Annotated in this window: 61 protein-coding genes (2 of these 61 running past the window's edge); 17 read left to right on the forward strand and 44 right to left on the reverse strand. The window is 59.0% G+C overall.

The genetic code is table 11. The features are described from left to right. Positions 1-410, forward strand: partial view of an Ldh family oxidoreductase gene (locus BLU89_RS15910; protein ID WP_074737838.1) — the 3' end only. The gene continues 601 nt to the left of window position 1, outside the view; only the last 410 of its 1011 coding nucleotides appear in the window; its start codon lies beyond the left edge, outside the window; it ends in the stop codon at positions 408-410. Between the two features lie 77 nt (positions 411-487). Further along, the gene (locus tag BLU89_RS15915; protein WP_074737839.1) at positions 488-2302 is read left to right on the forward strand and encodes a BCCT family transporter; all 1815 of its coding nucleotides are present in this window, start codon (positions 488-490) and stop codon (positions 2300-2302) included. A 208-nt stretch (positions 2303-2510) separates the two neighbouring features. Here the strand turns inward: BLU89_RS15915 and BLU89_RS15920 are convergent, their stop codons facing one another. Genes BLU89_RS15920 through ubiT form a run of 5 tightly spaced genes read right to left on the reverse strand, consistent with a single transcriptional unit; the run spans position 2511 to position 6692 of the window. Then, positions 2511-3011 (reverse strand): DUF2478 domain-containing protein, encoded by a 501-nt coding sequence (locus BLU89_RS15920; RefSeq protein WP_074737840.1) that lies wholly within the window; start codon positions 3009-3011, stop codon positions 2511-2513. 4 nt (positions 3012-3015) lie between these two features. Continuing rightward, positions 3016-4251: an NnrS family protein gene (locus BLU89_RS15925; protein WP_074737841.1), complete on the reverse strand. Its 1236-nt coding sequence runs from the start codon at positions 4249-4251 to the stop codon at positions 3016-3018. After that, a complete protein-coding gene (ubiV, locus tag BLU89_RS15930) occupies positions 4251-5168 on the reverse strand; it encodes a ubiquinone anaerobic biosynthesis protein UbiV (RefSeq protein WP_074737842.1) in 918 nt (305 codons plus the stop codon). Before ubiV ends, BLU89_RS15925 begins: the two co-directional genes overlap by 1 nt. 4 nt (positions 5169-5172) lie before the next feature. Further along, positions 5173-6150, reverse strand: coding sequence for a ubiquinone anaerobic biosynthesis protein UbiU (ubiU, locus tag BLU89_RS15935; protein ID WP_074737843.1), 978 nt, complete (start codon positions 6148-6150; stop codon positions 5173-5175). Beyond that, positions 6150-6692 carry a ubiquinone anaerobic biosynthesis accessory factor UbiT gene (ubiT, locus tag BLU89_RS15940; protein ID WP_245709771.1) on the reverse strand — a complete coding sequence of 181 codons (543 nt, stop codon included), beginning with the start codon at positions 6690-6692 and terminating at the stop codon, positions 6150-6152. Before ubiT ends, ubiU begins: the two co-directional genes overlap by 1 nt. Positions 6693-6827: 135 nt before the next feature. Here ubiT and BLU89_RS15945 point away from each other — a divergent pair, with 135 nt between their 5' ends. Both BLU89_RS15945 and BLU89_RS15950 read left to right on the forward strand, forming a co-directional pair. After that, positions 6828-8336, forward strand: a complete 1509-nt coding sequence (locus tag BLU89_RS15945) for a UbiD family decarboxylase (protein ID WP_074737845.1) — start codon at positions 6828-6830, stop codon at positions 8334-8336. Beyond that, positions 8333-8908 (forward strand): UbiX family flavin prenyltransferase, encoded by a 576-nt coding sequence (locus tag BLU89_RS15950; protein WP_074737846.1) that lies wholly within the window; start codon positions 8333-8335, stop codon positions 8906-8908. The genes BLU89_RS15945 and BLU89_RS15950 overlap by 4 nt, the downstream gene beginning before the upstream one ends. Positions 8909-8957: 49 nt before the next feature. Here the strand turns inward: BLU89_RS15950 and BLU89_RS21125 are convergent, their stop codons facing one another. The 13 genes from BLU89_RS21125 to BLU89_RS16025 all read right to left on the reverse strand — a co-directional run bounded on the left by BLU89_RS21125 (position 8958) and on the right by BLU89_RS16025 (position 26495). Continuing rightward, the gene (locus tag BLU89_RS21125) at positions 8958-9512 is read right to left on the reverse strand and encodes a DUF333 domain-containing protein (protein WP_083347773.1); all 555 of its coding nucleotides are present in this window, start codon (positions 9510-9512) and stop codon (positions 8958-8960) included. Positions 9513-9536: 24 nt separating this feature from the next. After that, complete coding sequence (locus BLU89_RS15970) at positions 9537-10685, reverse strand: DUF2235 domain-containing protein (RefSeq protein WP_074737847.1); 1149 nt, start codon at positions 10683-10685, stop codon at positions 9537-9539. 93 nt (positions 10686-10778) lie between these two features. Further along, positions 10779-11123, reverse strand: coding sequence for a DUF427 domain-containing protein (locus BLU89_RS15975; RefSeq protein ID WP_074737848.1), 345 nt, complete (start codon positions 11121-11123; stop codon positions 10779-10781). Between the two features lie 63 nt (positions 11124-11186). Then, positions 11187-12977 carry an aminopeptidase P family protein gene (locus BLU89_RS15980; protein WP_074737849.1) on the reverse strand — a complete coding sequence of 597 codons (1791 nt, stop codon included), beginning with the start codon at positions 12975-12977 and terminating at the stop codon, positions 11187-11189. A gap of 71 nt (positions 12978-13048) precedes the next feature. Then, positions 13049-14221, reverse strand: a complete 1173-nt coding sequence (locus BLU89_RS15985) for an alpha/beta hydrolase (RefSeq protein WP_176797715.1) — start codon at positions 14219-14221, stop codon at positions 13049-13051. Positions 14222-14515: 294 nt separating this feature from the next. Beyond that, positions 14516-16393 (reverse strand): cobaltochelatase subunit CobT, encoded by a 1878-nt coding sequence (cobT, locus tag BLU89_RS15990; RefSeq protein ID WP_074737851.1) that lies wholly within the window; start codon positions 16391-16393, stop codon positions 14516-14518. Between the two features lie 120 nt (positions 16394-16513). After that, on the reverse strand, positions 16514-17500 hold the full coding sequence (gene cobS, locus BLU89_RS15995; protein WP_074737852.1) for a cobaltochelatase subunit CobS: 987 nt from the start codon (positions 17498-17500) through the stop codon (positions 16514-16516). Between the two features lie 145 nt (positions 17501-17645). Continuing rightward, the gene (locus BLU89_RS16000) at positions 17646-20993 is read right to left on the reverse strand and encodes an error-prone DNA polymerase (protein ID WP_074737853.1); all 3348 of its coding nucleotides are present in this window, start codon (positions 20991-20993) and stop codon (positions 17646-17648) included. Continuing rightward, complete coding sequence (locus BLU89_RS16005) at positions 20990-22465, reverse strand: Y-family DNA polymerase (protein ID WP_176797716.1); 1476 nt, start codon at positions 22463-22465, stop codon at positions 20990-20992. The genes BLU89_RS16000 and BLU89_RS16005 overlap by 4 nt, the downstream gene beginning before the upstream one ends. Positions 22466-22563: 98 nt before the next feature. Beyond that, positions 22564-23295, reverse strand: coding sequence for an amino acid ABC transporter ATP-binding protein (locus tag BLU89_RS16010; RefSeq protein WP_074737854.1), 732 nt, complete (start codon positions 23293-23295; stop codon positions 22564-22566). Then, positions 23295-24128 carry an amino acid ABC transporter permease gene (locus BLU89_RS16015; protein WP_074737855.1) on the reverse strand — a complete coding sequence of 278 codons (834 nt, stop codon included), beginning with the start codon at positions 24126-24128 and terminating at the stop codon, positions 23295-23297. The genes BLU89_RS16010 and BLU89_RS16015 overlap by 1 nt, the downstream gene beginning before the upstream one ends. Position 24129: 1 nt before the next feature. Next, entirely contained in the window at positions 24130-24945 is an 816-nt protein-coding gene (locus BLU89_RS16020; protein WP_074737856.1) for an ABC transporter substrate-binding protein, read from the reverse strand. 158 nt (positions 24946-25103) lie between these two features. Then, a complete protein-coding gene (locus tag BLU89_RS16025) occupies positions 25104-26495 on the reverse strand; it encodes an aminotransferase family protein (protein WP_074737857.1) in 1392 nt (463 codons plus the stop codon). A gap of 221 nt (positions 26496-26716) precedes the next feature. Between BLU89_RS16025 and BLU89_RS16030 the strand changes: the two genes are divergently transcribed. Beyond that, positions 26717-28345 carry an acyl-CoA synthetase gene (locus BLU89_RS16030; protein ID WP_074737858.1) on the forward strand — a complete coding sequence of 543 codons (1629 nt, stop codon included), beginning with the start codon at positions 26717-26719 and terminating at the stop codon, positions 28343-28345. Here the strand turns inward: BLU89_RS16030 and BLU89_RS16035 are convergent. The 8 genes from BLU89_RS16035 to BLU89_RS16070 all read right to left on the reverse strand — a co-directional run bounded on the left by BLU89_RS16035 (position 28342) and on the right by BLU89_RS16070 (position 34348). Beyond that, positions 28342-28674: a DOPA 4,5-dioxygenase family protein gene (locus BLU89_RS16035; RefSeq protein ID WP_074737859.1), complete on the reverse strand. Its 333-nt coding sequence runs from the start codon at positions 28672-28674 to the stop codon at positions 28342-28344. The two genes, BLU89_RS16030 and BLU89_RS16035, sit on opposite strands and share 4 nt — an antisense overlap. Positions 28675-28761: 87 nt before the next feature. Continuing rightward, positions 28762-29400: a maleylacetoacetate isomerase gene (gene maiA / locus BLU89_RS16040; protein WP_074737861.1), complete on the reverse strand. Its 639-nt coding sequence runs from the start codon at positions 29398-29400 to the stop codon at positions 28762-28764. A gap of 7 nt (positions 29401-29407) precedes the next feature. Then, entirely contained in the window at positions 29408-29950 is a 543-nt protein-coding gene (locus tag BLU89_RS16045; protein ID WP_074737863.1) for a VOC family protein, read from the reverse strand. Positions 29951-29955: 5 nt separating this feature from the next. Next, positions 29956-30153 (reverse strand): DUF2783 domain-containing protein, encoded by a 198-nt coding sequence (locus BLU89_RS16050; protein WP_074737865.1) that lies wholly within the window; start codon positions 30151-30153, stop codon positions 29956-29958. A gap of 5 nt (positions 30154-30158) precedes the next feature. Next, positions 30159-31769 carry an FAD-dependent oxidoreductase gene (locus BLU89_RS16055; RefSeq protein ID WP_074737867.1) on the reverse strand — a complete coding sequence of 537 codons (1611 nt, stop codon included), beginning with the start codon at positions 31767-31769 and terminating at the stop codon, positions 30159-30161. 313 nt (positions 31770-32082) lie between these two features. Beyond that, a complete protein-coding gene (locus BLU89_RS16060) occupies positions 32083-32439 on the reverse strand; it encodes a VOC family protein (protein ID WP_074737869.1) in 357 nt (118 codons plus the stop codon). Between the two features lie 3 nt (positions 32440-32442). Further along, on the reverse strand, positions 32443-33699 hold the full coding sequence (fahA, locus tag BLU89_RS16065; protein ID WP_074737871.1) for a fumarylacetoacetase: 1257 nt from the start codon (positions 33697-33699) through the stop codon (positions 32443-32445). Between the two features lie 22 nt (positions 33700-33721). Further along, entirely contained in the window at positions 33722-34348 is a 627-nt protein-coding gene (locus BLU89_RS16070) for a LysE family translocator (protein WP_074737873.1), read from the reverse strand. 169 nt (positions 34349-34517) lie between these two features. Here BLU89_RS16070 and BLU89_RS16075 point away from each other — a divergent pair, with 169 nt between their 5' ends. After that, positions 34518-34970: a MarR family winged helix-turn-helix transcriptional regulator gene (locus tag BLU89_RS16075; protein WP_074737875.1), complete on the forward strand. Its 453-nt coding sequence runs from the start codon at positions 34518-34520 to the stop codon at positions 34968-34970. Positions 34971-35032: 62 nt separating this feature from the next. Beyond that, entirely contained in the window at positions 35033-36268 is a 1236-nt protein-coding gene (locus tag BLU89_RS16080) for an adenylate/guanylate cyclase domain-containing protein (RefSeq protein ID WP_074737877.1), read from the forward strand. A gap of 41 nt (positions 36269-36309) precedes the next feature. Here BLU89_RS16080 and BLU89_RS16085 read toward each other — a convergent pair whose 3' ends face one another. Both BLU89_RS16085 and BLU89_RS16090 read right to left on the reverse strand, forming a co-directional pair. Next, positions 36310-37107 carry a class II glutamine amidotransferase gene (locus BLU89_RS16085; protein ID WP_074737879.1) on the reverse strand — a complete coding sequence of 266 codons (798 nt, stop codon included), beginning with the start codon at positions 37105-37107 and terminating at the stop codon, positions 36310-36312. A 205-nt stretch (positions 37108-37312) separates the two neighbouring features. Beyond that, entirely contained in the window at positions 37313-38122 is an 810-nt protein-coding gene (locus tag BLU89_RS16090; protein ID WP_074737881.1) for a division plane positioning ATPase MipZ, read from the reverse strand. A gap of 218 nt (positions 38123-38340) precedes the next feature. Here BLU89_RS16090 and BLU89_RS16095 point away from each other — a divergent pair, with 218 nt between their 5' ends. From BLU89_RS16095 to BLU89_RS16105, 3 genes are all read left to right on the forward strand, one after another. Next, positions 38341-39228 (forward strand): AEC family transporter, encoded by an 888-nt coding sequence (locus BLU89_RS16095; RefSeq protein ID WP_074737883.1) that lies wholly within the window; start codon positions 38341-38343, stop codon positions 39226-39228. 130 nt (positions 39229-39358) lie between these two features. Beyond that, entirely contained in the window at positions 39359-40948 is a 1590-nt protein-coding gene (locus BLU89_RS16100) for an MFS transporter (protein WP_074737885.1), read from the forward strand. A gap of 58 nt (positions 40949-41006) precedes the next feature. Next, positions 41007-41684 (forward strand): SOS response-associated peptidase, encoded by a 678-nt coding sequence (locus BLU89_RS16105; protein ID WP_074737887.1) that lies wholly within the window; start codon positions 41007-41009, stop codon positions 41682-41684. 98 nt (positions 41685-41782) lie between these two features. Here BLU89_RS16105 and rpmE read toward each other — a convergent pair whose 3' ends face one another. Continuing rightward, on the reverse strand, positions 41783-42004 hold the full coding sequence (gene rpmE, locus BLU89_RS16110; protein WP_074737889.1) for a 50S ribosomal protein L31: 222 nt from the start codon (positions 42002-42004) through the stop codon (positions 41783-41785). A gap of 11 nt (positions 42005-42015) precedes the next feature. Further along, on the reverse strand, positions 42016-42399 hold the full coding sequence (rplS, locus tag BLU89_RS16115) for a 50S ribosomal protein L19 (protein WP_074737891.1): 384 nt from the start codon (positions 42397-42399) through the stop codon (positions 42016-42018). Positions 42400-42776: 377 nt separating this feature from the next. Here rplS and BLU89_RS16120 point away from each other — a divergent pair, with 377 nt between their 5' ends. Beyond that, positions 42777-43577 carry a glycoside hydrolase family 25 protein gene (locus BLU89_RS16120; protein ID WP_176797717.1) on the forward strand — a complete coding sequence of 267 codons (801 nt, stop codon included), beginning with the start codon at positions 42777-42779 and terminating at the stop codon, positions 43575-43577. A 2-nt stretch (positions 43578-43579) separates the two neighbouring features. On the opposite strand, the gene trmD is transcribed toward BLU89_RS16120, so the two are convergent. From trmD to BLU89_RS16175, 11 genes are all read right to left on the reverse strand, one after another. Beyond that, positions 43580-44383 carry a tRNA (guanosine(37)-N1)-methyltransferase TrmD gene (gene trmD / locus BLU89_RS16125; protein ID WP_074737893.1) on the reverse strand — a complete coding sequence of 268 codons (804 nt, stop codon included), beginning with the start codon at positions 44381-44383 and terminating at the stop codon, positions 43580-43582. Beyond that, a complete protein-coding gene (locus BLU89_RS16130; RefSeq protein WP_074737895.1) occupies positions 44380-45195 on the reverse strand; it encodes a hypothetical protein in 816 nt (271 codons plus the stop codon). Before BLU89_RS16130 ends, trmD begins: the two co-directional genes overlap by 4 nt. Further along, positions 45195-45698: a ribosome maturation factor RimM gene (gene rimM / locus BLU89_RS16135; protein ID WP_074737897.1), complete on the reverse strand. Its 504-nt coding sequence runs from the start codon at positions 45696-45698 to the stop codon at positions 45195-45197. Before rimM ends, BLU89_RS16130 begins: the two co-directional genes overlap by 1 nt. A gap of 141 nt (positions 45699-45839) precedes the next feature. Continuing rightward, positions 45840-46475, reverse strand: coding sequence for a 5,6-dimethylbenzimidazole synthase (bluB, locus tag BLU89_RS16140; protein ID WP_074737899.1), 636 nt, complete (start codon positions 46473-46475; stop codon positions 45840-45842). A gap of 12 nt (positions 46476-46487) precedes the next feature. Beyond that, entirely contained in the window at positions 46488-46877 is a 390-nt protein-coding gene (rpsP, locus tag BLU89_RS16145; RefSeq protein ID WP_074737901.1) for a 30S ribosomal protein S16, read from the reverse strand. 67 nt (positions 46878-46944) lie between these two features. Further along, entirely contained in the window at positions 46945-47241 is a 297-nt protein-coding gene (locus BLU89_RS16150) for a chorismate mutase (RefSeq protein ID WP_074737903.1), read from the reverse strand. Next, positions 47238-47774 (reverse strand): GNAT family N-acetyltransferase, encoded by a 537-nt coding sequence (locus BLU89_RS16155; RefSeq protein WP_074737905.1) that lies wholly within the window; start codon positions 47772-47774, stop codon positions 47238-47240. The genes BLU89_RS16150 and BLU89_RS16155 overlap by 4 nt, the downstream gene beginning before the upstream one ends. Next, positions 47771-48307, reverse strand: a complete 537-nt coding sequence (locus tag BLU89_RS16160; RefSeq protein ID WP_074737907.1) for a GNAT family N-acetyltransferase — start codon at positions 48305-48307, stop codon at positions 47771-47773. Before BLU89_RS16160 ends, BLU89_RS16155 begins: the two co-directional genes overlap by 4 nt. Continuing rightward, the gene (locus tag BLU89_RS16165; RefSeq protein ID WP_083347774.1) at positions 48304-48858 is read right to left on the reverse strand and encodes a GNAT family N-acetyltransferase; all 555 of its coding nucleotides are present in this window, start codon (positions 48856-48858) and stop codon (positions 48304-48306) included. Before BLU89_RS16165 ends, BLU89_RS16160 begins: the two co-directional genes overlap by 4 nt. Continuing rightward, positions 48855-50363, reverse strand: coding sequence for a signal recognition particle protein (gene ffh / locus BLU89_RS16170; RefSeq protein ID WP_074737912.1), 1509 nt, complete (start codon positions 50361-50363; stop codon positions 48855-48857). Before ffh ends, BLU89_RS16165 begins: the two co-directional genes overlap by 4 nt. Before the next feature lie 161 nt (positions 50364-50524). Then, positions 50525-51043: a hypothetical protein gene (locus tag BLU89_RS16175; RefSeq protein ID WP_074737914.1), complete on the reverse strand. Its 519-nt coding sequence runs from the start codon at positions 51041-51043 to the stop codon at positions 50525-50527. An 89-nt stretch (positions 51044-51132) separates the two neighbouring features. Between BLU89_RS16175 and BLU89_RS16180 the strand changes: the two genes are divergently transcribed. Further along, a complete protein-coding gene (locus BLU89_RS16180) occupies positions 51133-51663 on the forward strand; it encodes a prolyl-tRNA synthetase associated domain-containing protein (RefSeq protein ID WP_074737916.1) in 531 nt (176 codons plus the stop codon). On the opposite strand, the gene BLU89_RS16185 is transcribed toward BLU89_RS16180, so the two are convergent. Continuing rightward, positions 51664-52404, reverse strand: coding sequence for an aspartate/glutamate racemase family protein (locus BLU89_RS16185; protein WP_074737918.1), 741 nt, complete (start codon positions 52402-52404; stop codon positions 51664-51666). It lies immediately after the preceding gene. Between the two features lie 64 nt (positions 52405-52468). Next, complete coding sequence (locus tag BLU89_RS16190) at positions 52469-53050, reverse strand: FMN-dependent NADH-azoreductase (protein ID WP_074737920.1); 582 nt, start codon at positions 53048-53050, stop codon at positions 52469-52471. Positions 53051-53170: 120 nt separating this feature from the next. On the opposite strand from BLU89_RS16190, the gene BLU89_RS16195 reads away from it, so the two are divergent. The 4 genes from BLU89_RS16195 to BLU89_RS16210 all read left to right on the forward strand — a co-directional run bounded on the left by BLU89_RS16195 (position 53171) and on the right by BLU89_RS16210 (position 55788). Further along, entirely contained in the window at positions 53171-54049 is an 879-nt protein-coding gene (locus BLU89_RS16195; protein ID WP_074737922.1) for a LysR family transcriptional regulator, read from the forward strand. Next, positions 54046-54957, forward strand: a complete 912-nt coding sequence (locus BLU89_RS16200) for a DMT family transporter (protein WP_074737924.1) — start codon at positions 54046-54048, stop codon at positions 54955-54957. Before BLU89_RS16195 ends, BLU89_RS16200 begins: the two co-directional genes overlap by 4 nt. 57 nt (positions 54958-55014) lie before the next feature. Continuing rightward, the gene (locus BLU89_RS16205) at positions 55015-55293 is read left to right on the forward strand and encodes a hypothetical protein (protein WP_074737926.1); all 279 of its coding nucleotides are present in this window, start codon (positions 55015-55017) and stop codon (positions 55291-55293) included. An 81-nt stretch (positions 55294-55374) separates the two neighbouring features. Then, the gene (locus tag BLU89_RS16210) at positions 55375-55788 is read left to right on the forward strand and encodes a universal stress protein (RefSeq protein ID WP_074737928.1); all 414 of its coding nucleotides are present in this window, start codon (positions 55375-55377) and stop codon (positions 55786-55788) included. 3 nt (positions 55789-55791) lie between these two features. On the opposite strand, the gene BLU89_RS16215 is transcribed toward BLU89_RS16210, so the two are convergent. Further along, positions 55792-56124, reverse strand: a complete 333-nt coding sequence (locus tag BLU89_RS16215; RefSeq protein ID WP_074737930.1) for an ArsR/SmtB family transcription factor — start codon at positions 56122-56124, stop codon at positions 55792-55794. Positions 56125-56208: 84 nt separating this feature from the next. Between BLU89_RS16215 and BLU89_RS16220 the strand changes: the two genes are divergently transcribed. Then, positions 56209-56235, forward strand: the beginning of a protein-coding gene (locus BLU89_RS16220; protein ID WP_074737932.1) for a DMT family transporter. The gene runs 885 nt beyond the window's last position; only the first 27 of its 912 coding nucleotides appear in the window; its start codon is at positions 56209-56211; the stop codon falls past the right edge of the window.

The following is a 56235-nucleotide window of genomic DNA, read 5'->3' on the forward strand; positions in this document are numbered from 1 at the left end:
CGGTTGGCTGGGCGTTGGACGACGAAGGAAACCCAACCACCGATCCGAATGTCGGCCTCAAGGGCTCTATGGCTCCGTCGGGTGGCTACAAGGGTGTAGGTGTGGCCTTGTTGACCGAGGTTTTGGCCGCAGCACTGACTGGCGCGACATTGGGAATTCACGCCTCGCCCTTTTCGGGGACTGCAGGTGGCCCGCCCAAGACCGGTCAGTTTTTCATCGCGATTGACGCAAATGCGACAGCCGATGACGCATTTTCTACAGGAATTGTCGATCTTGTCGAAGCGATCCGATCTCAGGACGGCGCACATTTGCCGGGTGACGGTCGTCGGGCAAACCGATTGAAGGCACAAACAGATGGTGTCGCCGTCAATGTGGCGACGCTTGCTAAAATTGAGGCTCTGCTGACGTAAGGCCTTGAGGCGAAATTCCGGGACGCCTGCGAAGACTTTCCCGGAAATCAGGACACGTGCGAACAGGGAGGAAACACATGTCTATGAAGGAACCTTTTACCGATCTGGATATCAAACGATCTTCGGGTGGGTTTTATGAAGGTCACAGCGTCGAGATTGCCTTGCTCAGCAAGTCAATTATGGTCGCTTTGGTCATCTGGGCTTTGGTGTGGCCTGCAAATGCGAATGGTGTTCTGGGAAGCCTGAACTCGCGCCTGTTGGAAGACTTCAACGCCTTCTACATCATCATCGTGGGCTTCTTTGCCTTTTTCCTGTTTGTCGTGGCGGCGCTGCCGCAAACCGGTAAGCGGCTTATGGGCCCCGAGGGTGAAAAACCTGAATTCTCGGATTTCTCGTGGTTTTCTATGATGTTCGGCGCCGGTCTGGGTGTCGGCCTGATGGTTTTCGCCACCGCCGAGCCTCTGGGCTTGTGGGGGTCGAACCCGGTTGTCATTGCGGGTGATGTCACGGGCAACACTGAAGACGCGTTGCAATCGGGATATCGCTACACCTTCCTGCATTACGGCTTTCACGCATGGTCGATCTATGTGGTGACCGGTCTATCGCTGGCCTATTACGCCTATACACGTAATATGCCTTTGACCATTCGCACCGCGCTGACGCCTCTGTTCGGCAAGCTGATGAACGGGTTCCTGGGTCATGTGGTGGATGTGCTTGGTGTGGTTGCGACCATTCTGGGCGTGTCGGTGACCATTGGCTTCGGCGTATCTCAGTTTATCGACGGCCTGTATGCGATTTCGGGTATGGAATGGATGATGGACATGACCGGTGAGGTTCCAGCACCCAGCACCGTTGGCCTGCTGGCAGGTCTGATCGTGATCATGGGCCTGTCGATCATTTCGGCTGTCTCGGGTGTTGGGCGCGGTGTTAAATACCTGTCGAACCTGAACCTGGTTCTGTCGCTGATCCTGTTGCTGGTCTTTGTCGTCTTTGGCTCGTTCTTGTTTGCCATGACCACTTATGCAACGGCGTTCGTGGACTACATCCTGCACTTCATCTCGCTCAGCTTCGGTGCGTTCAACCCGCAGTCGGCGACAGCGTTTGATGCAGCCCTGCCAAGTGAAGCCGCACCATTCGCAGACGCTTTATACAGTGGTGCGACCAACCCGTGGGGTTCGTTCGACGGGTTCAAATCCGGTCTTGAAGGTGACGCAGCTGCATTGCCCGATTCGGTTCTCGCTTCGGTCTATGCCGCGGGTGATCCGGGGCGTCAGTTCGGATGGCAAGCAGGCTGGACCACGTTCTACTGGGCCTGGTGGATCGCGTTCTCGCCCTTCGTGGGCTTGTTCCTGGCACGCATCTCCAAGGGTCGCTCGGTTCGTGAGTTCATCATCGGCTGCGTGTTCGCGCCCGCGCTTGTGTGTTTCGCCTGGATGACCATTCTGGGTGGTACCGCGATCGATCTCGAGCTGAATGGCACTGCAGAAGGGGCCATCCTTGGTGCGTCGAACACAGCCAAGCTGTTCGTCACCCTGCAAGAGATGATCAGCGGCGGGCTGCTGTCCGGTATCACGGTCATGTGCGTTGTTCTGATCATGACCTTCCTGGTCACCTCGGCGGATTCCGGCATTCTGGTGATGAACACCATCATGTCGGGTGGCGATCAGAATATCGGAAACAAGCACAAGATCATCTGGGGTCTTATCCTGACCGCGGTAATCGGGGCCTTGATCCTTGCAGCCGGTGAGAACAATCCGATGGACGCATTGCGGAACGCGATGATCATCGGCGCGCTGCCATTTACAGTGGTCATGGGGCTGATGTGCGTGGCGCTTGCCAAGGCGCTGTATCGCGACGGCCAGCGGCAAAAGCAGGCAGCTCCGGCAGAATAAACACAGGTTTCCGGGCGGTTGCAATGCGATCGCCCGGTGCCATCCTCAGTCAGGAAATCCGACCTGCCAACGCGGTTTGGATGAACTACAGCCTCTCGATATTCCGGCATTGTTAACCAGTACCTGCGCGGCCAATCCGGCGATAAAATACCCCCAGCTTTCTGATCAGTTCGGTTTCAGGTTCGTAGATCTACGAGTGAATTTCGGGTCAGATTCCGGCGCACCAGTGCCGAAGTGCCGTTTCATCATCTGGTAAGGTCTGGGCCAATCCTCCGGCGAACTTCAAAAAGGCCTCTTTGTTTGCCTTGCCGACGCCGACCAACACCGGAATGCCATGATCCAGTGCCTTTCCCATGACAGAACAGAACCCTCTGCCTGCGGCCTCTTCGGGTCCGAATTTGTTCAGGATGAACAGGTCGACATTCTGAAAACCTGCCTGTTCAACGCATGTCACAGCATCGGTTAATGCCATCGGATCCAGCCGACAGGCATCAGAGCCCTTGCCGAGGTTTTGGGTGATCTTGATCACCGGTCCTGCGGGCAGCACGCGCACGCTCATGTCGCAACCGTTTTCGTGAACCGCAGAGTAACTCAGGTCCTTGATGATCCCACTCAGCACTATGCCTTCACTTTCCAGTTCAGCAGCCAGTTCCGCCAGCAATCGGTCGATTTCGCCCTGTTTCTGTGAGGTCACACATGCAAGCTTCATTGTTTCATCCTTTCGGCCTTGGGGCTTTTGCTAATGTTTCGTGCCGACGACCGCTGAGAACGGGGCGTCGCAGCGGGCCGGTAAGCGCCGGCAGGAATCCAGTGGCGAATGCGATCCAGGCCAGACACCATGTTACGGCGGCCAGCATCGTAAGCGGAAGTTCTACTAACACCGGGGCCACCAAACGGATACAGGTTGCAGCCCAGATTAGCATAAATCCGAGTTTCAATCCGGTGTTGGCTTGCATCTCTCCCAATTCCGTATGCGCGGCTGCGCGGCCTGAAATTGCCATGATCAGACCGGACATCGCGCCAATCGTCACGGCGTGCACCGCGTCGGTCGCTGGATAAAGGGCAGGGGCCAGCCTCGAAAATCCAATGGTCAGCAGCCCAAGAGGCAGCCAGAGAAAACTGACGTGCAGGGCCGCAAGCAACGGGTTTGCCAGCGCCGCCCTGCATTGCCAGCCCCGCATGTTCCAAAGTAAACCAAGCGCTGCGCATATCATTGCGCCATTTGCGATCTCATCTTGACCGAGCAGTTTGGCGACCATTGAAACGGCCAGCGCCAGTTGTGCCATCACGATCACTGCTGCCAATGCCGGGCGGGCTCGCATCGTATATCCGCGTTGCGCGAACCAGTTGTTGGTGAAAGCCGGGATCGCGCGTGTACCCACCGTGACCATCAGCATGACAACGCCAATCAGCAGTGCGCGCGCCATTTCAAGACCTTCCCACTGCATACCGTAAAGCACCCTGGTCAGAAACAGCGCCTCTGCTGTGCCAAGTGCTGTGACCGCAAGCAAAAATCCCAACTTTCGATAGGCGCGGGTCGAGACGAGCTGTTGGCCAATGATCCCTGAAAGCAACACAAAGTAACCGCTGTTGAGGGCAAAAAGCACAAGATCAGGAAGGTAAATCGCCAGTGCCATCGCAAGGCGGGCCGACACCCAGAATGCCAATAGCAGTTTCAGGATGCCCCCGCGCACCGGCTGGTTCCCTGTCCAACCGGGCAATGCGGTGAGCAGATAGCCTCCGATTGCTGCTGCAGCGAACCCAAAGAAAAGCTCGTGCACATGCCAGGCGATTGCCGGTTCAAAAGCTGGGCCGGGCAGGCCAAGCCGAACGCCCAGCGGCCACCATGCTACGCTCAGCAAGGCGCATGAGATGGCTGCAAGAAACAGCGGGCGATGTGGCGCTTCCCAGAATGCGCGGAAGCCTGTGCAGTCCCTGACCGCCGCCATCACCGGTTCGGAGTGCCGCGATCCTGGGGGCCGGACCAGTCAGCACCGCAGCTTCCTGTCAGAAACCCGTCGCTCAGACGGATATCGGGGTTAAGTGTGCGGATCTGCTGTGCAAGGTCACTCTCGGCAAGGCTCTGATCGATTCTCTGGCGATAGAGATCACATAGTGGGATGAAACCTTGGGACTGAGGTGAAAGGCGCAGGGATGAGACACCTGCAGCACGCAGCAGTTCGATCTGATGATCGGTACAGGCATAGCTGTCCGATAGCGTCTGCACACCGTTCATCGCCATAAAGGGTTTGCCATCCCGTGTCATCACATCCAGCCCATCCGGGTCGTCTTCGCAGGCGAACTGGCAGTTGTCCTTGCTACGCCCATGCATCCGCGCGTGATAGCAGCGCCCGGATATCGCCAGCGGCAGCCGCCCATGCCCCCAGACCTCGACCGCGACGCCCAGATCGCTGGCCGCCTTCGCAAGCGCCGCGACCGAGGCCAGCGGCAGTTCCGGCGGCAGACATACGCGGCGCGCACCACGCGAAGCCAGCCATCTCAGTGTGCCTTCGTTATAGACATTCACCAGCGGACCCACATAAAACGTTTGTCCCTCAGGAATGTAAGCCAGTGCCGTCAGGTCGTTGATTTCGACCGTCACGCCCATTTCGGCCAACGCAGCCGTCAACTTGCGTTCCCGCTTGAGTGTCACGAGGGCGAGGCTGGTCAGAGCGACATCTTTTCCGGCTTCGATCAGAGCAGATACAGCGTCTGGAATACGGTCCTGATAAAACGGCAACCGCTTAGAACAGACCAGTTCGCCAAGCACGATGCGATCGACCGGCGCATGGGTCAGATCGTCATAGAAGCTGCTCCAGGTTTCTGCTGGCCAGAAAAATTGATTTGGCCCGATTGTCAGCTCCATTGTGTTATCTCCAGGTCTTCTTGTAAGCGCCGGTTGTCATGGCCTGACCTTCGGAGAGACGCGCCAGCATACCCTCGGGCAGCGGGCGACCCGCGTCCAGCGCGTCAACCGCCGTGCGGAAATTGCGCACGACCTGAGCGACATAGGATTTTGACCGCTGCCGCCCCTCGATCTTCAGTGCCGTTACCCCGGACTTTTGCAGTTGCGGGATCAACCTTTCGGCATTCAGACTGACGGGATCTTCGAACAGATGCCCAGTCTTTTCACCAGCCGAGAAACAGCCTTTGCACAGAGTCGGATAAGGCGCAGGCTCATCCTTATCGACGCGGTGAATGAGGTATCCGCCAAGCCGGGCATCCAGAACACCCTGATGCTCGCTATAGTCCACGTGACTGGCAGGCGAACAGACGCCATTCATGTTCGGGGACAACCCGGTAGCGTAGGACGACAACGAGCACCGGCCCTCGGCCATGACGCAAAGACCGCCAAAGACAAACACCTCGGTCTCCACCTCAGTTTCGGCGTTGATGGCAGCGATCTCGGGCACCGACAGAACGCGCGGCAGCACCACCCGCTTCACGCCAAAAGTTTCAGCGTAGAAGTTAATGACATCAGCATTGGCCGCTGCGGCTTGTACTGACAGATGTCTGCGTAATCCCGGGTGGTGGCGCGCTGCATGATCCAGCAGACCGGGATCGGCCAGAATGACCGCATCTGCGCCACAGGCTTCGGCATCATGGATGGCGCGATGCCAGATTGCCTCGTCGCCTGCGCGGGGAAACGTATTGATGGCGACAAGAACCTTGGCGCCATGTTGATGGGCAAAGTCTACGCCGGTGCGCATTTCGGCCCGGTCGAAATTCAGGCCGGGAAAATTGCGCGCGTTTGTTTCATCGTTGAAACCGCAGTAAACGGTGTGCGCACCGGCTTTGACTGCGGCGCGCAAGGCGGCGGGGGTGCCCGCCGGGCAAACGATTTCCATTACCATATCGTGGCGTCCTCGGGTCGGGTCAGACAAAGCCCGGTCTGGTGTTCTGCGATGGCGATCAGGTGATGGACTGGCCGCGCAAGCGGGCCCGAAAGTGTCTCGGCCTCTTGTGCAAGGTCCAATTCGGCGTCGTCTATCGCGTTGCGCAATGCCAATGCCGCACCTGTGTCGCCTTCGATCACGAGATCGCGCGAGAAAAACAAGGCGTCACCGTCAAATGCGCCGTGAACCAATCCAATCAGCGCTGCCAGCGGGCCCGATATCCGCGCCGCGCCCTGAGCCTTCCGACGCGTCAATTTGATCCTGGGTCGGCCATCATTTGGATTGAGACACACAACAATCGGCAGATCGACCGGATCAAGCACGAATTCCGTGCGGCCATAGGCCCCGAGGCGTTGAAATAGAGCGGGATGATTCCTTGCGATTCTGCGCGAAAACGCGGTCAGTGAAAGCGAAAGTGGTGCAAGCGGCATGACGCGCAAAGCTGCCGCCAATGCTGCGGGACAGTGCGGTAACTGATTTTGAGGATCGGACAAACAGACCTCCTGCTGCCTCGACGAGGTTGATCACTGATAGCTTCTTAGGATGACCGCAGGTTCAGGAAATTGACCGTTGTCAATTCTGTGGCGTTGCATCGTTGATACGGAGGAGAAAAATCCCGGAGCAGTCACATTCGTACCCTGCCACCATACCCCTCGCTTCGACATTTCCTTAATTGGTGCGAAGAGACCGACCAGTTCCGCGCGATTCCGGACACGGTTTCAGTGCGCCATCAGATGACAGCCGTGCACCGGGCCGTGCTGGAAGCACAAGGGCCGGTTCTGCAATTCGATCAACCCCTGATCGAACAGGATAGATTGTCGGATATCCCGGTTGTCGTGAATCTGTTCGGTACCAAAGAACGCGTCGCCGCCGGTCTAGGCGTCACGCCTGACGGGCTGGAAGGGTTAGGTGAGTTTCTGGCCGCACTCCGCGCCCCGACACCGCCGGATGGGTTGCGCGATGCGCTGTCGCGTTGGCCGATGCTTAAAGCCGCCCTTGCCACCCGACCCAAGATTGTCAGGTCGGCTCCTGTTCAGAGTGTGGTTCACAGCGGGGCCGGGGTCGATTTGTCGACGTTGCCGGTTCAGACACATTGGCCGGGTGATGCGGGGCCGCTGATCACCTGGCCGGTGGTGGTGACCCGCCCCTATTCCAGCGAACCTGAAAACACTGGTCGGTACAATGCCGGCGTCTATCGGGTGCAGGTGCTGGACCGGGATCGCCTGATCATGCGCTGGTTGCCGCATCGCGGAGGGGCTGCCCATCATCGCAGCTGGGCGCAACGCAACGAAAAGATGCCCGTGGCGATTGTTCTGGGCGCAGATCCGGCGACGCTCTTGTCGGCGGCGCTGCCGCTTCCGGAAACCGTTTCCGAGCTGACTTTTGCGGGGGCTCTAAACGGGGCCCGCCCGAGGTTGGTGCCCGCCAAAACAGTTCCGCTGTATGTCCCGGCCGATGCCGAGATCGTGTTGGAAGGTTGGGTGTCCGCCACCGATACCGCCCCCGAAGGTCCGTTCGGCGATCACACAGGATACTACAATCCGGCGGAACCTTTTCCGGTGATGCAGGTCAGTGCGGTGACCCACCGCAATGCGCCGCTGTATCTGTCGACCTATACCGGCCGTCCACCGGACGAACCCGCAATTATTGGCGAGGTGTTCAATCGGCTTGCCTTGCCGACAATCCGCGCACAAATACCCGAGGTCCGCGACCTGTGGCTACCACCTGCCGCCTGTTCCTATCGCATCGCAGCGGTTAGCATCGACAAACGCTACCCGGGGCAGGCGCGGCGGGTGATGATGGCACTGTGGGGAATGCTGCCACAGTTCAGTTACACCAAGATGATCATTGCCGTGGACGATGATATCGACCCCGGAAACTGGGACGACATTGCCTGGGCTCTGGCCACGCGCATGGACCCTTCCCGAGATGTGATGATGCTGGAGAATACCCCTATGGATTACCTCGATTTCGCGTCTCCTCAGGCAGGGCTGGCGGGTAAGATGGGCATTGATGCCACCACCAAGATCGGCAGCGAAACCAGCAGGGAATGGGGCTCGGTCATGCACACCTCTGACGCGGATATGGCCTTTGCCGACAAGCTGGTGGGCCGCATTCTGCCCGAGCTGCGCAAATGACGGCGGCGCGGGTTATATTGGGTGTCTCTGGCGCGTCCGGGGCAGGTCTCGGCCTTGCGGTCGCGCGTTGGTTGACGACATTGGGTGCCGAGATTGATCTGGTCGTCAGTCGGGCCGCGCATCTGACTTTGGCACAGGAATGCGGTGCTGATGCGCTTGTCGAGCTGAAAGCGCTGGCCACCCGGTTCCATTCGAACGCAGATGTCGGGGCCAGTATCGCGTCGGGCTCGGTTCCGGTGTTGGGCATGATCGTAGCGCCTTGTTCGATGCGCTCTCTTGCGGCGATCTCGCACGGGCTGGACGATAATCTGCTGACCCGCTCCGCCAGCGTGCAACTCAAAGAACGCAGACCTCTGATCCTGCTGGCCCGTGAAACGCCGCTGACGCTGGCTCATTTGCGGAACATGACGGCCGCGACAGAAATGGGCGCAGTGATCATGCCGCCGGTTCCAGCCTTCTACCTTGGACCGCACGATCTGAGCGATATCATCAATCAGATCGCGGCCCGTGCTGTCGATTGTCTGGGGATTGGCGAACCAGTGGCCAACCGCTGGAACTCATCCACGACCTGAAAAGGGTACGAAACCGCGTAAGATACTTGCTTGGATCATGGCCTGCAGATCACTCGGGGTGATCGGCGCGAAACAGTGCCCATGCATCTTGCGAGGTGCCATCCGGTTTGGTGCAGATTCCCACCTGACCCGAGCCGGTATCCTTGATCTTGTAGCTGCCACCGATCTCAAGGCAATAGGCCGCGGCTGGGTTCACTAACTGATGATTGCCGCCATGGGCTTTGCGATACAGTTCCCATGCGTCGGCGGACGCGCCGTCGCTGAACGTGCAGCGAGACGTCTTCAGATCATAGTCACCGCCAATCGACCCGCAATAAACTGCGGCGGGATTTGCAAGCCCGGTCGTTTTGTTGTTGTTTTGATCCGCGTCGTGTTCGCGAAAATAGGTCCATGCGTCGATTTTGGTGCCATCGGGCAACTGGCACACGCCGCTCTGTCCGTCGGCGCCGTCGCGGATGCCATAAAGCCCGCCCTGCGTGATGCAGTAGGTTGCTGCAGGATTGGCCAGACCGGGATTGGCGGTGCTTGCTGTGGGCAGGGACACCCACAAGGCCATCGCAAGGGCAAAAAGCGGGCCCGGAAATTTCAAGAGTTGATTTGTCATGTTCTCACCTCGCGCAGCTTGTCGTTAGGGCAGGTTTTCGGGCTTATACCCAGTGTTCAGGTCGATCCGTTCCCGGACCGAGGGGTGGAGGGTTGCATCAATCGGAACAAAGCGCGGCTCTTTCATCGGGATGTAGAAGTCGGGTTGCTTGCGAATTTCCGGGTTGTCATGCCATTTCTTCCGTTTCGGTAGATATTCCAGCAGTCGCCACCAGAAAGTCATTGAATCGTGTAGCTCTGCATGGATATCGGGGGCCGCGTAGTCACGTTTGCTGCCCGCTCGCACATTCCTCGGGTTCTCGCCCATGACCAGCCGTTTGACCATAGTTTCGCGAAACACCAGCCCGTGGGCGCGGGCTTCGTCCACCATCCAAGCCAGCGGATACTTTGCGGCGCCACTTTCCTGTTCGGGATATCCACTGCCGTTGTCCCCGTGCAAGCCTGCAAACCAGACCTGCTGAATATCCTGCGGTTCGGCATCCTCGTCCTTGACGAATGGGTTGGTTTTGAACGGCTGCGGCTCTTGCCAGCGGGACAGGCGGAACATGCGGCGGCGTTCATCGATTGCGCAGGCATGCCGGAACACACGCACACAAGGGTTGGTCTGCGTGTAAGGCAGCGCCTCGAGTGAGGGCAGGTACATCCGGTCGGGTCGCGGCACGATCACCGAGGCGCCCGTATCCCAGCAACCCATGAACCGTATGGTGATGCGGCGAGTATTCAGGACCTCCTGCACACGCCACGCGACGTCGAATTCATCCCGGGCGCCGGATTGCTTGTAAGCCGTTAGCGCGTAAGAGCACAGATGCTCCTGATGGGGGTGCAGCAGGCCGACCATATTGATGAACCCGGCCAGCACACGCACGGTATGTGCGCCGCGCGAGAAGCCAAACAGGTAAACCTCATCGCCGTCCTCGAAATGGCGGATCAGGAACCTGTAGGCATACAGAACATTGGCATCCAGCCCATATCCGGTGGCCAGCCCGAACACACCCTTGAGCTGGTTCTTGAATCGGCTCCAGGCGCCGCTGTTCGAGATCGTCCCGACGCCCGGGTCATAGAACCCGATCTGATCGGCGCTTTCCTTGAGGACCCGATAGAATTTGAGAACATTGAATTGGTTCTCACGGATCTCATTCCCGGTACCATCGCAACATATCACAATTTTCTTCACGGACCGTCCTTGAGCAAATGTATGAATACGAATGCCCTGACCTTACGAGAAACTGACCTGCCTGTTAATGCGGGATTGCCCGGACTGGCGGCGCTATAGCCGCTCAACTTTGACCGAGTCGCCGGGGTAAAAGGCCAGATGGTCCTTTAGTTCAGCCACTGCGGGGATTGGATCTTCGTAGCTCCAGACTGCGTTTTCGGTGACCGAGGATTTGTTCACGATCGAGAAATGCGCGGCCTCTCCTTTGCCGGCGCACTGGGTTACCTTGTCGGTCCGATCCAGAAAGGCCATCGCGATATCCGTGCGCGGGAAGTAGATCACCGGGTCTTTTTCGCCTTCAAGCAACTCCAGCGCCGCCGTGGTTTCACCCAGAATCGCCCCGCCTGAACGGACGCTCCATTTGCCCGGTGCTTTGCGGATCGTGATGTTGTCTGTCATTCCTGTTCCTTCCCTCGTCTTTTCAGGGCCTCTCCTTTGCCCAATCTATGTAACACTCCGGTGTCAGACCGGTGCGGTTGCGGCATCCAACCACAGTTGCACGGCTTCGCCCAGCCTTGGCCGGACTTTTTCCGCCACGTCGCGGTGGTAGGCGTTCAGCCAGGTGCGTTCTTCGCGTGTCAGCATGTCCACGACGATCAGGCGCCGGTCAACGGGGACATAAGTCAGCGTGCGCCAGTTCAGCATGGCACGTTCGCCGTCACCGCCGGCCAGGGTGGGAGCCTTTTCCACAACGACGAGGTTCTCGAGCCGGATGCCAAAAGCGCCCTCGCGATAATATCCCGGCTCGTTGGACAGGATCATACCGGGCTCAAGCGGGACATGGCTGACCCGTGACAGACGCTGAGGGCCTTCGTGCACGCTCAGATACGTGCCGACCCCGTGGCCGACCCCGTGGTTGAAATCCTGTCCGGCGAGCCAGAGCGGCAACCGCGCGACGCATTCGATATCACGTCCGGCCAATCCAACCGGCCAACGCAGCATCGACATGGCAATCATACCTTTGAGTACGCGGGTAAAGCAGGCCTTTTCCTCATCGCCAACTTCTCCGATGGCAATGGTGCGGGTGATGTCCGTGGTGCCGTCCAGATACTGCCCGCCGCTGTCCAACACCAGCAGGTGACCGTTTTCCAGTCGGCTGTCGGTTTCCTCGGTCACCCGGTAGTGCATGATGGCCCCGTTCGGTCCGGTGCCCGCGATGGTATCGAACGAGATATCCTGTAGCGCATTGTCCCGGCAGCGGCATTCTTCCAGCCTGCTCACCACTTGCGTCTCGGTCAGGCTGCCGGGTTCTTGTGCATCCAGCCAGCACAACAGCTCTGCCACTGCCGCCGCATCGCGCAGATGAGCCTCGGCCGTGCCCGCGATTTCGGCGGGGTTTTTGCGAGCTTTCGGCAGAGCGCAGGGATCGCCACCATCGACCATCCGATCCCCCAGTGCATCCGCCACGATCTGCGGGACCGTGCTTGGATCAACCTGCACTTTACCCTTAAGCGCCTCGACGGAGGCAAGGAACGCCTCCGGCTCGTGTTGCGTTACCTGCGGACCCAGATGATCCGCCAACCCGGTCAGCTTGGCGGCGGCCATGAACAGATCCACCCGGCCATTGCTGTGCAAAATGGCGAACCCATGAGCCACCGGATTGTACCCGATGTCCGAGCCTCGGATGTTCAGCAACCACATGATCGAATCCGGCAAGGTGATTACCGCCGCCATGCGATCGGCATCCTGCAGTTCATTGGCGAGGCGCTTAATCTTGTTCTCAGCACTTTCACCTGCAAACTCAAGCGGATGCACCCTGACCGGGCTCTTGGGCGGTACCGGTTGGTCTGCCCAAATCCGGTCCACAAGATTGTTGCAGCGCACCAGCTCGATCCCGCTGCCCTCAAGGTCCTTCTGAGCGCTGGAAATCTGCCCTGCCGCATGGAGCCAAGGATCGAACCCAACCTTGCCGCCGTTTGGCAGTTGCTCTTTCAACCACGCGCTCAGGCTGACATCCGGCCACGGCACCGGAGTATATTCCTTAGCAACCTGCGCCTTCACCTGCGTACGATACCGCCCGTCGATGAAGACCCCGGCGACATCCGTCAACGCTGCACAAAACCCGGCCGAGCCCGTGAAACCTGTGAGCCAAGCCAACCTTTCATCCCGAGGGGCCACATATTCCCCCTGATGCGCATCCGCGCGTGGGATCAGGAAGCCCTGCAAGCCTTCGCGCGCCAACTCGTCCCGCAAGGCAGCCAGTCGCGGGGGGCCTTGTTCCGGGCGTGCGGTCACTTCGAAACTTTGGAACATGGGCAACCTCATCAGGTGTGTCTGGATGCGGTGGAACCTGAGGGCTGAACCGAGAAATGTCCAGCGCCTGATCAGTTTTCGTCAGGCGCCTCAAGAAACTCAATCAGGCTTTGCATATATGTGTCGTAAACAGAGTTTCCGGGCAGCGGAATGTGATTGGCTGTTTCCAGAATAGCCAGTGAAGCCCCGGGAATTCCCGCTGCCAGTTTGTGGGCTTCGGACAAAGGATGAACCGCACTGTTTCGCGCGTGCAAAATCAAGGTTGGGCATTGGACCTGCGGCAACAAATGTAGAACCGAAGCTGTGTTCCCGCTATCGCGCTGGTACAGCTTTTCCTCCACGGAATAGAGCGTTTGCAGTTCGCCCACGATCTCGCGCACGGTTTCAAGCGGGCCTTCCGGGAAATAGCTAAGTAGAGAGCCGACCGCATAGCCGCTACCGGGGTCCTGCCACCCCTCTACAATCAGGTTGCGGATAGAATCCGGCCCCTCCACGCCGTCGCGATGATTGCGACCTTCTGCCCAACCCCCAACAATGACAAGGCGACTGACCCGTTCAGGATATTTGACGGCAAACCGCAGGGCAGAAAATAGGCCGCCAAACTCGGCGACGATTGCAAAGCGGTCAAATCCCGCGGTTTGCGAGACCGCCAATATGTCCTCGGTTACGCCGTCATAGTCTACATGCCTGGGATCACCCCAGTTTGTCTGATGGCGCTTGTTGTAGCGCAGCAGAGTGAATTTCTCTTCCATCGCGTTGATATAGGCGCGTTCTGATGGCAATCGCCATTCCGCTTCCAGATCATAAGCGATTGATCCCACGCGCACGACTGGTGGGCCTTCACCTGATTTGGTGTACGCAATCGCCTGGCCATTGGTCCCTTGCGCATATTTCAGGTGCTGTGTTTTTCGATGTTCACGCGGGGTCAGCGTGTTCTCACAACTGACCTCGACGGCCATCTGCAGACCGCGCCGTACAATTGTCCGAATAATCCGTTGCGATTTACCATCATCTCCAACCGCCCGGCGGGCTGCGGCGATACGCGCGCTGATCGTTGAATCTGAGACAAACCGACCATTCCAGACCCGTTCGATGATCTCGTCGCGCACCACTAGCTTGCCGGGACTTTCAGCCAGTAATTCCAGCAGATCAAAAACCTGAGGCTCTATCGGCACGGTTTCACCAGACCGCAGCAATACATGGCGATCAACATCCAAAACACAATCTGCAAACTCATAGCGCATGGGCCGAATACACTCCGTTTCGATTGGGGCCACAAGGTTCAATGGCATTCCCAATGGTTTCTCGGGGATTTCTCAGGATTGTCTTCAAGCGAGGGGAGGGCGCGGTTGCCAAACTAGAGACAACAAACAGGAGGTCCCGATGATGCCACCCTTCGACATCGCATTGCTGCACCATACCGCCGTTCGGTACGCGCGCGATACAACCCAACCCCGAATTGAGCCAATGGCCGGATCGCTGATATGGTGTTGGGTATTGAGGATGCTAGCCCGCCACATAGGGCGAGGTCAACGGGCCTAGCTGGCCCGTTTCATCCCCATGACTCTGGCCCGCGCCCGCGGATCGCTGTCGAACAGTGCCGCCAGTTGCTCGGTCATTGCCCCGGCCAATTGCTCCACATCGGTGATGGTCACGGCTCGGTCATAATACCGGGTCACATCGTGGCCGATCCCGATGGCCAGCAACTCTACCATCTGGCGCTTTTCGACCATGGCGATTACATCGCGCAGGTGCTTCTCCAGATAGTTTGCCGGGTTCACGCTGAGCGTTGAATCATCGACCGGGGCACCATCCGAGATCACCATCAAAATCTTGCGCTGTTCGCGCCGCGCCATCATTCGGCGATGCGCCCATTCCAGCGCCTCACCGTCGATGTTTTCTTTTAGCAGGCCTTCTTTCATCATCAGGCCCAGATTGGGTCGTGCACGCCGCCACGGCGCATCGGCGCCTTTGTAGATGATGTGGCGCAAATCGTTCAAACGCCCCGGTTGCTGTGGGCGGCCATCGTTTAGCCACGCCTCACGCGCCTGGCCGCCTTTCCACGCACGGGTGGTAAAGCCCAGAATTTCAACCTTCACGTTGCAGCGTTCCAGCGTCCGCGCCAGAACGTCGGCGCAAATGGCAGCGATCGAGATCGGACGACCTCGCATCGAGCCGGAATTGTCCAGCAGCAGCGTCACTACGGTATCGCGGAACTCGGTATCCTTCTCGACCTTGAAGCTTAGCGGTGTGGTTGGATTCGCCACCACGCGCGCCAGTCGACCGGCATCCAAAATGCCCTCTTCGAGGTCAAACTCCCAACTGCGGTTCTGCTGTGCCTGCAAGCGACGTTGCAGCTTGTTGGCCAATCGGCTGACCGCGCCTTTCAGCGGCTCCAGCTGCTGATCCAGATAGGCGCGCAGGCGTTCCAGTTCAGCCGGTTCAGCCAGATCTTCGGCGGCAATCTCTTCGTCATGTGTGCTCAGATAGACCTTGTAATCCGGATCGGCTTCAGACGCGGGCGGAGGGGCAGGCGGCTCCATCGGAGCTTCGCCTTCAGGCATTTCAGCCTCATCGCCCATCTCATCCTCGGCCATCTCGTCCATCGAGACCTGGGCCTGAGACTGGTCCTGCTGCTCTTCCTGAGTTTGCTCAGGGGTCGCATCGGCGTCCTGCTCGTCCTGATCATCCTGCCCGGTGCTGTCGGGATCGGGTTGCTCTTCGGAATCGTCCTCGGCCTGATCTTCCTGCTCGTCATCCAGCTCGTCCGGGTCATCACCCAACTGGTCGCCATAGCCGAGGTCTTTGATCATCTGCCGCGCGAATTTCGCGAATTGGGCTTGATCCGAAAGAATCTCGTCAAGGTTTTCCAGCGTCCCGCTGGCTTGTTCTTCAATGAAACCACGCCACAGGTTCATGACATTCTCAGCTGCAGGCGGCAATTCGCGCCCAGTGGCCAGATGTCGGATCAGATAGCCAGCCGCCACCGCCAAGGGCGCATCCGCAGGTTGCTTGCACTGGTCATAGCCGCGCCGGATCGCCTCATGCCCGATCTTGACGTCGATATTGCTGGCCGTACCGGGCATGTCGCGCGCACCCATCGCCTCGCACCGAGCAACTTCCATCGCCTCATACAGATCGCGCGCCATATCGCCCGGCGGGGCATAGCGATTATGCGTCGCGTCATCATGATACTTGCGTTGCAACGCCAAGGCATCCGCCGTACCGCGCGCCAGAAGAACCTCTTCCCGCGTCATCCGGCGCGAGACCTGCGGCAGCCGCATCGACTCGCCTGACAGGCCAGAAGGGTCGACCGTATAACTCACCGACAACTCGGGGTCATCGGCCATAACTTTGGTGGCTTCGGCCAGAGCCTTCTTGAACGGATCAGCAGGATTGTCGTTCTTCTGCACCATGTTCAAACGCCCTTCGTGTTTCGGTGACCCGCCGCATCAATGCGAAACCGGATCCCCCTTCATCTGGCCAAAAATACCTCCGCCGGAGGCATTACGCCCGTCAGGGCGCAATTCAGAAGCTTAGCCCAGAGTTGCACTCGCTGCACTTTCCGGCAGTTCCTCGTCAAAACAACGCTGATAGAACTCGGCAACCGTCTGACGTTCCAGTTCGTCGCATTTGTTCAGGAACGACAAACGGAATGCATAGCCTACATCGCGGAAAATCTCGGCGTTCTGCGCCCAGTTGATCACGGTTCGGGGGCTCATGACAGTCGACAGATCGCCGTTCATGAAGGCGGTCCGGGTCAGGTCGGCGACGGTGACCATCTGACTGACGGTCTTGCGGCCCTCGGCGGTGTTGTAGTGTGGGGCCTTCGACAGCACGATCATTGTCTCTGCATCATGGCTGAGATAGTTCAGCGTCGAGACCAGCGACCAGCGGTCCATCTGCGCTTGGTTGATCTGCTGCGTACCGTGATAGAGGCCAGTCGTGTCGCCCAGACCCACGGTGTTGGCAGTCGCAAACAGGCGGAAGTTCGGGTTCGGTGTGATGATTTCGTTCTGATCCAGCAGGGTCAGCTTGCCGTCATGTTCCAGCACGCGCTGGATCACGAACATCACGTCTGCGCGGCCTGCATCATATTCGTCGAACACGATGGCAACCGGGTTACGAAGGGCCCAGGGCAGAATACCCTCGTGGAATTCAGTGACCTGCTTGCCGTCGCGCAGCTTGATCGCGTCCTTGCCGATCAGGTCGATCCGGCTGATGTGGCTGTCGAGGTTCACGCGAACGGCGGGCCAGTTCAGACGGGCGGCAACCTGTTCAATATGGGTCGATTTCCCGGTGCCGTGATAGCCCTGAATCATCACCCGGCGGTTATGGGTAAAGCCTGCAAGAATCGCCAGCGTCGTTTCGGGGTCGAACTTGTAGGTCGGATCGATCACTGGCACGCGGTCGCTGCGCTCGGCAAACCCTTTGACTGCCATATCGCTGTCAATGCCAAACACCTCGCGAACCGAAATGTCTTCGGTGGGTTTTGCGTTGATATCAATCGATCCGTCAGCCATGCGCCTTGTCCTTATCCTTTGGCCCGTTCACCGGGTTTGAACCCGTGTGTGGTGCAACATATTGCGGACAAGGGCAAGGGGAAGAGGCGGCGGGATCACGTTAGCCGGATGTTTCTTTGAAACTGGCCTTATGATGGCGTTGGTTCTAATGAAAGTCCCGGCTCGGAAATAATCGCTTGGCCTGTTCGCGTGGATGGCGCGCGCTGGATGCAGTCTGCCGGGGGCGTGGGGTGTCATCCGCCTGCGGTTGGGTGATGCCGACAGCCTCGTCCAGAGGATGCCCAAGCTCTGACAGCTTATGCGACATATCGGTGATCTCCTGCGCGATCAGATGCACGACGATCCCCTCGCGCTGCAGATATCCGCGGACCTGCAACAGCCGCCCGCCCATCACAATCCGGCGAAACCGTTCATAGACCTTGGGCCAGACAACCACATTGCTGACCCCGGTTTCGTCCTCCAACGTCAGAAAGATCACGCCCGAGGCTGTCCCGGGTCGCTGGCGCGTAATCACCAGCCCGCAGACGCTGTAGCGGCCCAGCGGGATGTCCTGCAGCGTGGCGTGCGGCACAAGGCCGGGCAGGGACGGGCGCAACAGTTCCATCGGGTGCGAGCGCAGGGTCAGACGGGTTGAGACGTAATCTTCCACCACCTCCTCGCCCAGATGCATCACCGGCAGGTTCACCTGTGGCTCGTTGATGCTTTCCCCATCAATCGGGTCGTTGAACAGGGGCAGGGCGGTCCGGCTGCGGATGGCTTTGACATGCCACAGCGCGTCGCGCCGGGTCAGGTCCAGGCCGGAAAACGCATCCGCCTCGGCCAGACGGGTCAGCACATCCGGGCGCAGCCCGGCCCGCAACCACAGCGTTTCGGGGTCCGGATACCCATTGCCGCGCGCGGCCACGATCCAATCCGCATCCTCCTGCTTGAACCCCTTGATCTGGCGAAAACCCAGCCGTAGGGCCAGCGCCCCATCGGCGCGACGCTCCAGCAGATTGTTCCATTCCGACGCGTTCACGCAGACCGGGCGGATCTCGACCCCATGCTCGCGGGCGTCGCGCACGATCTGGGCGGGGGCATAAAACCCCATGGGCTGCGAATTCAGCAGTGCACAGGCAAAAATCGCCGGGTGATGGCATTTCATCCAGGCCGAGACATAGGCCAACATCGCAAAGGCCGCGGCATGGCTTTCGGGAAAGCCGTAATCGGCGAAGCCTTCGATCTGGGAAAAGCAGCGCTCGGCAATCTCGGGCGGATAGCCCTTGTTCAGCATACCGGCGGTGAACTTGTCCTTGAACGTGCCAATCGTGCCCATACGCCGGAATGACGCCAGCGATCGACGCAGATGATCGGCCTCTTCCGCCGAGAAACCCGCGCCCACAACGGCAATTTGCATGGCCTGCTCCTGAAACAGCGGCACACCCAAGGTGCGGGCGGTCACCTTTTCCAGCTCAGGCCCGAAAGGTTCTGGCTTTTCCAGCCCGTTGCGCCGCCGGATATAGGGCTGCACCATATCGCCCTGAATGGGGCCGGGCCGGATGATGGCGACCTCGATCACCAGATCGTAGAACTCTCGCGGCCTCATCCGCGGCAGGAAATTCATCTGCGCCCGGCTTTCGACCTGAAACACGCCCACCGCATCAGCGGCGCACAGCATATCATAAGTCGCCGTGTCCTCTTGCGGGACAGTCGCGATGCTGAGGGTTTCGCCGTTGTGCTGCTGCATCAGGTCAAACGCCTTGCGGATGCAGCTGAGCATCCCCAGCCCCAGCACATCGACCTTCAGAATGCCCAAAGCATCGATGTCATCCTTGTCCCACTCGATCACGGTGCGATCTTCCATCGCGGCGTTTTCAATTGGGCACAGCTCATCCAGCCGCCCTTTGGTGATGACGAACCCGCCCACATGCTGCGACAGATGGCGCGGGAAGCCGATGATCTCGCCGATCAGGCGGATCGTCTGCATCAGGCGCCTGTCTTTGAGGTCGAGGCCCAGCTCTTTCAGCCTCTCCGCGTCAACACCGCCATTGCTCATCCCCCAGATCTGGCCGGACAAACCGGCGGTGACGTCCTGAGACAGCCCCATCACCTTGCCCACCTCGCGGATCGCCGCGCGGGACCGGAAATGGATGACCGTGGCACAGAGGCCCGCGCGGTGGCGGCCATATTGCTCGTAAATCCACTGGATCACCTCTTCGCGCCGCTCGTGTTCGAAATCCACATCGATATCCGGCGGCTCGCCCCGGTGTTTCGAGACAAAACGCTCAAACACCATGGCGATCATGTCAGGGCTGACATCGGTGATGCCCAGCAGATAGCACAGGATTGAATTGGCCGCCGAGCCGCGCCCCTGACACAGAATGCCCTGCGAGCGGGCGAATTGCACAATGTCATGCACGGTCAGGAAATAGGCCGGGAAATCCAGATCCGCGACCAAAGCCAGTTCCTTTTTCATCAGGCTGATGGCTTTTTGCGTCGGCCCATCGGGATAGCGCCGTTTCAGCCCCTCGCGGGCCAGACGTTCCAGCCGCGCCAGCGGGGTCTCGGCAGTGGCGATCTCGTCGGGGTATTCATAAGACAGCTCACTCAGGTCAAAGCTGCAGCGGTCGGCGATCTCAAGCGTGCGGCGCAGCGCGCCGGGGTGGTCCTGAAACAGCCGGGCCATATCTGCATAGCCTTTCAGCCGCCGTTCGGCATTGGGTAGGGCGCGGGTGCCGATCTGGTCAATCGTGATGTGTTCGCGCATGCAGGTCAGCACATCGGCCAGTTGGCGGCGGTTGCCACGGTGCATCAGCACATCGCCCACCGCAACCATGGGGGCCGAGGCTTTCTGCGCGGCGCGCGCGCAAGCTGCCAGATAGGCCCGATCGCTGCCATCATAGCGCGGCGTGGCCCCCAGAAAGACCGCGTTGGGAAATTGCCGTCTGATCCTTTGGACATCCGGGATGGCCTGCTGCAATCCAGCCGGGGGCAGCGCGATCAGGATCATCCCCTGACAGGCCCCCAGCATGTCCTTCATGTCCAGATGGCATTCCCCTTTCTCGGCCCGCCGTTTGCCCAAAGTCAGCAGGCGGGTCAGCCGCTGATACGCGGCGCGGTCGCGGGGCAGGGCCAGCCAGTGCACCGCGCTGTCGCGCAGAACCAGACGGCAACCGACGATCAATTTGGGCAGGGCGGGCACGTCCGGTTTGTCGATCGGCTGCACATGCCCGACCTCTTGCCGGGACGAGGAATCGAGGCGGTGTTGCGAGCGGATCTGTACCGCGCCTTCCGCCTCGCGCCGCAGCTCTTTCAATGCGCTCCAGCCCCGGACCACCCCGGCCAAGGAGTTCCGGTCGGTGATCGCGATGGCCTTCAGGCCCAGCTCTGCCGCGCGGGTCACCATCTCCTCGGGGTGTGAGGCCCCGGTCAGGAAGGTGAAATTGGTGGTCACGCACAGCTCGGCATAGCCGGGGTCCTGCGCGTGTGAACTGGGTGGCTTTGGCTTGCTCATGCGAATTCCCCATGCACGAACCACCCCGGGTTTTGCGGTGTGTGAAACAGCCACAGTCGTCGCCCTTGTCGCGTCTCGACTTGCCAGTAATCGCGCAGGCCAGTGCGCCAGTTCTCATCCTCCAGCCACCATTCGGGGCATATACGTTCGGGGCCAGTTGAGCGGCCCGAGGTTAGGGACATGCGTCGCCAGCGAAAGCGGCGTGGCGGGTGCGGGCCTGATCCGGCGATGGGTTCTGGCGGAAACAACTGCAGGGGGCGCGGGCGCAGAGCGCACCACCCGCCTGCGGGATCGGAATAGGCGGCGGGCGAGATGATAAAGCTGCGTTCGGGGATATGGCTTTGCGCGGGCAGCAGGCGGTGGACCTGCTCCAGCCCGATCCGGGTGCCGATGCGGGTGATCAGGTCGTCCAACTGGTCTTTGCCCCGGCTTGCGGCGCGGCTGATCTGGCGCACGGGCAGGGGTTCCACCAGCGTGGCCTCCAGCCGGAGCTGATCAACCCCGAACCCCGCATCCACCTCGGCCAGTCCACGTTCGAACAGGGGCAGGATGCGGTACGGGTCACGCAGAGGGCGGGCCAGCCGCAGTTCGACCTGCTGATGGTCCTGATCCACACGGCGCAAGGTCATGCACAGCTTGCGCGCGCCTTTCTCCTGCGCTTTCAGCTTGTCGCAGAGCCGTTCCAGCAGCCGTTCCGCCCCGGCCATCATGTCAGACAGCAGGCCAATGGGTTCGGGCAGGGTCATGCGCACGCCGTAATGGGGTGGGTCGGCCAGCGGGGTGATCTGTTCGGGCTGATCCCCCAGCGCCTGATCCAGCCGCATCAGCACCTCGGGGCCAAACCGGCGCGTTAGCGGCGCGCGCGGGGTTTGCGCCAACTCGCCAATCCGGCGCAGGCCCAGCCGTTGCAGCGCGACCGAGGTATCTTCATCCAGTCGCAGCGCCGCCACCGGCAGGGCGCGGATGGCTTTCAGCGTGTCTTGGGTCGCGACCCCCTCGCCATAATGCGCCAAAGCCCAGGCCGCCCCGCGTGTCGGGGCAAGGCCGATCTGCACCGCCAGCCCGGCCCGGGCCAGCCGCCTGCGCATATCGGTCAGCATCATCTCTTCCCCGCCCGCAAGATGGGCCGATCCAGTGATGTCCAGAACCAGCCCATCCTCTCCTTCCAACCCGACCCAGGGGCAATAGCGCGTGGCCCAACGGCGCAGGGCGTGCAGGAACCGCTGATCCCCCTGCGGGTCGGCGGGATGGCTTTGCAGATCGGGGCAAAAGGCGCGGGCATCGGAGTAAGGCATGCCGCGATCCAGGCCCTGCCGCTGGGCCTGCGTATTCAGGCAGTACACCCGGTTTGCGTTGTTCTGTTTCAGCGTCAGAACAAACGGCCCATCAATCGGCCGCACGCGCAGAGCCCGGTCACTTGCCAGCCGGGGAAACCAGAGTGAAATGATGCGGCGCTGCATCCCAGCGAACATATAAAACCTCAAATGTTCTATATTTGTTCTTATACGTTCTCAGCCCTCAAAGAGTCGAGTCCTTGAGGGCCATATCGTCAGGGGTCAGAAGCGGAGGATTACTTCAGCGCCCGCGCCAGAAACGCTTGCGTGGTCTGATGTTTCGGGTTGCCAAACACAGTCTCGGGCGGGCCTCCTTCGAGGATCCGCCCGCTGTCGAGGAAACAAATCTTGTCGGCTGCCTCGCGGGCAAAGCCCATCTCATGCGTGGCCATCACCATCGTCATGCCCTGTTTCTTAAGCATCAGCAGAACATCCAGCACCTCGCCCACCAATTGGGGATCAAGGGCCGAGGTGATTTCATCAAACAACATGACCTCGGGCTGCATCGCCAGCGCACGAACGATGGCGACGCGTTGCTGCTGCCCACCCGACAGCTGGTCAGGATAGTTGTGCATCCGGTCGGCCAACCCGAACCGCGCGAACAGCGCCTCGACCTCAGGCTGCAATTCGGCGCGGGTCAGCCCGCGCACCCGACGGGGGGCGAGCATGACATTCTCAAGCGCGTTCATATGCGGAAACAGGTTGAAGCTTTGGAACACGATCCCGATCCGGGCGCGCACCGATTGCGGGTTCAGACCGGGGATCGAAATATCCTCGCCATCCAGAAAGATCGCGCCGTCTTCGATGGGTTCCAGCAGGTTGATACAGCGCAACAGGGTGGATTTGCCAGACCCTGACGCGCCGATCAGGCAGACCATCTGGCCTTCATCCACAGTCAGATCAATCCCGTCACAGACCGTACGGTCGCCAAAGCGTTTGATGACGCCCTGAAGTTCCAGTTTGGGCATCAGCGCCTCTCTCGCATTTGGCGGGCCATCAGGTGATCGGCGTAGCGGGTGGCGGGGATGGTGACGATCAGAAAGATGATCGCGGCCCCCACATAAGGAGTGAAATTTGCCAGCAGCGATTTGAACACGCCCGCCTGACGGAAGATTTCGACCGGGCCGATGAAGCTGAGCAACGACACGTCCTTTTGCAGCGCAATCAGCATGTTCATCTGTGACGGCACCACATTGCGAATGGCCTGCGGCAACACCACGTCGCGCATCACCTGCTGCTCCGACAAGCCCAAAGACAGGGCGGCCGCACGCTGGCTGTGATGGACGCTATCGATACCAGACCGGAAGATCTCGGCCACATAGGCCGAATAGGTCAGGATCAGAGCCAGCGAGCCCCAGATATAAGGGGAATTCCACGGGCGCGGCAGGCCTAGCCCCGGTATGCCGAACCCGATCAGATAGACGGTCAGGATGACTGGCACGCCGCGGAAAATGTCGGTGAACGCCGCGCCGAAGATGCGCAACGGAAACAGGGCGGGCGATTTGGCATCCCGCGCCAAAGCAATCAGCAGGCCAAGGACTGCGATGGCAGGCGCGGACCACAGGAAGATCATCACGTTGATCCGAAACGCCTCAAGCAGTTTTGGGAAGGTTTTGACCAGCGTGTCGCCGTTGAAAAAGCTTTGCTGAACCTTCGACCATCCCGGCGCCAGCGGCACCAGAAAGTAGAGCGCGGCCACAACGGTGACAGAACTGACCGAAGCGATCACCAACGACCTGCGCCGTTGGTGCGCCTCATAGCGTTCGCGGCGGGTCATCCCCGCCGCCTTGGACCTGCCCATGTTACTGGATCAGAGGAACACCAGTGGTGTCCTGCAACCATTTGGCTTCGATCTCGGCCAGCTTGCCGTTCTCTGCCAGCGCTGCCAGAGCCTCATCAACGCAGGTTTTCAGCGGGTTGCCCTCTTCCATCAACATTCCAAAATGATCGGGATTGTCATTTTCATCTGCGGGGAACTGGCCGATGACTTTCGAGCCTTCGATCATCACCGCGCTCAGGAACAGGGCGGTGGGCAGGTCGAACAGGGCTGCGTCGATCTGGTTGGCCGACATGGCTGCGTTGACATCGGCATTGTCGCCGTAAATCAGCGGGTCATTGTCCGGCTCGATGGTGCTGGCCAGCTTGGGTACAGCTGTGGTCGATCCCATGACGCCCCATACCAGACCTTTCAACGCCTCGACGGTCGGAGCGGTGTCCGCCGCATTTGCGCTGACCAGAACTGCCATTGGTGCTGTGTAATATGGGGTCGAGAAATCAATCACCTGATCCCTTTCGGGTGTGATCGAGTATTGCTGAATGTTGACGTCGAAATTCTTGGCGCCGGGCTGGATCGCCTCATCGAACGAAGACCGGACCCAGACGACATCATCTGCCGAGAACCCCATTTCCTGAGCTACGGCATAAGCCACGGCCGCCTCAAACCCTTCGCCGCTTTCGGGTGCGTCATCGATCACCCAAGGGTAATAGGCCGGGTTGCCCGTTGCGATGGTAAATTTGCCATCCGTCAGGGTTTTTCCGGTGGCGCACTGCTCTTGCGCGAAAGCCGCAGTAGAGAGAGCCAGAAACGAAGTTGCCGCAATCGAGAATGCCCTGAGCATCTGATACAAACCTCCAGTTGGATTGAGTTGCGGCTACGGTAGTTCTGCCCATCGGCACTGTCCAGCGGATGATGGCCGGTATTGGGTTGTGAACGAAAAAGAAACCCGCCAGAATCTGGCGGGTTTCGTTGGTTTCAGTGGTCGCCTGCGTCGCGGTTTCAGCCGAAGACGCGTCCCAGTGCGCCATCCACGGCGTCGGTGATCTGGTCGATGTCATCCGCAGTCGCGATCAGCGCCGGCGAGAAGCACAGCGTGTTGTTGCGACTTGGGATCGAGCGGTTGGTGACGCCGATAATGACGCCTTGCGCCATGCAGTCTGCGACAACAGCCTGCGCCAGCTTTTCATCAACCGGTTCTTTGGAACCGCGATCAGCAACGAGTTCGGCACCCAGGAACAGGCCTTTGCCGCGTACGTCGCCGATGACTTTGTGCTTTTCCATCAACGCCTGCAGGTTGCCCATCATGCGGTCACCCATATCGGTGCAGTTCTGCAGCAGGTTTTCATCTTCGATGATCCGCATGTTCTCGATTGCCGCTGCGGGACCAGCGGTGCAGCCGCCAAAGGTCGAGATATCGCGGAAATAACCCATCGGGTCCGAAGCATCCTCTTTGAACATGTCAAAGACTTCCTCGGTGGTCACCATGCAGGCAATCGCCGCATAGCCCGAGGCGACACCTTTGGCCATGGTCACAAAGTCGGGTTTGATGCCGTATTGCTGGTAACCGAACCAGGTGCCGGTCCGGCCAACGCCGCAGACAACCTCGTCGATATGCAGAAGCACGTCGTATTTCTTGCAAATCTCCTGCACGCGCTGCCAGTAGCCTTCGGGCGCTTCGATCACACCGCCACCTGCGGTTACCGGCTCAAGGCACAGCGCGCCTACGGTGTCGGGGCCTTCGCGCAGGATGACCTCTTCGATCTGATCCGCTGCCCATTCACCAAAGTTCTCAACGGGCGCGCCGTCCAGCTCGTGCTTGCGGTATTCCATGCAATGCGGCACGCGTACGAAATCGGGCGCAAAGGGGCCGTACTGCGCTGTGCGCTCGTCCTGACCGCCCGCAGACATAGTTGCCAGTGTTGAGCCGTGGTAGTCGCGGTCGCGATACAGGATCTTGGTCTTCTTGCCGCCGTACTTCTTGTGCGCGATCTGGCGGATCATTTTGAACGCCTTCTCGTTCGCCTCGGAACCTGAGTTGGTGTAATACACACGGCTCATACCCGGCATCTTGTCGATCAGCATTTCCGCAAAATTCGAACCGGGGATCGAGCCTGCTGTGTTAGCGAAGTAACACAACTTCATCAGCTGGTCATATACCGCCTTACAGATGGATTCGCGGCCATAGCCTACGTTCACTGTCCAGACCCCACCGGAAACGGCATCCAGGTGCTCTTTGCCCTTCTGGTCCCAGACGCGCATACCTTTGCCTTCGACAATGATACGGGGATCATTGGTTTCAAACGGCTTGTGCTGGATCAGGTGATGCCAGATGTGGGCGCGGTCGGCTTCGACGACGCGGGAAAGATCGTTTTCGTTGAACGTGCCGTCCATGACATGTCCTTTCAAAGATAGGGCGCGCGGGGAATCAGTAGGTCCCAACGGGCGTAAAGTGACGTGATACTGCAGATCAACGCGAATGAGGCCGACGAAGTAGGGCCAGATTGGCCCATAGGATATCTCCAGTGTACCAGAATCGCGTATTAATACGAGTTTGTCTTGGTGTAAACTTTGTGCTCAATACAACAATCTGACGAATTTGGGAGGATCGCCGGATGACAGCCACCACAATCTACCAGCAGCATCTGGCTAAAACCCGCGCAAATTTCACGCCCTTGTCGCCACTCAGTTATCTTGAGAGGACTGCGGCGATTTACCCGGATTATCCATCCGTTGTGTATGGTGCGCGCAGGTTTGTCTGGGCAGAAACCTATGCACGGTGTCAACGTCTGGCCAGCGCCTTGGTCGCACGCGGAGTTGGCACAGGCGACACTGTATCGATCATAGCCGCCAATATCCCCGAACTTTACGAGGCACATTTTGGTGTACCCATGGCAGGTGCGGTGTTGAACGCGATCAACACGCGGCTGGATGCGCCGATCATCGCCTTCATACTGAACCATGCCGAAGCCAAAGTTCTGCTGGTCGATCCCGAGTTTTCAGGCGTCGTGAAACAGGCGTTAGAGCAGGTGGATCACGACATTCTGGTGATCGATATCGAAGACACCAGCTTTGACGGCGGCGAGCGGTTGGCTGATCTGACCTATGAAGGCCTGCTTTCCGAGGGTGCATCGGAGTTCGATTGGTCTCTGCCCGCAGACGAATGGGACGCGATCACACTGAATTATACCTCAGGCACCACCGGCAATCCCAAGGGCGTAGTCTATCACCACCGGGGTGCGGCGTTGAACGCGACCTCGAATATTCTGACATGGGGAATGCCGCAACATTCGATCTATCTGTGGACCCTGCCGATGTTCCATTGCAACGGCTGGTGTTTCCCCTGGACGATGGCGGCCAATGCGGGCACGTCCGTTTGTCTGCGCTCCGTACGGGATGAGCCAATCTACCGGGCCTTCCGAGAGGAGGGCGTGACCCATTTTTGCGGCGCACCGATCGTACTGAATATGCTGGCCAATGCGCCGGATCACCTCAAGGATTTCAGCCAACAGATCAAGGTGATGACTGCTGGTGCACCGCCGCCTGCGAAGGTGATCGAAACCATGGAAGGGATGGGCGTCGAGGTGACCCATGTCTACGGCCTGACCGAAACCTACGGGCCGTCTGTCGTCTGCGCATGGAAGGGCGAATGGAACGAGAAGGGCCCCGAGGATCGCGCCGCGCTGAAGGTGCGTCAGGGCGTGAAATACGTGGCCTTGTCCGGGCTGATGGTTGCAGATCCGGAAACGATGGAACCCGTGCCGTCAGACGGTGAGACCATGGGTGAGATATTCATGCAGGGCAACATCGTCATGAAGGGTTACCTCAAGAACGCCGAGGCCACGGACAAGGCCTTCAAGGGCGGTTGGTTTGCCTCGGGCGATCTAGGTGTGATGCACCCGGATGGCTATATTGCTCTGAAAGACCGATCCAAGGACATCATCATTTCGGGCGGCGAGAATATCTCGTCTGTTGAGGTTGAGGATGCGCTCTATAAACATCCCGCCGTGATGGAGGCGGCGGTGGTTGCTCGCCCGGATGAGAAGTGGGGTGAAACGCCCTGCGCCTTTGTCGAGTTGAAGCCGCAAGCTCAGGTGAGCGAGGCCGATATCATCACCTTCTGCCGCGATCATATGGCCCATTTCAAAGCGCCCAAGACGGTTGTTTTCGGGGCGCTGCCGAAAACCTCAACCGGAAAGATCCAGAAGTTCATCCTGCGTGACCGGGCGCGAGAGTTAAGTTAGTCGAAGATCGACAGATCAAGATCCAGCATCTCGCCCATCCAGATGGCGCGATCGCGGTGGTCTGTAAGATGATCGCCGGTCTCGGGGTGGGTGAAGATGGTCAGGCCCTGCCGGTTCAGAATCAGCCAGGGAAAGACCTGTTCAAAGGCCTCGGCGGGAAAACCTAACTGGCAACTCCAGCGCGGGTGGGGACCAACATTGCGCGCGTGCACCCGGCCCATCCGGACGGCGGGAAACAGACGCGCAGCTTCCTCGCAGATCTGTTGGGCCGTGTCCTGTGTGTCGGCGTTGAAATAGACATGGGCGTGATAGCCGGTGATCTGGGGCATGGGGGCTCCGTATGTTGATACGGGGAAACTTAGGTTCTCGCAGAGCGTTTGGGCACCCACACAGCCACACAGATTCTGTGCGTCGCTTCAGAGCGGGGCGTGCAGGTCGGGATGAGCCGCGGCAAAGGCGGAATGCTCGGCGCAAATGGCCTCGACCGCCGCCAGGCGTGGCATGTCTGACAGATCAACATTCCAGCGATGCGCGTTGTAAAGCTGCGGGATCAGGCAGATATCGGCCAGTCCGGGGGTGTCACCGGTACAGAACGGGCTTTGGTCGAATCCGCCCAGCAGCGATTCAAATGCCAGCAACCCGGGTCGGATGAAGTGACGCATCCAGTCGCCGGGCATGTCACCTGCGCCATTGCTGAGCGCAGTGGCATGTTTGGCAACCGACAAATTGCAGACCGGATGGATGTCCACAGCGATACTGTGCGCCAAGGCCCGTGCGGCCGCCCGCTTGGCCGGGTCGGTTGGCAGCAGGCCCAGTTCGCGGGTCTCGTCCAGATAGTCGATGATCGCCAGCGATTGGGTCAGTCGAATCCCATCAATATCCAGTACCGGGACCAGACCCTGCGGATTGCGCGCCAGATGATCCGGTGCGCGATGCCCCCCGTTCACCAGATCAACCACAACGGGGTGATAGGTAAGCCCGGCCAGATTCAGTGCAATCCGCACCCGGTAGCTGGCAGAGGATCGCCAGTAGTCAAACAGTACCACGTCGGTCATTCAGAAATTAGCCCTTGCTTAGTTCCTTGGCGTGCAGCCAGTCCGCATGTTGGGGTGCCCGTTTGGTCCGCGACCATTCCTCAAGCATATCCCATTTCACCGAATCCAGCCGGGCCAGCATGGCCTCTTCTTCGGGATCGGGGCAAGCCAGTTCCACCCGGTGGCCATTGGGGTCGAAGAAATAGATCGAGTGAAAGATCGAATGATCGGTGACGCCCAGTACCTCGACGCCGTTTGCCTCAAGATGGTTCTTGAACGCGATCAGTTCATCGCGGTCCTTCACCTTGAAAGCAATGTGCTGTACCCATTTTGGTGTATTCGGGTCGCGCCCCATCTCGGGCTTGGTCGGTAATTCGAAAAACGCCAGTACATTGCCGTTCCCGGCGTCCAGAAATAGGTGCATATATGGATCAGGTTCATGGGTCGAAGGCACATGGTCTTCGGCAATCGCCAGAACGAAATCCATGTTCAGCATCTTGCCGTACCATTCGACCGTTTCCTTCGCGTCCTTGCAGCGATAGGCGACGTGGTGAATCTGTTCGATTTTCATGACGCTTACTCCTGTTTCAGGGCTGCGGCGACCAGGGCCTGTTTCAGCACCGCGCTGTCCCCGATGTGGTTTGCCAGAACCAGCACGAGGCGGGCGTTGAACGCATCGCTTTCAGCTTTCTCCAGCCCGTCATGGGCCGCCACCAGATTAGCATAGAAGTTGTCCGCATGGGTCAGGTTGGATGAGAGGATCAGATCGGACATGTCGCTTACTCCTTGCCTGTGGCGCGGCGAACCGCGTGCCGGAATGTGTTTTCTTCGTAGGTGTCGCGGCGGGCGGCGACGTGCTGATCGGGCCGGATCAGATAGACCGCGCTCGCAGCATCGCCCAGATAGCGGCGTTTCAGCGTTAGTGTCGGATCGTCCTTGACCGAAAGCGCCAGGCGTTTGACCGTGATGCCATCGACCTCAATCTCATCCGGTGCATCTGCGTCGATGGTCAGCATCGTGAACTGCCCAGCAAGTTTTGGCAGCAGGAACCCGTCACCCAAGGGCGCATCCGGGCAGGACGCTCCCGGGCGTGTCTGCGCTGGTCCGCTTAACGCATCCGCCGAATTCAGAGCAGAGCCGTCATAGACGCAAGGCACGCTCAGGCGGCCGGAATTCACCATTGGGCGGGCAAAGTCGTAATGCTCGCTCAGGTCCAGCACCGCGTCGCGCAAGATGCGGGACATCCGGGATTTCGGAGTGATGAAATCGGTCGAGCGGGTCGAGTTCAGGATGTTCTCGTCCGCGCCGTGAATGCGTTCCTGATCATAGCTGTCCAGCAGCGATTCGGGCGCTTTGCCGTCGATCACCAGTTTCAGCTTCCAGCACAGGTTGTCAGTATCTTGTACACCCGAATTGGCCCCGCGGGCGCCGAAGGGGCTGACCTGATGCGCGCTGTCGCCCGCAAAGATCACGCGGCCATGGCGGAACTGATCCATCCGGCGGCATTGGAAGGTGTAAATACTGACCCATTCCAGTTCAAACTTCACATCCTCGCCCAGCATGGCCTTAAGGCGCGGGATGACGTTTTCGGGGCGTTTCTCACGTTCTTTGTCGATATCCCAACCCAGCTGTAGGTCGATCCGCCAGACTCCATCTGGTTGTTTGTGCAGCAGCGCTGACTGACCCTTGTTGAAGGGGGGATCAAACCAGAACCAGCGCTCCGAGGGGAAATCGGCCTCCATGATCACATCGGCGATCAGGAAATTGTCCTCGAACACGCGGCCCACAAAATCCTTGCCCAGCATCGCCCGCATCGGAGAGCCCGCGCCGTCGCAGGCGATGACCCAATCGGCTTCGACCGTATAAGACCCCTCAGGCGTTTCCACCTCAAGCTTGACGTGATCGGGATGGGTGCCCACGGCCTCGACCTTGTTGCGGCCCCGGATTTCGATCGGCGCGCCCTGTTCCTGCAACTCGCGCACGCGGTCGACCAGAAACTGTTCGAAATAGTATTGTTGCAGGTTGATGAAGGCGGGGTGCTGATCACCGCTGTCAGGTTGCAGGTCGAATTCGTAAACCTGACGCTTGTCGAAGAACACTTTGCCCTTGTTCCACAAAACACCCTTGTCCACCATCGGCTGCCCACAGCCCAGACGGTCGAGGATTTCCAGCGGGCGTTTGGCAAAACAGATGGCGCGGCTGCCAAAGCTTACCTTGTCATTGTCGTCCAGAACCAGAACCTCGATCCCTTGCTGGGCCAGATCGATAGCGGCAGCCAGACCTACGGGTCCAGCCCCGACAACGATGACTTTGTGGCGCACGGGTTCTGGCGCGGATTGGTCCGGGCTGGCCTTGTAGGCGTAAAGTGGAACTTCGAAAATCTTGTTCACTGTCTCTCTCCCTTTTCTGGCACAGCTCATCTGGTCTCCGGTGCTGTTGCACCGGAGGGCTTGCGCCAGAATTTCACTGCCGATTCCGGGCCGCCACGATCTGGATCAAATCCGGTTCGAAAAATTAGGCCTGCAAAACCATTCGTTTTTGGGATCAGTCGAGGCGGGTGGAGCAAATTGCGACGCTCGTCACATGATCATGATCGACGGTAACGCACGGGCACGGATGGCCTTAGGCGTCAGAACCGCGCAGCCATCTTGCCGAGTTCGGTTTGCGGTGCTTGGATGTCGATCGGGGACATGATTACCGCGTTCAGTTCCTTTGCAGAAATTCGAGCCGGTTGCCGAAAGGGTCTTCGGTGAAAAATCGACGGCGGTCTTTCAGCGTTGTATCCCAGCGCAGGGTCTGGCCGAAGGTTTCGATCTGTGCTGCTACCGCATTCAGATCATCAACTATGAAACCCGGATGCGCTTTGCGGGCGGGCGAGAATTCTTTTTCGACCCCCAGATGCAGCTCGCCCTGATCCAGTGCCAGCCAAAGGCCGCCACGTGTACGCAGGGGTTCGGGCTTTGCGAGTTCCTCCAACCCCAGTGCATCGCGCCAGAATGCCCGTGCCTTTGCCTCACCCCCTTGGGGGATCGCGATCTGGATATGATCAACTGCAAACATCGATCAGCGCGCGTACGGGTCTTCCAGAGCAGGCAGAACGGTGCCGGAACAATCGCCAAAACCAATAGTGTACCCGTCCCCCTTGGCCGCCCCGATCAGGGTCAGGGTGTCGCCATCTTCGATAAAGCTGCGGGTTTCACCCGTGTCCAGCGTCAGGGGGTCCTTGCCACCCCAGCTGAGCTCCAGTAGCGAGCCGCGCTCGGGCTTGTTCGGGCCAGAGATCGTGCCCGAACCCAGTAGATCACCCACGTTCATCGGACAGCCCGAGGTGGTGTGATGCGCCAGCTGTTGCGCAGCGGAATAGTACATTTCGCGATAGTTGGTCTGCGCGATGGTCGTGGCCGCGTTGCCCTGTGGCGCCATCGTCACGGCCAGATCGATGTCATACAGCATCGGACCGCAATCCTTCAGGTGATCCAACAACGCAAACTCGCGATCCGGGGCATCGCAGCGGAATGGTTCGAGCGCTGCTTTGGTCACGATCCAAGGGCTGATAGATGTCGCGGTCGCCTTGGCCTGAAACGGCCCCAGTGGCTGGTATTCCCAAGCCTGCACATCGCGCGCAGACCAGTCGTTCAACAAAACGTAGCCAAAGATGTTGTCATCCGCCTCCTGTACCGAAATCGGGCCATCCGAAGGTGTGCCTACGATGGCGCCCATCTCTAGTTCGATGTCAAAACGTCGGCTGGGCAGGAAAGCGGGCAGGTCCTGATCGGGCGATTTCAGCTGTCCCCAAGGGCGGCGGATTTCAGTGCCCGACACAACCACGGATGAAGCGCGTCCGTTATAGCCGATCGGGATGTGCAACCAATTCGGCGGCAGCGCGTTTTCCGGACCTCGAAACATGGTGCCGACGTTCTGGGCATGATTCCGGCCCGCGTAGAAATCGGTGTATTCGCTGACGGCGAACGGCATATGCAACTCGGCTGCGTCCCGCGGGATCAGCAGCGCCTCAAGCTTGTGCTGTTCGTCTGAGCCTTCGGCCAGCAGGGCGGTCAGACGCGCGCGTAAGGCGGCCCAGACGGCGGGGCCTCCTTCCATCAGGGGGTTCCAGAAGGGCAGGTCAAAAAGTGGCTCGTCCGACAGGGCAATCAACCCGTCTGTCTCGGCCGCGGTAACGTCGAAAATCATGTCACCGATGGCGACGCCACAACGGGGCTCGGTGGTTTCGGTCGAGAACACCCCATAGGGCAGGTTGTTCAGTGGAAACGGGTGATCGGCGGAATTGGCCGATGTGACCCAGGAATTCATCAGTGCCATGAGGAGTCCTTATGTCTTTTGTTCACTGCGATGCGGTGCGGAGGGATTTCAGGCCCAGCAAGACCGCCGCCAAAATCAGGAAGCTGCCGCCGATCCGGTCAAGCCACGGCTTTGCCGTGCCCTGCAGGCGCCGGGCCAGCCAGCTTGCACAGCCACCATAGGCGATCAGGAATATCCCGTCGATGACCAGATAAGTCGCTGACAGCGTGGCGAATTGCGGCCAGAAGGGCAGCGCGCCGTCGATAAACAACGGAAACAGCGCGGCGAAGAACACCACCGCTTTGGGGTTCGTGGCGGAGGTGATGAAGCCTTGCATCCACAGCGCATTGCGACTGGTCCACACGGCATTGCGTGAGGATGGTGCACCGGCTTTCAGGATTTGCCTGAACCCCAGAAACACCAGATAGGCGACACCAAGCCATTTGATTATGGTCAGTGCTGTTCCGGAGGTCGCAATCAGCGCAGCAAGGCCCAGACCTGCCGCCAGCATCTGAAGGGAATTGGCAGTCAGGTCTCCCGCAGCCGTGAACATCCCGCGCCGCAGCCCATTGGCCGCAGAGTTCGACAGCATAAGCAGCTGGCTTGGCCCGGGTGTGGCCATCATCAGCAGGACAGTCACCACATAGGTCGTCCAGATATCAAAACTCATTTCGGCTCCGGCGCTTCTTACAGTTTGGTTCAGTATTACTTTTAGAGATGTTGTTGTCATCCTGCCGCAGCGCGCAGAAGGCTGCAATTGCCGTTCGGTGTGGGCGTGGGCGCAAAAGTCTTTCAGTTTGCAGCTTGCCGATTATTGGTTGGTTTTGTAACTATCAAGCATGGCCCATTTAGATGATGACGACCCCGACACGTTCGACTTACGAAGTTTTCTGCCCTTCCTGTTGAATCAGGCGGCCGAGGAAAGCTCGCTCGAATTTCAACGGGTGTACAAGAACCGCTATGGCATGTTGCGCACCGAGTGGCGAGTGCTGTTCCACCTTGGAAACTATGGTGAGATGACGGCGCGTGACATCGTTCTGCGCGCGAAGATTCACAAAACCAAAGTCAGCCGGGCGGTGCGGGGATTACAGCAGCGCCGATACCTGCATAGGCTGCGGGACGAGAATGACCGGAGGGTTGAACAGTTATCGCTGACCGCCTCGGGTCAGGCGGTCTATCGCGAGCTGCGCGATATCGCGCGTGACTATGACGCCAAGCTGGCTGCACGCTTCACCACCGGCGAGGCCGCTTTGCTGCGCATGATGTTGCGGCGTCTCGCCGGGATGGATTAGGGCACTGGTAATCCGGGGTCTCCATCCCCAGATCAAGCTCATAAAGGACGCAGGAACGTGACATGACAGCGCCGGACACCCCAGCGGCAAAATCCCATGATCTGATCGATTGGCTGGTTACCCGAGGCTTGGAAGGGGCCGACAAAGAAGAGCTGCTGGACGGGTATTGCAACCGTCTGGTCGATCTTGGCATCCCCTTGATGCGGTTTCACGCGGCGCAGCCGGCTTTGCATCCGGTATACGGCGGAACCGGTTATAGCTGGTATCAAGGGCAAGGGGGCGAGTTCCAGACCTTCGAGTTTTCCGAAGAGCCCAGTGAGGTTTGGAAGAAGAGTCCGCTTTTCGTCATTCTGAACGAGGACGTTGACACGATCCGCGAACGACTGGTTGATCAGAACGAACCCAACCGCTTTCCCTTGCTGAACGAACTGCGGGAACATGGTGCGACGGATTACTACGCCACCGGCGTCAGCTTTGATGTGCCGTCTCACAGCAGCACACGCGATGCAAAAAAGGCAATCGATGGCGTGTTGATGTCCTGGGCCAGCAACGCGCCCGATGGGTTCTGCGATGCTGATCTGGAGGTGATCGAAACAGCGCTGCCGCATCTGGGGCTGGCCCTGAAATCGGCATCGAATGCGCGGGTATCGCAAGATCTGATGCGCGTTTATCTGGGCCGCGACGCAGGGCAGCGGGTGTTGTCCGGTGAAATCCGCCGCGGGTCTTTGCAGCAGATTGATGCTGTAATCTGGAACTTTGACCTTGAAGGCTTCACCAGTCTGTCGGAAGAGCTTCCGGGCACTGAAATCATCGACATGCTGAACGACTATCTCGCTGTGGCGGTGGAGGTGGTGCACCAATGCGACGGCAGTATTCTCAAATTCATGGGCGATGGGCTCATGGCGATGTTTGACGTGGGTGAGATCGACGCCGATGCCCGCGCTGCGCTGGGCGCGGCGGCCATGCTGCAAGAACGTATGACCGAGTTGAACGCTCAGCGTTCATCGCGGGGTCAACCGGTCTCGAACTACACGCTGGCCCTCCATGCCGGTGAAATCCTCTATGGCAACATCGGTGCCGAGAACCGGCTGGATTTCACAGTGATCGGCCCAACCGTTAACCAGGCCGCGCGGATTGCCGGGATGCATCGTTCGCTTGGGCAGCGGATTTTGATTTCTGACAATGTGGCGAAAGCCGCGGAACCCTGTACGCAGGAACTGATCTCGGTTGGCCGCTATATGTTAAGAGGTGTGGCCGAGCCGAAAGAGCTGTTTACAGTCCACTCTCCGCCTAAATAACAATGGCAACCCGGTCACTGTCCTTTTGGTTCAGATCTGGATTATGCGACGTCACGGCCTACGAACGAAACCTTGGGTTGGAACGGATGAATGCGAATATCGCTTCCCTTGGTTTCGATTGCCGTATTCACCGGAACTTCGTTCCAGTTCCCGCAGTTCCCATCCAGAGGCTCTGACGACACGACGATACCGTCCTCGCATTCCCGATAATGAAGGCTTGGGGCATAACGATCCGATGCGTATCTTGCCGCGAACAGGCTTTCCCCATCAGACCAGCAGGCTGCAAATCGCAGATAAGGTAGCGCTCCGCTTTGCCTCGATAGCGTCTCGACGCGTTCGACTGATCTGAGCATTGCACCAATCGGATCGGTCTCCAGGCCCTCACCGTAGGCGATCAGGAAAATAGCCTCACTCTCTGTTGCACCCAGCCTGTGTTCATAGAGGTTAGCTGGTATCATGGCGTCCAGCTGCTGTCGGATGCGGTTGTGACCACCAGCTTGCCCGTTATGCATAAAGCTCCACCGACCATAACCGAACGGGTGGCAATTGTTGCGTGAAGTCGCCGTACCGGTCGATGCGCGTACATGCGCAAGAAAGAGATTTGAACGCGTGTGATGCGTAAGCTGCCGCAGGTTGGCATCCGACCATGCCGGGTTGGTATCTTTGTAGAAACAGGGATTTGTGTGATCCGAATACCAGGCAAGGCCAAACCCGTCAGCATTTATGGGCGTTTTTCCAACAAGCGCGTTACGGCTTTGTTCGACAAGAGATTGCTCTTGTTTGAACACCAACTCATCCAGATAGCGGTTTTCACCAACCCACGCCAGAAATCGACACATCAGCCTTTATCCAATTCTTGAGAAGACCGGATATCAATAACATTGGCGAATGAGAAAGATTTACCCAGAATTCAGAGATTTCAGCGCATTTGTCTATCAAGCGACAATGTATTTGCGAAAAGGGCGGGTCAAAGCCACCACTCTCGTCGGTAGGCGTGTATATTTAAGCTGCCTACCGTCAGGATAACTGACTGTCCGCCAGATCTTAGAAATCGATTTCAACACCCGGCAGGGTCAGCTCTTTCATCATATCGCGCAATTCCTGACGCGCGGCGATGTTCGAGATGTTGAGCTGCTTGACGCCGATATCCTTGAGATCCAGCAAGGTCAGCCCACGCGGGAACAGTTCACGGAAAATGACGCGTTCTGAAAAGCCCGATGCGACGCGGAATCCGATACGCTGCGACAACATCTCGATGGCGCGCTGCATCTTTTCCTTGTTGACCATGCGCTGGGTCCCGACCCGGTTGCGCACGACCACCCAGTCGATCGGTTTCAGTCCCGCCTGCGCGCGCAATTGACGTGCATTCCAGACCATCTCGGAATAGACCGATGGGCCAAGGATTTTCTCACCCTTTGAATCAATCCGCGCCAGCAGATCGAAATCGATGAAACTGTCGTTCAGCGGAGTAATCAGGGTATCGGCCAACGAATGCGCCACCTGGCTGAGGCGGGTGTGCGAGCCCGGACAGTCGATCAGAATAAAGTCGCTGTCGCTTTCCAATTCGGCCACGGCAGCCGATAGGCGGTGGTCATAGATGTTCTCACCGGGTTTCAGTGCACCGGCGTCGATCTCGGGCAGGTCATGGTGGCGCGGGCTGGGCAGAGAAAGGTCTGAACCGTTCAGAAAGTTCAGACGGTTTTCGAAATACCGGCCCAAACTGCGCTGCCGCAAGTCCAGATCCAGCGTGCTGACTTTGTGTCCCAGCCGCGCCAAACCTGTGGCCACGTGCATCGACACAGTCGATTTGCCTGCGCCGCCCTTTTCATTCCCCACCACAATGATATGTGCCATACCTGTCTTCCCACGTCCCGCCGTGTTTGCCTACACGTTGTTGGCAGCCACTATATGTTGTGTGGACAGGGAAGGGAAGAACCTCGAACCGTCCTGAGAGGCTTTATCAGGCTCTAATTTGGAAAAGCACGTGCTGGTTGGGGGTTAGGGTAAGTCCTTGCCAAACGGATGGCCCTGTTTCACTGTTCCGATCGGGGTTTTGTGATCGAGGGCAACCATTGGACCACTTGTTTCTGAACGTCCTGAACGTGGTTTTACCCGTCCTGATCTGTGCTGGAATCGGCTATTTACTGGCGTTGATCCGAGCCCCTTTTGACAACAAGGTGATCGGCGGGATCGTATCGAGGGTCGGGTATCCGACGCTAATCATCTCGCACCTGTCGACCACACAAATCGCGGTTGGAACCTTTCTTGACGTCATGACCGCAGCGGCTCTGGCGATTGCGGGATTTGGCCTGTTGGGAGTCGTCGCGCTTAAACTGATGGGGCTGCCCGTACGGGCGTTTCTGACGCCGCTCATGCACGGCAATGTCGGCAATATCGGCCTGCCGATTACTCTGCTGGCGCTGGGGGATGCGGGCATGGCCTATACGATGGGGTTTGTGGTCGTTGTACTGATCAGCATCTTCACAATCGGTATGTGGATACCGGCCGGGGAGTTCTCGCCAAAGAAGTTGGCGACGACCCCGGTTATCTACGCAGTCGCGTTGTCTCTGGTGCTTATGGCCACCGGCTACAGCCTGCCACAGCCCGTTGCCAAATCCTTTGATATTCTGGGCGGCCTCTCGATCCCGCTGATGCTGCTGACTTTGGGACATACGTTGGCAACGCTGCAGATCAGACGCCTTGGGCGCGCCGTGTTGCTGACGGCGGTGCACCTGTTGATGGCATTTGTCATTGCAAGCATGCTGGTCTGGATGTTCGGTTTCACCGGGGCTGAGCGGGGGGCGGTTATCCTGTGTTGCCTGATGCCGTCGTCGGTTGCCACCTATCTGTTCATCGATCAGCACATGCCAGAATACGGACCCGATGTGGCCGGGTTCATTCTGGTCTCGACGCTGACCACGATATTGGTGCTGCCGGTGGCGCTGTCGTATTGGATATGATCTCTGCCACGCCCTGTAATCCGTGTTGCGGCGTGCACCCTAGGATTGAAGGCGAAAAAATGCCTTAATGCCCGTGAGTTAATTTGCTGACGCGCCATAACAGGGCGTATCTTGGTTAGAGGGCACAGCGATGAAAACCAGTCAAACCGATGGGAATTCCGGTGCAGGCGGAGCGCGCATGGTTCTGATTATGACGGCCATTTGCATGATGGTTGTCGGGTTCAATACCACCGCCGTTGCGACCATCCTGCCAAATCTGAAGGCCGAGTTCGACCTGACCCCATCCGGCCTGCAATGGGTGATGGCAGCGTATACAGTGGCCAGCGCCACACTTGTGACCATCGTCAGCCGGTTGGGAGATATCACCGGCAAGATGGGTGTTTTCTTCTTCGGAATGATCGTCTTTGCCGTGGGCTCGATTCTGGCGCTGCTTTCACAGGATGCAACGATGATGCTGATCGGGCGCGGCGCGCAAGGCGCCGGGGCGGCAGCGCTGTTTGGGACGTCTCTGTCCATCCTGACTGCTGCGACACCCGAAGATCAGCGCGCAAGCGTCACAGGCGCCTGGGGCGCTATCGTCGGGCTCGCCATTGGCGTCGGGCCTATCGTCGGCGGCGCCTTTGCGCATTACATCAGTTGGAGAGCTGTTTTTGCCACCGACCTGGTGTTGCTTGCTATTGCATTTATCATCGGGCTGCAGGTCAGCAAACGCAATTACGTTCCGGATATGCGGCAGGCGGATGCCCGGTTCGATTATGCCGGCGCCATCGCCATGATCATGTTTCTGGGCCCATTGTCCTTCGCCCTCGGCAATGGTGAAGGCAAGGGTTGGGGATCCATGTTCACACTGGTTCCTCTGGCCGTTTCGGGCTGCGCTGTTGTGGCCCTTGTCCTGACGTCGCGCCTCAGTCAGGACCCGCTTATCGAGCTGCGATACTTCCGCCACCCCCGCTACTTTATGGCGGCTGCGGGTATGTTCTTCACCGGTTTCACGCTCTTTGCCTTTTTCGTCTATTTCAACGTGTTTGTGCAATCGCCGGACGCCTTTGGATACTCGGCCATTGATGCAGGCAGCGCAATCCTGCCGCTGAGCGTCAGCATGTTCATTGTGTCCGTCACGGCTCCGCGATTTCTTGCGCCCTACAGTTTTCGATGGCCGGTCGCGCTGGGCATGGGATTCATGGCCTGTGGGTTTTTGTTGCTAATGACGACGACAAACACCACCAGCTATGCTGGGATGTGGTGGAAGCTGGTCATTGTCGGGATCGGTCTTGGCATCGGTTTTTCTCTGCTCCCCCGTCTCGGCCTACGGCTGCTGCCCGAAGAACATGTCGGTCAGGGATCAGGCGTGATCAACGCGTTCCTGTACTTCGGAGCTACTCTGGGTGCGGTGATCGGGGGCCTTGCCGAATCCATTACCATCCGCCGCGGGCTGTCCGAGGTCATAAACGCGCTGCCCGCAGGGTCGAGCCAGCGTACCGATCTTGCCCATGCCCTGACGCATGGGACGCCCAGCCAAGTGCAGCAATTGATCGCCGGGCTGAACCCGGATACCGGAGCGCAACTCGCTAAGGCGCTGCGTGATCTTCAGGACAACGCCTTTGACAGCGCGATGCTGGTGGCCGCCATCGCTGCGTTCGTGGCGATGATGCTGGCGCTGATGTTGCTGAAAGGACCCGTTCCACCGGTTCACAGCGCCGTTGATCTGACAAAGGACTGACCAGACCGATGGTTGTGGGTCACTTGTGACCACCGACCAATCCGCCTAGGCTTTTGTCATGTGTGGAAAATTTGCAGCCGGTCATCTGACACAACGGGAAATGCTGGCGATAACCGAGTATTTTCTCTACGGAAAGGTTTCGCCTCATCTGCCCGATCAGTTGCCCTCAGGCGGATACAACGTGTCGCCGACCGATAGGGTCGGCATGATCCGGTGGGATGGTGACCGGGCCGAATTGGCCACGGCGCGCTGGCAGATCAAGGACCCGCGCAGCAAGAAACCCATGATCAACTCGAAGATCGAGAATGTTGGATTCTGGCAGGACTATTGGAACAACGGACGCTGCCTAATTCCGGCGCTGGGCTATTATGAATGGCCCAAGGATCAGGGCCATGATTGCCCGGTCTATATCACGGTACAGCGCAACGCCCCGGTAATGTTCTTCGCCGGATTCTACCGAACAGATGACAGACGTCTCAGCTGCACGATCCTGACCCGGAAACCCAGCCCCCAGATCGCCCATATTCACAACCGTATGCCGGTGATCCTGACCCCGGACGAGATTGAAAGCTGGCTATCAGGGGTCACGACCGCACAAGAGGCTCAGCAGTCGCTGGGGGTACAGTATGATGGTCGGTTCGAATGTCATACCGTCAAACCCATCAAGCGCGGTGCCGAGGGGGAAGATATGATCGAACCTTATTCGCCGCCCGTCCAAATCGGTTTTGATTTCTGAACGCGCCGTCCATTGTAGCCGGATCAGCCTTCAATCAGAGCGGCATCAAAAAAGGCCGCCCCAAGGGACGGCCTTTTTGCATCTCAAACGGGTCTGGCTTAGAAGCCCAGACCTTCGTACTTCTTTTTGAACTTCGACACACGGCCGCCAGCGTCCAGCAGACGCGACGTGCCACCGGTCCATGCGGGGTGCACGGAGGGGTCGATTTCCAAAGCCAGCTGGTCGCCTTCGCTGCCCCAGGTGGATTTCATCTGAACCACGGTGCCATCGGTCATTTTGACGTCGATGACGTGATAATCGGGATGGATGTCTTTTTTCATCTTTCCGTTCCTTACGCTTCGGCGCCAGCCTTGGGCTTGTAGTTGGTGACTTCTGCGATACGCGCGGACTTACCGCGACGGGTGCGCAGATAGTACAGTTTGGCGCGACGAACGCGGCCACGGCGGACAACGGTGATGCTGTCGATGTTGGTCGAATACAGCGGGAACACACGCTCCACGCCTTCGCCAAACGAAATTTTGCGTACGGTGAACGCGCCGGCGATGGTGTTGCCGCCTTTGCGGGCGATGCAGACGCCTTCGTAGTTCTGTACACGGGTGCGCGACCCTTCGGTCACCTTATAGCCGACACGGATGGTGTCACCGGCTTTGAAATCGGGAATGTCTTTCCCCAGGGCGGCAATCTGTTCCGCCTCAAGCTGTGCGATCAGGTCCATCGCAGGTACTCCTATCTGCTCGTGGTTGGTCCACGAAGTTTGGGCACGGCCTGAGAGCTCTTGGTCTTCACCGGGTCCTGCGTACAGCCCGCCAGAGGTCAGATCGAATGTTCCTTTGGTCCGGTCTGCCCTGTCGCGCCATGGCAGAAGAAAGCCGGGCGTCACGTCAGGATGCAAACCAAAACACCGGAGTCGCTCAATGCCACACCGGATTGCGCTCGTTTAAGGAATTTGCGGACAGGGATCAAGCCCTAAATCTCTTCCTGAACAGGTGCGACGGTGCGTTTCCGCCGCTCGCAAACTATACCATTGCGTTGTTGCGTCGATCGGGCATTCTAAAGCCAATAAACACGAGCAGATTTGAGACAAAAAAGATGATGCGCAAAGCACTTTTTCTGGCCGTTCTAACCCTCGCGGCCGCCTCATGCGGTCGTCAGGGGCCCGCACCTCAGGTGGTTGAGCCACAGGCGTTTGCGGACACGACACCGCCCTCGATTATCTATCCCGGTTTCGGCGACGCGGACCCGCACGAATGGGAGGGGCGCCATCCCGGCCACTACCCCGTGCACGGTTTGGATGTATCGCGCTGGCAGGGACCGATTGATTGGCGCACGGCCCGCGCCTCGGGCGTGAGCTTTGCCTTTATCAAAGCAACCGAAGGCGGAGATTTTACCGACCCGATGTTTGATGAACACAGACGGGGCGCACAGGCCGCTGGGGTGCCATGGGGCGCTTATCACTATTATTACTTCTGCCGCCCAGCCCATGAACAGGCTCGCTGGTTCATCCGCAACGTGCCCAAAGGGTCGGACCTGCCGCATGTGCTCGATATGGAATGGACACCCCATTCCAAGACCTGCACGCTGCGCCCCGATGGCCGAACCATCCGGGCCGAGGCGCAAAAATTCCTCGATATCCTGGAACGGCACTATGGCCGCCGCCCGATTGTCTACACCACGGTCGATTTCTATCGAGACACTGATATCGGACGCCTGCCGAAGACCGAATTCTGGCTGCGTTCAGTCGCAGGACACCCACGTAACGTCTATCCGAGCGCCATCTGGCGGTTCTGGCAATATACCGGCACCGGGCTGGTGCCGGGGGTTCAGGGTAAGGTGGACATCAACACGTTCAACGGCACACCCGAGACCTGGGCGTTGTGGAAAACAACGCGCTAGTCTTAATCGTTGTTTTTGGATTTCCGGTAAGCATCCCACAGATCGGGCCGCCGTTCGCGGGTGATCTGTTCGGACATGTCGTTGCGCCATTCGGCGATCCGGCCATGGTGACCAGACATCAAAATATCCGGGATCGGGCGACCCTTCCATTCGGCGGGGCGCGTGTATTGTGGATGCTCCAGCAGGCCGGAAGAAAAGCTTTCTTCCTCGGCGGAGGCCTGATTGCCCAGCACGCCGGGGATCAGCCGCACCGTGGCATCTATCAACGCCTGAGCGGCGATTTCGCCACCGGTCATGACAAAATCACCCAAGCTGACCTCTTGCACGCCGTAATGTTCCAGCACCCGTTCATCGACGCCCTCGAAACGACCGCACAACAGGGTCATGCCATCGCAACGCGCCAGATTTTGCATCATCTGCTGGTCCATCCGGCGGCCGCGCGGGCTGAGATAGATCAGCGGCCAGTTGTCCCGAATGCCCGTCATCGTGTGCTCGATGGCTTCGCCCAACACATCCGCACGAAGGACCATACCTGCACCGCCGCCCGCAGGGGTGTCATCCACATTGCGATGCTTGCCGACGCCGAACTGACGCAGGTCGATGGTTTCCAATTGCCATAGACCCTCCTGCAGGGCCTTGCCCGTCAGACTTTCGCCCAGAACACCGGGGAAAGCGGACGGAAACAGAGTGATGATCTTGGCCTTCCACACCCCGTGCAAATCTGGGGTTGGGGTCATCAACTCACGCGGTTTCAGCGCCGGGCGGATGGCTTTGCGGCCATGGGACTTTCCGGGATTTTCTGTCATCTTGTGCCGATCAGATCATTCTGGACGCGTTGAACCAGAGCCGCCTTTTGGTCGATAAGCGCTGCGTCGTCCAGCGCGGACCGGTTCATCTCCAACATTTGCTGCAACACATCCTCGGGCAGGCGCGGGTTTGATCGGGTCGGACCAACCAACTCGGCGGCCTTTTCCGGGGGCAGATCAAGGAATTCGGCGAACGTGTTTCCAAGCCCGTACCGCAGGCCCTGCAGGTCCTCCAGCCATTCGGTCCGGACCGAAACCGAGGGCAGGCGATCCCGCACCGCCTCGGCTGCGATCTGAGGCGAGGGCACAGGTTCAAGCCGCGCGCGGAAGGTCTCAAAATCCTGAATGAGGCGCGAGCGTTGCAGATCATGCGCCCACAGGCTGCGCAGCCAGCTTCCCCGTTGGCGCAGCGAATAGTAGAGCGTGATATGCACCTCTTCGTCGGCGAACCGGTCCCGGATCAGCCCCACCAGACAGGAGGCAAGCTCTGGCGCGGCCTCATATCCCACCGCGACGTTGCGGCTGGGGCGTAGACCCGAGAAATTCTCTTCGCTCAGAACCAACCCGCGTTTCTGGCCGAATTCCAGCGAGTTCAGGAAATGGCGCATCTGATCCCTGAAATCGCTCAGCGCGCCGGGCGTGCCGTAGACGGAATAGCGCGTGGCGGCCTCGGACAGGCCGGTTTTGCGGGTCCGATAAGGTAGAACCAGCGCGTGTTGTGGCCAGATCAGAGACCGGTTTTCAAATAAAAAAGACTGCGCCGCCGTCGTTCCGGTCTTGTGCAGACCCAGATGCAGCAACACACGGCGCATTACAGCAAGCCCTCGGGCGGATCGGCGATGATACGGCCCTTATTCAGATCAACAGTCGGCACAGCGTCCAGTGTAAACGGCAGCAGAACGGTGGATTTCAGACCCGATCCGTGCAGTTCCAGCAAGTCCGCTGCTCCGTGGTTTTGTACCGATTTGACCCGGCCCAGCAGGGTGCCGCCGGTGTCGTAGACCTCAAGCCCAATCAGGTCGGTGTGATAGAACTCATCATCGGGTAGCGATGGCAACTGTTCGCGCCGCGCATACAGGCGCAGGCCGTTCAGCGCATCCGCTGCTTCCTTGGTCTCAACGCCGCCCAGCCGGGCAGCAAAGCCGTTCTTGATTGCGCGTGTCAGGACCACAGGATAGCGTTCTTTGCCCTCTTCGTCGGTCAGCGGCGAATAGTCTTCGATATCCTCAGGTACAGCACAGAAGCTTTTCAGCCGCACCTCGCCGCGTACCCCAAAGGATCCCGCAATGCTGCCAACGCAGATCAGATCACTCATTTGAGCCTTCCGTTACACATAGTCCGCTCCGCCATTGTCCGACCCCTTCACAGGCCTCGCGTTGGTTCGAGCGCTCAAAGAACACGCCCACAATAAAGGCGATCGCCAGCAGGATGGGAAGCCGTAACAATCCGAACATGTCTAGCGCACCTCAATGGGCAATGAGTTGTTGCGACATTCCCAGCCGATCTGCTCCAATTCCGGTATATCGGACTGAGCTTCGGGCCAGCCGACGCAGAAATAGCCGATCAGCCGCCACTCGTTGGGCACATCCAGGTCCTGGGTCAACTGATCAGGATCCAGGATGGACACCCAACCCAGCCCCAATCCTTCTGCCCGTAAGGCCAGCCAGAACAAGGTGATGGCCGAGACGACAGAGTAGCGCCGCATCTCGGGCATGGTGTCCGCACCGAGACCTTGCCCCTTGTCTGTGGCATCGTCACAGAACACGGCCAGTTGTACCGGCGCTTCCCGCATCCCGGACAGCTTGAGCTGGCCATAAAGTTGGGCTTTTTCACCGGAATACCCGGCAAGCGCCCGTTCGTTTGCGGTTTGGAAATTCTTCAGTGCCGCGCTGCGCGCGGCCTCACTTTCGACGCGGATCACGCGCCAGGGTTCGCTCAGCCCCACTGAAGGGGCCAGTCGAAACGCGTCGAGGCAGCGCGTCAGCACTGCCTCGTCTATAGCGTCGGTGCGGAACCGGCGCACGTCACGCCGGAGCCGCATCAACAGATCGAACTGCGTGCGAAAATCGTCGGTGAAAGCCTGATCCTGCACGCGTCCGCCTGCTTATTCTTCTGCGGCCGCTTCTTCAGCCGGTGCAGCAGCGGCTTCGGCTGCGGCAGCAGCTTTGGCAGCTTTCTCTTCCACGCGCTCTTGGGCTTTCTTGCCCGGTGCACCCTTGTTGGGGTTGTTGCGCTCGGCCTTGTCACGGGCGCCAGCAGCTTCGAGCATGCGCGCAATACGGTCGGTGGGCTGTGCGCCCTGATCCAGCCAGTACTGGATGCGCTCCATGTTCATTTTAACGCGCTCTTCGTTGTCTTTCGGCAGCAGCGGGTTGTAGGTGCCCAGCTTTTCGATGAAACGACCATCGCGCGGCATACGGCTGTCAGCCGCTACGATGCGATAGAAGGGACGCTTTTTCGAGCCGCCGCGGGCGAGACGAATTTTCATTGCCATGGTGGTATCTCCTTTGAATGGCATCACGCCAGAGGCGTGTCTTTTAGTGAGCCGGGATCTTTTCCGGTTAATTCTGGTGTTTCTTGTGGTGTCGGATGACTTCCTGAATGATGAAGTTCAGGAAAGCCTTGGCGAAGTCGGGGTCCAGATCGGCCTCTTTCGCCAGGTCTTCTAACCGTGCGATCTGCGCCGCCTCGCGCGAGGGATCGGACGGGGGAAGGTCGTGTGCGGCCTTGAGCTTGCCAACGGCCTGCGTGTGTTTGAACCGCTCGCCCAGTGTGTAAACAAGGATCGCGTCCAGCCGGTCGATGCTTTCGCGATGCTCTTTCAACAGCGTGGCAGCCTGTGTCACGGGGTTGGTCATTGGCCGGCCCTTTCGGTGGTCAAGTCGGACTTCGGGTGGCGCCACATCTGGGCTTTCTTGCCCAGCAATTCAGCCTCGCACTCATAGGTGGCTCCAAGGCGTTCGGCTAAAGCGCGTGAGCGATCATTGGCATGGGCGATATAGCTCATGACGCCATTCAGCCCCTGGTGCCGCGCTGCATAGTCGCGCGCGGCCTGCGCGGCTTCAAAGCCCAGCCCTTTGCCTTCGGCCTGCTCCATCAGGGTCCAGCCAAGCTCGGGCTCGGCCCAGCCGGGTGCATAGATCATACCGGCCCAGCCGACAAATTCGCCGCTGGATTTCTCAGTCAGGTGCCATAGGCCAAACCCGTTGAGCGCCCAGTGGCCCAACCGCTTGACTAGCGAGTCCCAACAGCCGATCTCATCCTTCGGGCCACCCACCATATGGCTGCGGTCGGTCCCGAAGAATTTTGTCATCGCGGGCAGATCATCCTTGTGCGGCGCACGCAGGACAAGGCGATTGGATTCGACGGTGGGGATGGTAAAGGTTGTCATGCGGATACCCCGGCCAACTGCTTTGGGCCGGGATGGCGATAGACCATCTCAGTGCCGTGGGTCACATTTTCATAGCTGCGTTCGTAATGCGCACCCAGCCGCTCGGCCAAAGCGACCGAACGAGTATTGCCGGGAAAGATGTTCGAGCTCAACGTATCGAAACCCAGAACGTCATAGGCATAGCGGCGCACTTCTTCTGCAGCTTCGCGGGCATACCCCTTGCCTTCGCTGCCTTCATACATGACCCAGCCAAGCTCGGGTTCGGGCCAGCCTTCAGGCCCCCAGATGCCGACAAAACCGATCGGCTGGTTGTCGTGTGTTTCCACCATCCAGAAGCCATATCCGTTCAGGACCCAATGGCCTATCAGGCTGGCGAACCAGCGCCACGCTTCATTTCGGTCCAACGGGCCACCAAAGCCCCAACTGCGGTCTTTGTCGGCAAAAAACGTTGCAATGGCTTCGAAATCATGTGCCTCTGGGCCGCGCAGGATCAGGCGCTCGGTTTGCAGAACGGGAATGTGCAGGTCCATCATGCGTAGGCCTCCATCCCGCCATTCACCAGATCGGACGGCGCAGGGTGACGCCAGATTTCCGTGGTGCCAAACTTGGGGTGTTCGTAGTGATAGTCAAACTGCGCGCCCAAGCGCTTGGCCACAGCTTTGCTGCCCAAATTGTCCGGGTCGATCAGCGAGATCGCCGTTTCCCAATCTAGCACATCATAAGCATACGTTCGTGCTGACAGCGCGGCCTCGGTCGCATAACCCTTGCCGGTGGCGTGGTTCATGAGAGTCCAGCCGATCTCGGGTTCGGGCCAACCATGCGGATACCATAGACCGACATGGCCCACATAGGTGCCGGTACCTTTTTCCTCGACGCCCCAAAACCCGTAGCCTCGTAGCGACCAATGCCCGAGCAACATGGCAATGGCCCGCCATGTTTCATCCGGGCGCAAGGGCCCGCCAACAAACTTGGAGGCATCGCTTGTGAAAAACTCGGCCTCGGCTTCGAAATCAGCCTCGGACGGGGCGCGCAGGATCAGGCGCTCAGTCTCAAGCATAGGGATATGTTGGGCGAGTAGGTTCACTTTTTCTTTCCGAAACCACTCAGGCCCGGAGGCAACGCCATGCCGCCACCCATACCGGGCATTCCGCCGGGCATCTTACCGCCCATTGCCTTGGCCGCCTGTTCCAGAGCTTTGGGGTCCATGCCTGCAGCCATGTCCTCGGGCGAGGGGCCGCCTTTGCCGAACATGCCTTTCATGGCCTGTTTCAGCATCTTGCCTTTGCCCATCTTGCCCATCTTCTTCATCATGTCCGACATCTGTCGGTGCATCTTGAGAAGCTTGTTGAGGTCGCTGACCTCCATCCCCGAACCGGCAGCGATGCGTTTCTTGCGGCTCGCCTGCAACAACTGAGGATTGGCGCGTTCGCGTTTGGTCATCGACTGGATCAGCGCGATCTGCTGACGCAGGATCTTGTCGTCGAGACCCGCCTGATCCATCTGCTTGGCCATCTTGCCCATACCCGGCATCATGCCCATCATGCCCTGCATACCGCCCATCTGGATCATCTGTTCCAGCTGCATTTTCAGGTCGTTCATGTTGAACTGGCCTTTGACCATGCGCTTCATCATGCGCTCGGTCTGCTCCATCTCCATCGTTTCCTGGGCCTTTTCGACCAGGGCCACGATGTCGCCCATGCCCAGAATACGTCCCGCAATCCGGTCCGGCTCGAATGTTTCGAGCGCGTCCATCTTCTCGCCCAAACCAACAAAGCGGATCGGCTTGCCGGTGACCGCGCGCATCGATAGCGCTGCACCACCGCGCCCGTCACCATCCATCCGGGTCAGAACCACGCCAGAGATACCGACCTTGGCGTCGAACTCTTCGGCGACCTCAACGGCGACCTGTCCGGTCAGGCCGTCGACGACCAGCAGGGTCTCGCGCGGGTCAACCACATTGCGGACCTGCTCGACCTCGTTCATCAGCACTTCGTCGATGTGCAGGCGACCTGCGGTGTCCAGCATGTAGACGTCATAGCCGCCCAGTGTCGCCTGCTGCTTGGCGCGCTTGGCAATATCGACCGGGGATTGGCCGGGTACGATCGGCAGCGTATCGACGCCGACCTGCGTGCCCAGCACTGCCAGCTGGTCCATCGCCGCCGGGCGATAAACGTCGAGCGAGGCCATCAGGACCTTCTTGCCCTCTTTCTCTTTCAGGCGTTTGGCCAGCTTACCGGTGGTGGTTGTCTTACCCGAGCCTTGCAGGCCGACCATCAGGATCGGCGCAGGCGGGTTGTCGATTTTCAGGGCACCCGGGTCTTCTTCACCGCGCAGGGTGTCAACCATCGCGTCATGCACGATCTTGACGACCTGCTGGCCGGGAGTGATCGATTTGGTCACCGCCTGACCGGTGGCTTGATCCTGCACTTTCTTGACGAACTCACGGGCCACCGGCAGCGAGACGTCGGCCTCAAGCAGGGCAACGCGGACTTCACGCAGGGCGGTCTTGACGTCTTCTTCGGACAGGGCACCCTGTTTGGTCAGCCGGTCAAAGACGCCAGAGAGGCGTTCGGATAGATTTTCAAACATGCCTTCGGCCTCCTATGCCGGTTATCTCTTGGCGTGCCCTAGATAGGATGCGCCGGCTAAATGCACAAACGCCCCCACGGGCGTAACACGCTGGTGGGGGGCGATCCCTGAACGACTCAAGGGACCGGAAGATCAAGATGCTTCCGGATGTTTGCGGGGATTTAGGCCGATTGGCTGGCAGAGTCAACCTTGCGCGCAGGTAACCAGTCATTGATTGTATCCACCAGCTGATGGGCGCCACGACCGTTTGAAAACGCCTCGACGATGGGATGCCGGCCCTCGCTCATTCCCTTGTCCAGTATTAGGACAGGACGGTAGAGGGTTGATGTGCCCTTGTCGCTGCGCGACGTTGTGCTTTCGATCTCGGCATGGGACAGGCTCGACAATACGTGTTCCACCGCTTCATAGCCAAAGACCGACTGCCTGCGGATCACGATGCTGTCCTTGTTGCGGTCCAGTATGACTTGTACGCGGCGGACAAAGGCGCAGAAAGCGCCAAAGCCCATACCACCGCCGAACAGTGCGAAGAAGATGCCGAACAAGATGCCCTCACCGCCTTCACTAGCCAGGAACAGGCCTGCGCCGACAAAAGCCAGAATGAAGAAGACCAGCGTGATGCCGATGAACCACGGCGTATCGGACAGGATCAGTTGGTTCGGAGTATTGCGCGTGACTTTCATGGTGGCACGCTAGCACCGAACTCTGCGCCTGTCGTGGCTTGAATTTGCCCTCGTGATGCGCGATGAGCGCGGCACACAAGGAGGTTCCCATGGACACATCATCCGCCTATCAGGATACACTGCCGCTCAGCTCGGATGCGCTGTTGGCTCAGCTGGATGAATGGGGGCTGTCCTATCGGTTGCACACCCATATCCCGCTGCGCACGGTGGAGGATGCCAAAGGCGTCGAGGACCAGTTCATCTTGCCGGGTGAAAACGTTCTACGACTCAAAAACCTCTATTTGCGTGACAAGAAAAAGCGGAACTATCTGGTGACGCTGGAACAGAGCCGCGAGATTGACCTTAAGGCGCTGGGGGCGGAGTTGGGGATTGGTAATCTGTCCTTCGGTTCGGCAGATCGGTTGTTTCAGAACCTCGGCATTCGGCCTGGTGCGGTCAGTCCACTGGCGATGATCAACGGTTTTGAGAACAACGTAAAGTTCTTCATGGACGCAGCCGCACAAGAGGCCGATGTCATTAATATGCACCCTTTGGTCAACGACCGCACCGTTGCAATGGAGCGCGTCGACCTTATGACATTCTTCGACAAGATCGGATGCGAGGTAACCTGGCTACCCTGATCACTCCTCAAGCGCTTCGCTCAGAGCGGTGGAGACATGAGCGGCAGAGGGGTTGATGAACAGGTGACCATCCGCCTCGAATACCGGGTCGTCCAGATGATCGGGGAAGGCCAGAGGCAACTCGGTACACGCCAGCAAGATCGCCGTTCCGGGTGCGGCATGCTTGTTGCAGAACGCCAGCAGGCGCGCGTGTGCGGTCTCAGACGCGCCGCCATAGAAATCACTGTCGATCATCGCCTGCATCTCGGCAATCTCAGTCTCGGGTAGGCGCGGGTTCGCGGTGATGCCCTCGGCGACCAGCCGCTCGGCATAGTTGGTGGCTTGCATGGTGACCGTGGTTCCGAGAACCAGTGCCTTGGTCGCACCTGTCGAGGCAGCCGCTTCGGCGGTCGCATCAAAAATGCTGAGAATGGGCATTGAGACACCATTGCGGATCGAATGCAACCGCGCGTGGGGCGTGTTGGAGGCGATGATGCCAAAGTCACAGCCAGCGTGCTCCAACGTCAGCAGAGCTTCGCGGAACACTGCGTCGAATGCGGTCCAGCTTTCTTCGTTATCGGCCACGCCGCGCAAGGCACGGGTTTTGGCTTGGGTGACAGATTCGATAGTCATGGGTGGGATGGGCAGCGGTGATCCGTGGCCGCGTTCAGCGAAATACCGGCCCGCGCCTTCAGCAATCGCCCGATAGTAGTCGACGGTTGAGGCCCAGCCAACACCGCCCAATATTCCGATCTTCTTCATGTGAAACGCCCAGCCAGCTGATTTGCCTCGGCGCAGACTGGACGTTTCAGGGGGGTCAGGTCAATCAGGCCGCCAGTTCTGTGACGGCTTTTTGCGCTTTGGACAGTGTTGCCTCGGGGTCCAGCGCCATACGGTCTGCGGCGATGACCTCGACATCATGGATGCCGATGAAGCCCAGAACATGGCGGGCATAGGTGGTGGCAAAGTCAATCTCGGATCCGACGGCTGTGCCGCCCGATGCTACGGCGAGGATGGCGCGTTTGCCCTCCAGCAGGCCTTTCGGGCCTTCCTCGGAATAGGCAAAAGTCAGGCCCGCGCGGGCGACCAGATCGATCCATGCCTTGAATGCGGCCGGAACCGAGAAGTTGTAGATCGGCAGACCGATGACGATGGTATCTGCCTTTCGCAGTTCCGACACCAACTCGTCCGACAGGGACAGGACGTCTTGCTGGACCACGTCGCGCTGATCGGCGGGGGTAAAATTGGCACCGATCCAGTCTTCGGTGATCAGGGGCAGGGGAGATGCAAGATCGCGGCGGATGATACGCCCGGCTTTCAGGTGGCGGACCACCCGGTCGGACAGATCGCGCGTGGCGGATCCGGTGCGGCGGGCAGAGGCGTCGATATGCAGGATGGTTTTGGTCATTTCGGCTTGTCCTTTGTTTGAGGTTTCCCTTTTGTCGCCTCAATATGATTGTTGCGAATGTGAACAAAACTCGGATATACCCACACCCATTGTTAGAATTTGCACAGTGGAACGCATGCAATGGACAATTGGGACGAAGTGAGAACCGCCTATCAGGTGGCCCGCATGGGAACGGTTAGCGGTGCCGCCGAGGTGCTGGGTGTGCACCATGCCACGGTCATTCGCCATATCGATGCGATCGAGGCGCGGCTGGGTGTCAAACTGTTCCAGCGCCATGCGCGCGGTTACACCCCAACTGAGGCAGGCGAGGATCTGCTGCGCGTGGCTCAGGCGACCGAAGATCAGTTCAATCAACTGGTCGGGCGCATGAAGGGGCGCGGAGATGATGTCTCGGGTGAACTTGTGGTCACATCGCTGGCCTCTCTGGCGCCGCTGATTGTACCGACGCTGACCGAGTTTCAGCAGTCCCACCCGGAGTTGATCGTGCGCTATCTGACCGGCGACCGACTGTTCCGTCTGGAATATGGCGAGGCACATGTGGCTATCCGCGCCGGGGCCGCACCGGATCAGCCGGACAACGTGGTGCAGCCCTTCATCCCGCAAGAGGTCGGTTTGTTCGCCAGCAAGAATTACATTGCGCGTCGCGGCAAACCGTCCGATGTGGAAGACTTTGCCAATCATCACTTCGTTGGCAATGACGACGAAAACAGCCGCGCACCGTTTTCCCGCTGGTTGCGCGCCAACGTACCGGAACAGGCGATCACCTTCCGCTGCACCAACAACTTCTGTATGCGCGAGGCCGTTCTGGCCGGGGCAGGCATCGGTTTCATGGCCCGGTGGGAGGCCGCGCGCGATCCCGATCTGGTCGAAGTGATGGAGCCTCTGCCCGAGTGGTCGGGCAATCTGTGGCTGGTGACCCATGTGGATCTGCACCGGACGACCAAGGTGCAGGCCTTTCTGTCCTTTCTGAAAGATCAATCCAAAGGCTGGCTGCCGTGACTCCGCAAGCGCGCGGCCATCTGGCCATGTTGACGTTCTCGGCTTTGGTGGCGGGCAGTTTCTCGTTGGGCTCGATGGTTGCGAACGAAATCGCGCCCTCGGCAATCACGGCGGCACGTTTTGCCATTGCAGCTGTGGTGATCGGCCTCGCGGCCCTAATCACAACGGGCATACCGCGCAGTGCAACACAAGCACCGTGGCGCTATCTGGTGCTGGGCGGGTTGTTTGGGTCTTACTTCGTGTTGATGTTCTACGGCCTGAAGACCGCACCGCCGGTCAGTGCGGCCGCAGTCTTTACGTTGACCCCTGTGATGTCGGCGCTAGCCGGGTGGCTGCTTCTGCGCCAGATCACTACGCCACGTATGGCGCTGGCTTTGACCGTTGGCGCGGTCGGCGCGCTTTGGGTGATTTTCAGGGCCGATTGGCAGGCGTTTCAGGTCTTCGAGATCGGAGGCGGAGAGATCATCTATTTCTGGGGTTGCGCGGCACATGCCATCTATACACCCATGGTGCGGCGATTGAACCGAGGGGAGCCCGCAGTGGTGTTTACCCTCGGCACGCTGGTGGCAGGGTGTTTGATCCTGACGCTGTGGGGTTGGTCGGACATTCGTGCGACGAATTGGGCCAACCTGCCGGGGATCGTCTGGGTGACTCTGCTCTATATTGCGCTGTTTGCCACTGCTGCCAGCTTTGTATTGGTTCAGTACTCGGCCTTGCGCCTGCCTGCCGCCAAGGTGATGGCCTATACCTACCTGACACCCAGTTGGGTGATCCTGTGGGAAATCGCTTTGGGACGTCCTGCTCCGACAGCGTTGGTATTGGTTGGGGCTGCGCTTACTGCTGTTGCCCTGTTGTTGCTGCTGAAAGGTGAAGATGCTCCGGCCAACACCCCTGTGCGCTCGAATTGAAGCTTGTGTTTTGTACTTGTTGTGGCAGCCTGCGCGTCACTATCGAGGATCTGAGCCATGCAAACACTGTCATTCATACCCGCGCTGCTGATGCTGTCTGCCTGTGCCTTCGGCGGAGCGGACGACGCAGAACAGGCCGACCTGCAAGCCAGTTGCGAGGCTCTGGTGGGTGCAGAAACCGATACAGGTCCGTCCGGCGTCAAAGCAATCTCAACCCAGTCCGACCCGACGGGCTCGGTCACAAGCGTTTTCGTGGCCGGGGCAGAAGCACCGTGGCTCTGCCGGGCCGATGCGACGGGTGTTGTGACGGGGGTCGAGTACAGTCGAGAGGGTTAGGGGGCATTACAGCGCCAGTATGGTGCGCATGATTGGTTATGTGCGCATACCGACATATCTCTTGCTAAGGAGGACGCCGCAATGTTCAGACATATAATGGTCCCGATTGACCTGCACATGCCACCAGAGGTCAAGAAAGCCATTGAAGTTGCCGCGCAATTGGCCGAGTGGCAGGGCGCCAAAGTCACCATCGTCAGTGTCACCGGCTCGCAACCCGGAGATACCCATATGACGAGCGAAGCGATTGAGCGCGAGATGAAAACCTGCGCCAGAGAAATCGCAAAGCAGAGCGGCAGACAGGTAGACACGCGCAACATTTACTCGGTCGATGTTGCGGTTGAGATCGACAAAAATCTGACGCGCACCGCAGAGGAAATAGGGGCCGATCTGATCGTCGTCGGTACCCATGCGCCCCGGATCACCGATTACATCTTTTCCAGCCATGCGGAATATCTGGCCAAGCACACCACCATGTCGGTCTTTGTCGTCCGCTAAGCTTCAGGCCTCATCCGTGGGTAGCTCAATCTCGAGAAACCGTTCGAACGCATCCAGATTGACCGGTTCGAACTGCCCGAACCCCTGCATCCAGACCGATGTCGCGCGTAAGGCGTCAGGCTCAAGCTTGCACCATTTCACCCGCCCGCGTTTCTCCTGCGAGATCAATCCGGCTCTGGTCAGAATGACCAGATGTTTCGAGATCGCGGCCAGAGACATCTCGAACGGTTCGGCCACGTCTGTCACGGCCATATCATCCTCAAGCAGCATCGCAAGGATGGCGCGGCGGGTGGGGTCGGCAAGGGCCGCGAAAACGGTGTCGAGATCGTTGGACATGGCTCTTACCTAAAGCGCAGGAAGCGGTTTGACAATTTCCGCCAAAAGATCACTGTGCCCCAAGGCTAAGCAAAGGGGCAGGCAATGGCGCTGAAATACTGGCTGGTGATC

This window comes from Ruegeria halocynthiae (assembly GCF_900106805.1).
Lineage (GTDB): Bacteria > Pseudomonadota > Alphaproteobacteria > Rhodobacterales > Rhodobacteraceae > Ruegeria > Ruegeria halocynthiae.

Bases quoted from the DNA above. Each gene is read 5' to 3' on its own strand.
- BLU89_RS15915 (WP_074737839.1), top strand. From the start codon at position 488: ATGTCTATGAAGGAACCTTTTACCGATCTGGATATCAAACGATCTTCG.
- BLU89_RS15920 (WP_074737840.1), bottom strand. From the start codon at position 3,011: ATGAAGCTTGCATGTGTGACCTCACAGAAACAGGGCGAAATCGACCGA.
- BLU89_RS15925 (WP_074737841.1), bottom strand. From the start codon at position 4,251: ATGGCGGCGGTCAGGGACTGCACAGGCTTCCGCGCATTCTGGGAAGCG.
- ubiV (WP_074737842.1), bottom strand. From the start codon at position 5,168: ATGGAGCTGACAATCGGGCCAAATCAATTTTTCTGGCCAGCAGAAACC.
- ubiU (WP_074737843.1), bottom strand. From the start codon at position 6,150: ATGGAAATCGTTTGCCCGGCGGGCACCCCCGCCGCCTTGCGCGCCGCA.
- BLU89_RS15950 (WP_074737846.1), top strand. From the start codon at position 8,333: ATGACGGCGGCGCGGGTTATATTGGGTGTCTCTGGCGCGTCCGGGGCA.
- BLU89_RS21125 (WP_083347773.1), bottom strand. From the start codon at position 9,512: ATGACAAATCAACTCTTGAAATTTCCGGGCCCGCTTTTTGCCCTTGCG.
- BLU89_RS15975 (WP_074737848.1), bottom strand. From the start codon at position 11,123: ATGACAGACAACATCACGATCCGCAAAGCACCGGGCAAATGGAGCGTC.
- BLU89_RS15980 (WP_074737849.1), bottom strand. From the start codon at position 12,977: ATGTTCCAAAGTTTCGAAGTGACCGCACGCCCGGAACAAGGCCCCCCG.
- BLU89_RS15985 (WP_176797715.1), bottom strand. From the start codon at position 14,221: ATGCGCTATGAGTTTGCAGATTGTGTTTTGGATGTTGATCGCCATGTA.
- cobT (WP_074737851.1), bottom strand. From the start codon at position 16,393: ATGGTGCAGAAGAACGACAATCCTGCTGATCCGTTCAAGAAGGCTCTG.
- cobS (WP_074737852.1), bottom strand. From the start codon at position 17,500: ATGGCTGACGGATCGATTGATATCAACGCAAAACCCACCGAAGACATT.
- BLU89_RS16000 (WP_074737853.1), bottom strand. From the start codon at position 20,993: ATGAGCAAGCCAAAGCCACCCAGTTCACACGCGCAGGACCCCGGCTAT.
- BLU89_RS16005 (WP_176797716.1), bottom strand. From the start codon at position 22,465: ATGTTCGCTGGGATGCAGCGCCGCATCATTTCACTCTGGTTTCCCCGG.
- BLU89_RS16010 (WP_074737854.1), bottom strand. From the start codon at position 23,295: ATGCCCAAACTGGAACTTCAGGGCGTCATCAAACGCTTTGGCGACCGT.
- BLU89_RS16015 (WP_074737855.1), bottom strand. From the start codon at position 24,128: ATGGGCAGGTCCAAGGCGGCGGGGATGACCCGCCGCGAACGCTATGAG.
- BLU89_RS16020 (WP_074737856.1), bottom strand. From the start codon at position 24,945: ATGCTCAGGGCATTCTCGATTGCGGCAACTTCGTTTCTGGCTCTCTCT.
- BLU89_RS16025 (WP_074737857.1), bottom strand. From the start codon at position 26,495: ATGGACGGCACGTTCAACGAAAACGATCTTTCCCGCGTCGTCGAAGCC.
- BLU89_RS16030 (WP_074737858.1), top strand. From the start codon at position 26,717: ATGACAGCCACCACAATCTACCAGCAGCATCTGGCTAAAACCCGCGCA.
- BLU89_RS16035 (WP_074737859.1), bottom strand. From the start codon at position 28,674: ATGCCCCAGATCACCGGCTATCACGCCCATGTCTATTTCAACGCCGAC.
- maiA (WP_074737861.1), bottom strand. From the start codon at position 29,400: ATGACCGACGTGGTACTGTTTGACTACTGGCGATCCTCTGCCAGCTAC.
- BLU89_RS16045 (WP_074737863.1), bottom strand. From the start codon at position 29,950: ATGAAAATCGAACAGATTCACCACGTCGCCTATCGCTGCAAGGACGCG.
- BLU89_RS16050 (WP_074737865.1), bottom strand. From the start codon at position 30,153: ATGTCCGATCTGATCCTCTCATCCAACCTGACCCATGCGGACAACTTC.
- BLU89_RS16060 (WP_074737869.1), bottom strand. From the start codon at position 32,439: ATGTTTGCAGTTGATCATATCCAGATCGCGATCCCCCAAGGGGGTGAG.
- fahA (WP_074737871.1), bottom strand. From the start codon at position 33,699: ATGGCACTGATGAATTCCTGGGTCACATCGGCCAATTCCGCCGATCAC.
- BLU89_RS16070 (WP_074737873.1), bottom strand. From the start codon at position 34,348: ATGAGTTTTGATATCTGGACGACCTATGTGGTGACTGTCCTGCTGATG.
- BLU89_RS16075 (WP_074737875.1), top strand. From the start codon at position 34,518: ATGGCCCATTTAGATGATGACGACCCCGACACGTTCGACTTACGAAGT.
- BLU89_RS16080 (WP_074737877.1), top strand. From the start codon at position 35,033: ATGACAGCGCCGGACACCCCAGCGGCAAAATCCCATGATCTGATCGAT.
- BLU89_RS16085 (WP_074737879.1), bottom strand. From the start codon at position 37,107: ATGTGTCGATTTCTGGCGTGGGTTGGTGAAAACCGCTATCTGGATGAG.
- BLU89_RS16090 (WP_074737881.1), bottom strand. From the start codon at position 38,122: ATGGCACATATCATTGTGGTGGGGAATGAAAAGGGCGGCGCAGGCAAA.
- BLU89_RS16100 (WP_074737885.1), top strand. From the start codon at position 39,359: ATGAAAACCAGTCAAACCGATGGGAATTCCGGTGCAGGCGGAGCGCGC.
- BLU89_RS16105 (WP_074737887.1), top strand. From the start codon at position 41,007: ATGTGTGGAAAATTTGCAGCCGGTCATCTGACACAACGGGAAATGCTG.
- rpmE (WP_074737889.1), bottom strand. From the start codon at position 42,004: ATGAAAAAAGACATCCATCCCGATTATCACGTCATCGACGTCAAAATG.
- rplS (WP_074737891.1), bottom strand. From the start codon at position 42,399: ATGGACCTGATCGCACAGCTTGAGGCGGAACAGATTGCCGCCCTGGGG.
- BLU89_RS16120 (WP_176797717.1), top strand. From the start codon at position 42,777: ATGCGCAAAGCACTTTTTCTGGCCGTTCTAACCCTCGCGGCCGCCTCA.
- trmD (WP_074737893.1), bottom strand. From the start codon at position 44,383: ATGACAGAAAATCCCGGAAAGTCCCATGGCCGCAAAGCCATCCGCCCG.
- BLU89_RS16130 (WP_074737895.1), bottom strand. From the start codon at position 45,195: ATGCGCCGTGTGTTGCTGCATCTGGGTCTGCACAAGACCGGAACGACG.
- rimM (WP_074737897.1), bottom strand. From the start codon at position 45,698: ATGAGTGATCTGATCTGCGTTGGCAGCATTGCGGGATCCTTTGGGGTA.
- rpsP (WP_074737901.1), bottom strand. From the start codon at position 46,877: ATGGCAATGAAAATTCGTCTCGCCCGCGGCGGCTCGAAAAAGCGTCCC.
- BLU89_RS16150 (WP_074737903.1), bottom strand. From the start codon at position 47,241: ATGACCAACCCCGTGACACAGGCTGCCACGCTGTTGAAAGAGCATCGC.
- BLU89_RS16155 (WP_074737905.1), bottom strand. From the start codon at position 47,774: ATGACAACCTTTACCATCCCCACCGTCGAATCCAATCGCCTTGTCCTG.
- BLU89_RS16160 (WP_074737907.1), bottom strand. From the start codon at position 48,307: ATGATGGACCTGCACATTCCCGTTCTGCAAACCGAGCGCCTGATCCTG.
- ffh (WP_074737912.1), bottom strand. From the start codon at position 50,363: ATGTTTGAAAATCTATCCGAACGCCTCTCTGGCGTCTTTGACCGGCTG.
- BLU89_RS16175 (WP_074737914.1), bottom strand. From the start codon at position 51,043: ATGAAAGTCACGCGCAATACTCCGAACCAACTGATCCTGTCCGATACG.
- BLU89_RS16180 (WP_074737916.1), top strand. From the start codon at position 51,133: ATGGACACATCATCCGCCTATCAGGATACACTGCCGCTCAGCTCGGAT.
- BLU89_RS16185 (WP_074737918.1), bottom strand. From the start codon at position 52,404: ATGAAGAAGATCGGAATATTGGGCGGTGTTGGCTGGGCCTCAACCGTC.
- BLU89_RS16190 (WP_074737920.1), bottom strand. From the start codon at position 53,050: ATGACCAAAACCATCCTGCATATCGACGCCTCTGCCCGCCGCACCGGA.
- BLU89_RS16195 (WP_074737922.1), top strand. From the start codon at position 53,171: ATGGACAATTGGGACGAAGTGAGAACCGCCTATCAGGTGGCCCGCATG.
- BLU89_RS16205 (WP_074737926.1), top strand. From the start codon at position 55,015: ATGCAAACACTGTCATTCATACCCGCGCTGCTGATGCTGTCTGCCTGT.
- BLU89_RS16210 (WP_074737928.1), top strand. From the start codon at position 55,375: ATGTTCAGACATATAATGGTCCCGATTGACCTGCACATGCCACCAGAG.
- BLU89_RS16215 (WP_074737930.1), bottom strand. From the start codon at position 56,124: ATGTCCAACGATCTCGACACCGTTTTCGCGGCCCTTGCCGACCCCACC.